Raw genomic sequence first — 57671 nt, forward strand, 5'->3', positions numbered from 1 at the left:
TCATCACCCGACACGTGTGGGAAAAACATAAGGAAAAAGTGCGAGCCCATCGCCTTTCCTCTACGGGAAAATACCTGTACAAAAAACGGAAAGAGACGATCGAGCGAAGCTTTGCAGACGCGAAAGAGCTGCACGGGCTTCGCTACTGCCGGTTGAGGGGAAGGGAAAAGGTCCAAGAGCAAGCGCTGATGACGGCCGCAGCGCAAAACATCAAGAAGATTGCCAACCACCTAACCAAAGCCGGCTAGGTGGTTGGGAGGCCTTTTTGATCCAGGTTTTGATACGTCGATGAGCTGGTTTTGTCCATAAAAAAAAGTGTGGAGAAAGCAGTGAAGGGCTTTCTCCACACTCTGAGGCTTCCCTTCATGGGAAGCCTTTTTTCTATGGAGTTAGTCCTTCCGAAAATAACCCATGACATCGGTGGTTTGTGTGATGTTGACGAAGGCATGGGGGTCCGATTCCCGGATGATCCGCTTGACATTTGTCAGTTCATAGCGGGAAATTACCGTAATCAGCACGTTTCGCCGTTCCGACGTGAAGGCGCCTTCTCCGTCCAACACCGTGATGCCTCGGACCAGATTGGCGAGGAGATTTTTCTTAATCTCGTTCCCCCGTTTGGTGATGATCATCAAGGTGAGCTTGATATGGCGGGTGTGAACGGTGTCCACCAGTTTCCCCGTGACAAAGATGGAGAGCATGGTATACAAGGCAAGCTCCCAGTCGAAGACAAAGCCGGAGATGAAGACGACAATGGCGTTCATGAAAGAGATGAGCAAGCCGAGGGGCATCTCCCGCTTCTGGCTCAACACCATGCTAATCACGTCAAAACCGCCGGTGGAGGCGCCGGATCGGAAGATGAAGCCCATGGCCGCGCCAACAATCACCCCGCCGAAGACGGAGGAGAGGATGGGGTCGTCGGAGATCCCTCTCTCGGGAATCACCTGCATGCTGATGGAGGTGACGGCGACAGAGATAAGAGTGTAAAAGATAAACTGTTTGCCGAGCCGCAGATAGCCCAAGATGATGATGGGGATATTCAACAGTAAGATAAAAGTCCCGGTGTTGAACGGAGTCAGCAACCCCAAAATCATCGCAATCCCGGATACGCCGCCGCTTAAAATTTTCTGAGGGAGCAGGAACATGTTGAACGCAAAGCCGATCAGAAGTGACGATATGATGATGGTTCCCAGATTCATCAGGCGGTAAACCAAGGGGTTCCCCCCCCCTTTTTTCCAAGTATGTTTCTTTCATACTATACCCTGACCTCGCAAATCAAAAAATGTGCCTTATCCCGATGGGGTTTTCCCCTTCGGCGCAATTGTGTTATATGCTACCATCGGGGTGTGAGAACCGCAATCTTTTTTTTAATAACAGACCGGCCAACATACACAAATTTTCCTCACATCCACCTCTCCGGATTTTTCAACATATGATACAATGTTTTCTAGACAGGAGGAGGGTTGAGAGGTGGCTATGAAAAAGGGTATCCGCCCCGAGAAAAACGGGGCTTCCAGGTGGACCCCCGAGCGGAAACGTCGGATCTTGAGGGGTTCTCTTTTCACGCTATTGGTATTTTTTTCTCTATTTATTTTAGGGAGCATGGCTACAGTCGGAGCTACAGCCGGTTATGTGGCATCCTTCCTCAATGAAGAGCCGGTCCGTGCTAAAGATGATCTGAGGGCGAAAATCTCCAGTTGGACACAGACCAGTATGGCCTACTTCCGTGACGATTCTCCGATCGGAAAGCTGAGCTCTGATGCGGACCGTAAAGTGGTGACGATGGATGAAGTGAGTCCCCATTTGATCGACGCTCTGATTTCCACGGAAGACCGACAGTTTTTTACCCACAATGGAATCAACCCCAAGTCGATTATGAGAGCCGGATTCCAGATGGTGACCGGTTCCGAAACGCAAACGGGTGGTAGCACCATCACCCAACAATTGGTGAAAAACCTGTTTCTCGATTATCGACAGCGGAACATCGAACGCAAATCCAAAGAGATTTTTTTGGCAATGCGGATGGAGCGGTTTTTCTCCAAGGAAGAAATCATGAACGCTTATATCAACAGCCTTTACTTCGGCAATAACACCAGCGGCCGCAACATGTTGGGTGTCCAAGCCGCCGCACAGGGGCTGTTTGGTGTGGATGCCAAGGATCTCAACCTACCACAGGCAGCGTACATAGCCGGTATGGTTCAGCGGCCCAATGCCTACAACCCTTTCCGCGGTGACAAATACCTTGAAAATGGGAAAGAGCGGATGAAGGAAGTCCTTGAAAATATGGTGGAGAACAAGAAAATCACCAAAAAGGAGTACAAGAAAGCCGCTTCCTATGATATCAAGGCAGCACTCGATACCTCCGAGGATACATCGATCGCTTATCAAAAATACCCTTACATCACGATGGCGGTGGAGGACGAAGCTGCCAAGGCCCTGTTAAAAGCGGACGGAAAGGATCCACAGGAGTTGAGTGAACAAGGGATCTATCGTGATACCCTGGATAAATATAAACAGAAAGTGTTGACCGGCGGGTATAAAATTACGACCACGCTGGATCCGAAACTGTATCAGGCGATGAATGAAGCGGCCCGCAAGGTAGATTACGGTGATGATCAACTCCAAGTGGGAGCAACGTTGCTCGATGTGAAGAGCGGGGCCACCCTGGCCTTTGTCGGGGGAAGGGATTACAAGAAAAACCAGCATAACCACGCACTCGATGTTCGCCGGCAGCCGGGTTCCACCATCAAACCCTTATTGGATTACGGTCCGGGATTGGACCGGGGGATTATTTCCCCGGATTCGGTCATCATCGACGAACCTCTTCGCGCCCGGGGGACCTCTGGGCACGTGTACCGGAATTACAACGACAAATATGCCGGTGCCATGACCGCGAGGGAAGCGTTGATGACGTCGATGAACATCCCGGCGATCAAGGTGTTGCGCGCCGTCGGCGTACAGACGGGACTCGACTATCTGAGAAAGATGAATTTCCCCATTTCGGAGGGGATGGGAGAGTCGGTCGCCATTGGCGGGTTCACCTACGGATTCAGTGTGCAGCGGATGACGTCGGGCTTCGCTATGCTGGGAAACCAGGGTAAGTTTAACGAGCCGTTTTTAATCAGCAAAATCGAGAATCCTGAGGGGGAAGTGATCTACCAACATAAAGCTGATCCGGTGCAGGTGATGTCTCCCAAAGCCGCCTACTGGACCACAGATATGTTGAAAGATGTGGTTCGCAAAGGAACTGGTGTACGGATCGGCCGTAATTTCTCCGGCTACCATCTGGCGGGAAAAACCGGCACCACCAATGATACGAAGGATGTCTGGTTTATCGGATACACGCCGGAGGTGGCGCTCGGAACCTGGATCGGTTATGACAATCCCCGACAGGTCGGCAACGATCTCCTGGCCAAGCAGGCGTGGATCAACATGTTCCGTGCGGTGAACAACGTCGATCCCAACTTGGTGACCGGTGCCGATTTCCCCAAACAACCGGGGTACGATTTTAAGTGTTTCGAGTGTAAAAAAGAGAAGAAGAAAGAGAAGAAGAAAGAGGAGAAGAAAAAAAAGAAAAAAGAGAATCAAAAGAAGGAGCCCCCCCATCAGCCGCAGCCCAATCCAGGGACTCCGCCCCAGCCTCCCGGCCCACCGGGTGGTGATGAAGGGGGCGTCATCTTTCCTCCTCCCGGACATGGCGGAGGCGGGCCCGGCAACGGACACGAACCCGGTGGAGGTCCCGGACCCGGAAACGGTCCCTGACGGGTAATCTTTCACCCCTGCGTAAAACACGCAGGGTTTTTTCTTGTGGAAAAAGGAATTGTTTCCTTTTTATAGAAAAGGGTTTTATCCTGACTGCGGAGGTTGACGGGATGAAGCGACCGTTATGGGTGATGGCTGTCGGTTGGGCTTGCGGGATCGGGATCGAGGCCGCTTGGAAGTGTTCCTCTCTCCTATGGGCGGTAGGCGGTGTCCTGGTGTTACTGATCGGTGGGGTGATTTACCTGCGCCGTTTGCAGGGGTTGGTGATGACGTTGTTCTGGTCCGCTCTTTTTTTTGGTGCGACTCAGTTCAGTATGGTCGATGAAGGGAATCAAAGTACTCTCCCTTTTTCCTCCACCACGGATTCTTACCAGGCGAGGGTGACTGGAACCGTCGCTTCCACTCCCGTCGTGGATGGAGACCGTGTAAAAATGGAACTTGAAACCCGGGGCATCGATGATGGGCAGGGGTTGCAACGGGTGAAGGAGCGGGTTATGGTTCAACTGCGCCTTGGGTCAGCAGAGGAAAAGCAGGCCGCTTCCACCTTGCGGCGAGGGATAAAACTCCGCCTGCCCATGACCTGGACGCGTCCCGATCCAGCCCGCAACCCCGGCGCTTTTGATTACCGGACTTATCTTCGCCGCCACTTTATTCATTGGACCGGAGAGGGGGACTGGGGGAGGGTAGAGATCCTGTCCCGGGATCCGTCCCTCCTGGGGAAAATCGACGAGGTTCGGCTGTGGTTGGGTAAACGGTTAGATCGGATCTATTCTGGGGAAACGGCTGGGGTGATGAAAGGGATGCTCCTGGGGGAACGGGATGCAGTGCCGGTGGAGGCGGAGAAAAATTTGACAGCCCTAGGATTGATCCACTTGTTGGCCATCTCGGGTCTCCATGTAGGGGTGTTTGTCGGTTGTGTGTACGGAACGGCTACTCTGGCCGGCATCACCCGGGAAAAAGCGGCGATGATGACGATTTTCATCCTTCCCTTTTACGTGTTACTGACCGGTGCGGGGGCTCCGGTGGTGCGGGCAGGTGTGATGGCGGCACTGGGCCTGTTAGCGATCATGCTGGGGAAGTGGAAAGACAGCCTCTCCTTTCTCGGCTTGGCTTGTTTGCTGATGCTGTGGTGGAACCCGTATCAATTGTTGGAAGCGGGTTTTCAACTCTCCTTTGTGATCACGGCGGCGTTATTACTCGCAGTTGGCCCTATCAGCCGGCGTCTCCCTACCCCATGGCTCCGGATCAATCAGCTGCTGGCCGTCACTCTGGTGGCCCAAGTGGCGGCGTTTCCACTATTGATCACCCATTTCAACGAGTTTTCACTCTTGTCCTGGGGGGTCAATTTTCTGGTTGTTCCGTTGGTGACCGGTTTGTTGATCCCCTTGGGAACTTTGTCGTTGGTTTTGGGTTCCTTCCATGAGTGGGCAGGAGCCTTACCGGCAGCACCAGTCACCTGGATCTGGTCCGGGATCCACACGGGTCTGGAACAGGTGGCGCAATGGAACCGTCTCCGTCTTTCTTGGTCTCCGTTGCCAGGATGGTGGTTGGCCGGCTATGGAGTTGCCGCCCTGTATCTCCTCTGGGCTTTTACCGGCGGGGGTCTGCGGCGGGCCCGTCACGGGTGGAAAGCCTCCGCCTGTTGCCTTTTTTTGCTCCTCTTTTCCTTGAAACCGGGGATGTGGAGTGAAGACGCCTTGAGGATTACTTTTCTCGATGTGGGACAAGGGGATGCGGCGGTGATTGAAACTCCGGAGGGACAGGTGATCGTAGTGGACGGGGGTGGTCGTCTCCCGTGGGAAAAAGAGCCTTGGCAACGAAGGAGAGAACCCTACGATGTCGGGGAGCGGGTGTTGGTTCCTTATTTGAAATACCGCGGCATCCGGGAAATCGATTGGATGGTGATGACCCATGGTGACGCGGATCATATTGGCGGGTTGACGGCGGTGGCAGAGCGCTTTCCGGTCAAACGCGTGTTGCGCACCTCGACCCCTGCTAAAGGGCCATTGGAATCGCAATCGTTGAGAAAGATGAAGGAGAAGGGGATTCCTGTGTTCGTGCCAGAGCCGGGGCGCGTTTATCGGTTGGAGGAAGGGGTACAATGGCAGTTTCTTCACCCTTCACATCCTGCTGGCGAGAGCCGATTGGAAGAGAGGAATGACCAGTCCCTCGTTTTTCTGTTGACGGCTTACGGGCGGCGGATTCTGATGACAGGGGATGTGGAGAAAGCGGGGGAAGAGGACATGTTGATGCGCTGGCACCTTCCTCAGGTGGATCTGTTGAAGGTGGCTCATCACGGGAGTCGCACTTCTACTGGCGAAAAGTGGCTGCAGGCGGTGCAACCCCAAGAGGCGGTCATCTCTGTCGGCGGAAACAATCGCTACGGCCACCCTTCCTCTCAAGTGCTGGATCGCTTGAAGGCACAGGGAGCCCGGATTTGGCGGACTGATTTGAACGGCGCCGTCATCGTCAGCATCCGCCCGCAATCCTGGAAGGTGTTTAGCATGTTGGGCACCCCAGCAGAGTGAAAGTGGAAAGGATGCTTTCTGCAGGATAAGGGGTGGGCTGTGGTACAATGACTTTGACGGAAGGCGGCTGACGGAGCTTCACCGAGATGGGACAGCCACGTTTTTGGGGGAGGTTCCGTCTGTTGAGGCAGGAGGGATCGATTTGGCCGACGGGGATAGGATTCGTCTTGCCCGGGAAGGAGACCGGGAGGCACTGGTTCGCCTGTTGCGGGAATTGGAAGGTCCAGTATACCGGACAGCCTTTTATATGCTGGGAAACGAACATGATGCGTTGGATGCCGCTCAAGAGGCACTGCTTAGTATTTACCGGAATCTTCCTGGATACCGATTTGAGGCAAAGGTGGAAACCTGGGCCCAACGGATTGCCGTTCATACCTCCATCGATTTGATGAGAAAACGGAAAAAGACCTTGCCTTTCGATGAGTCTTGGGATTCGGGAGGGATCAGGAGAGGGAGTCCGGTGGAATGGTCCGGGGTCTCCCATGATATTCGGGAAGCGATCCGTCGCCTTCCGGAACTTCAGCGGACGGCGGTGGTTCTTCGTTATCTTCACGATTTTACATACCAGGAGATCGCGGAGACAATGGAGATGCCGCTCAATACGGTGAGGTCGCATCTGTACCGGGGTCGGAAGAAGTTGCGCCTGTGGCTGTCCGACTATCAAAAAGGCGGTGTTTTCCCATGAATTGCGGTGACTGGCAGGAATGGATCCAACGGGATCTGGATGGTGAACTGTCCGATGAGGAAGGGAAAAAGTTGCGATACCATTTATCCCTCTGCCCCGGTTGTGCCGAATTTGCCGCCGACATGCGGTCGCTGAATCGGGAGCTGTCGGCGTTGCCTCCGGTGGAACCGGCTTGCTCACTGACGGACCGGATCCTGCAACAGACCGGGCCTAGGGAGCCCCGCAAACAAACCGCAGGGAAAAAACAGTCATTGTCGGTACGGCAGTGGCGTCGGTTTTGGCCGCTAACAGGAGCAGCGGCTGCCGTCTTGCTAGCAGCTGCCTGGCTCATCTCCAATGAGAGCGGTTTGCCCACCCAAAAGGGAGGAAATTCAGCCCAGACATCCACCACCCTGCACTCTTCAGAATCCTCCACCAAGGGGCAAGCATGGTCACAGGAGGTCCCCTCGCCGGAGGGCCGCTTCATCGCGCAAATTACCCCGGAACGTCGCGTCCTGGTCCGGAATCGGGAAGGAGAGGTACAATACCGGTCTCCGAATTGGGAGGAAGAAAGGCCCATCCGGGTCGAGTGGATGGATGAGGAAACCTTCGTGATTCAATTTGCGGAGGGAGGAAAAGAAAAGATTATCCACTTAGAAGAAACCGACGGAAAGAAATGATGAGGCCCACAACGGGGCTTTTTCGTTAGAAACCTTGCATGACGGAGGCATAAAGATGGAGCGAACACTGCTGCAGGAGATCCGAGCGGGACAGATTGCACCGGTTTATCTGTTTTACGGTACGGAAACTTTTTTGATGGAAGAGGCGCTCAACCACTTGGAAGAACAGGTGCTAACCTCTGCGGAAAATCGGGATTGGAACCACACGGTGCTCGATCTGGAGGAGGTACCGGTGCAGGCTTTGGTTCAAGAAGCGGAGACTCCTTCCTTTTTTGGGGACCGCCGGTTGGTGGTGGGGAAAAATGCCTGGTTTCTCACTGCTGCACGGGGGAGGGAAAAGCAGAAACTGGAACACCGTCCCGAGGAGTTGCTTCAGTACGCAAAACAGCCGCTAGAGAGCAACGTATTGGTCATCATGGTTCCCGCGGAGAAGCTAGATGCTCGGAAAAAAGTGGTCAAGGAACTGAAAAAGCAGGTTCGGGAAGGGGTGTTTCAACCCTTGGATTCCCGGGGGCTTCACCGTTGGGTGGCGGATCGACTGAAGCAAACCGGCGCCGATATCCACCCGGACACCGCAGACATCCTGATCCGACAAGTGGGGGCGGATTTGCGGCTGTTGGACATGGAAGCCCGAAAACTGGCCCTCTATGCCAGTTCATCCGGAACCATTCGCCCGGAGACGGTGACGGAGCTAGTCCCCCGCACCCTGGAACAAGATGTGTTCAAACTGGTGGACCGGGTGGCCCGACGAAAAAACGGGGAGGCGATGGCCGTCTTCCGCGATCTCTTGGAAAACCGGGAAGAACCGATCCGTATCCTGGCACTTCTTATTCGTCAGTTTCGCATTATGCTCCAGGTGAAAGGTTTGGCCGCCAAGGGAATGTCGGAACGGGAGATCGCTTCCCAGCTGAAACTTCATCCTTATCCCGTGAAACTGGCTCTCCAACAGGGAAAAAGCTATCCGGAGAAAAATCTGCGCCGGCTCCTGTACCAGGCGATCGAAACGGATCAGGCGATCAAATCCGGCCGCCTCGAAAAAACATTGGCTGTGGAACGGTTTATCTTGACCGTAGAGTGAAAGAAACCACGGGTGGTTTTCCACATGATTATCCGATTTTTAAATTTATGAACATCAATCGGGTACAACATTTTTCCGCACCATAATCCGATACCCGATTCCAGGGAGAGGGGCATCTCTCTACCCGTCACATTCCAGAAAAAAGCCGCCTCCACCAGAAAGCGGCAGCAGGTCATTTAAGGTGCTGGCTCCGTAATCGTAGATCATATATATAGTAGGCATCGATCCCCTTTGAGCCGTTAGCAGTGATGGTGGACACCGGCGAAGATAAGTGATAGTCCGGGTTTCGTGGGGTGGCACGTTTAATTCAAATAGCTCGCCGTCGTACAGAGCAGCAGAGAATGTGGCGAAGGATTCGTCCAGCCAAGGTTCATCGTATTGATTGTTGCCGATGATGCTATATAACCCCCCCGCCTTTTTCCTGGAAGACATCGGCGTTAGCCCCAGTGTGGGCTGGGCTGAGGCAGGGTCGGGTGCCAACCCGATCAAGAGAGAGTGGTACCGGTTGCAGCCAACAGACGCGGTACGGTTTTGTTCAAATGAAGGAACCTCCTCGAATGGATTTATCTTCCGAAAATTCGACACGAGGAGGTGAAGTTTCTTCTCTTCAAAACTCTGGAGCTTCAAAGGATGGGAACCCTCGGCTAAGCCAACAGGAGATAAGGGTGTCAGTGCGATCAGGGAATCAATCTTTCCGGTTTTCAGACAGACCTTTTCGGACCAACTCCAGCATGGCGCTGGTACGAGTGGCAATCCCTTGATTTTGCTGATACTCTTCGATTTCCTTCAACAATTGAACCGGTACACGCAGGTCGATTCGTTTTGTTTTTACTTTTCCGGACACCGTTCCACGCTCCCTCCGCTTGAATGATACGTGAAATCGACGTACAATGAGTGTAGCAGAACGACAGAAGAGTGACAATTGAAGCTTAAAAAAGCCGATCAATCGATCTCGGAATGGGGGTGCTTAAAACCATGTATACCATTGGGGAGATATTGAGAAACCGGGCGGAATATTCCCCTGACCTGGAGGCCGTGGTCGGCACCGATGCTCGTTATACATATCGGGAATTTAACCAGCGGGTAAATCAAACGGCCCACTTTATGTTGGAATTGGGCATCCGCAAAGGGGACCGGGTGGCGCTGTTGTGCACGACCAATCATCCCTTTGCCATCGTATGGATGGCAGCAGCTAAGGTGGGGGCGATCGCCGTACCGCTCAATTGGCGCCTCAATTCGGAAGAATTGAGAGGGTACATGGAACACAGTTTGCCCCGGATTCTTTTTTTTGAGGACGCGTTTGCTGACGTGGCGGAGGAGATGGAGCCGCTGATTTTTCTGGAGCGGATGGTCCGTGTCGGTGTGGATAACAAGCTCAATCCGGCTTTTGAATCGGCACTCTTGGAGCGTCCGGACCATGAACCGGGATGTGAGGTTCGGCCGGAGGATCCGGTGGTTCTCACTTATACCTCTGGAACCACCGGGCCGCCGAAAGGGGTGGTCACCACCCATCAAAATTTCTTCGCTGCTGGAACGGCCGTCGGCATGTCTGTCGACATTCGAATGCGGGATCGGTATTTAGCCACCATCCCCCTTTTTCATATCGCCGGTCTGGTTGCGATCACCTCCGCGCCTCTGTGGGGATTTACCACGGTGTTTATGCCCAAATTTCATCCGGTCCAGGTTTGGGACCTGGTGGAGCGGGAGCGAATCACCCAAATGATGACGCTGCCCCCGATGCTCAGCTTTATGTTGCCGGAAGTGATGGAAGGGGAATGGGATACCGGTTCCCTCCGGGAAATTTTTTGTACTGGGTCCAATGCGCCGGAAGATTTGGTCAAACAATATATTTCCCTCGGCTTTCCTGTCGTGCTCATTTACGGAGCGAGTGAATGTACTGGGGCAATCACCTTTTGGACACCGGAAATGGGAATGGATACCTGTCGATCAGTGGGAAAAAGCATTGCGGGGGAGATCCGGATTGTCGATGTGGAGACCGGAAAGGAAGTCCCGCGGGGAGAGGTGGGTGAAGTGGTCTGTAAAGGCCCTCACCTGTTTTCGAGATACTGGAAGGATCCCGAGGCGACGTCCAAATTGATGAAAGACGGGTGGTTTCACACGGAGGATGCCGGCCGCTTGGATGAGGATGGATTTCTGTATATCATCGATCGCTCCCCCGATGTGATCCGCACCCGTGACGAAGAGCTGTACCCGTCACAAGTGGAAGCGGTGCTGCTGGAAATGGAGCAGGTGGAAGAAGTGGCAGTGGTCGGCGTCAACGACGGAGCGGGGGAGGCTCCCAGGGCCTACGTGGTTAAAAAGGCGGGATCGGAGCTGACCGAGGATGACGTGCTGCAGTACGCCCGTGGTCGACTAGCGGAGCATAAGCTGAAAGACGTGGTTATGACGAACACCCTTCCTAAAAACAGCCGCGGAATCGTCCTGAAATATTTGTTGCGGGATCAAGCCGATGGCAAGATCCCCCCGGAACGGGTGACTGGCTAAAAAAACGCAGCGGCCGTTAATCGACCGCTGTCGTCTTGATTTGATCCTTCAGTTTTTTGTACTGCATATACATGGCTAATCGCCAGGGGAGGAGCATTCCGAAGGCCAGCACAAAAAAGACGCCCGCTGTCTGTTCCAGGGTGATGAATTGTTCCAAGTATTCGTGAGCCGATATCCGGATGATCAGCAGCGTAAACAAAATCCAAACAAAGGCTTTGGAGCGCTTCAGGTAAACCTGTCCATCGGTCACATAGAAGCGGGAGGTTCGGATCAGGGGGAGAGCAAAGAGGAGAGTCCCGGCGATAAAAGCAACCAGTCCCCAGGTGAAAGGAATGCGGCAGGGAGGATAAACAAACATCAAAAAACCGGTGCTCATGCCGACAGGGGGCATGATGATCTTTTTGGTGTTGGTCGGTTTTCGAGCGGAACGAAGTCGAATGATGATCACCGCACAGGCGATGGTCAACATGCCCGCCGTCAGGATCAAATGAAGGTTCATGTTCATAACTCCTTCGGACAACGATCAGGAAGGTTTTATTTATCTTTTTATTATAACGCTCCCGGACCAAAAGGACATTGCTTTTTATTCAGCCCAAGGATATGATAAGGTATACAACTGGGAAATTCCATATCGATAGGCGATGATGAAGAAGAGTAACGCGAGCGGGTGTCCGTCCAGAGAGCCGGCGGTTGGTGGGAGCCGGTCGGGCCCTCGTGTGAATGGACTTCGGAGCTGCTTTCTTCGACCCGGTCCAACCTGTGGAAGGGGAAAGCCGGCCGGAACCACCGGTCGTTATCCACAGTGAGCGCGCCTTTGTGTAGGCGAAGCCGGGTGGCACCGCGAGAGAATCCTCGTCCCGCTAATAGAGTGGGCGGGTTTTTTTATTTTAGGAGAAGGAGAGGTTTTGGTGATGAAACGCGTTTTTTCCGGAATGCAACCGACGGGAAACCTTCATTTAGGAAATTACATCGGAGCGTTGAAACAGTTTATCCCCTTGCAGGAAGAGGCGGAGTGCTTTTTCTGTATCGTCGATCTTCACGCCTTGACCGTTCCCCGGGATCCGGATGATCTGCGGAAAAGGAGTCTGGAGCTGGCTGGAATCTACCTGGGAGCGGGTCTCGATCCGGACAAGAGCAACCTGTTTATCCAATCCCACAATCCGGATCACTCCGAGGGGGCCTGGTTGCTGCAATGTGTCGCCCGAATGGGAGAACTGGGACGGATGACCCAGTTTAAGGATAAAGGGAAAGGATCGGAAAGCGTCACCGCTGGCCTCTTTACCTATCCGGTGCTGATGGCGACAGATATCCTCCTGTATCAGGCGGACACGGTTCCGGTGGGAGAAGATCAAACACAGCATCTGGAGCTAACCAGGGATCTGGCGGAGCGGTTTAACCGGGAATATGACGAGGTGTTCACCCTGCCCCATGCCCAAGTGACCAAGACCGGTGCCCGGATCATGGGGTTGGACAACCCGGAGAAGAAGATGAGCAAGAGCGCCGACAGCACCTTCAACCAAATCGGGCTGTTGGATGATCCCGACACGGTCGTGAAGAAATTTAAACGGGCGGTTACCGACTCAGAGAATGTGATTGCCTACGATCCGGAAAACAAACCTGGCGTCAGCAACCTGCTCGGGATCTACAGTGAAATGAGCGGGGAGCCGGTTGATTCTCTGGTGGAACAGTATCAGGGTAAAGGGTACGGCCATCTGAAATTGGATACTGCCGAGGCAGTCATCCAAGTGTTGAAGCCGCTGCAGGAGCGCTATCGTGAAGTGATGGACAGCGGCGAGGTGGAGTCGGTGTTGGCCAAGGGGGCCCAGCGAGCGCGGGAAGTGTCAGCTGAGACCCTTAAGAACATGCAGGAGGCGATGGGCTTGGTTCCCCGTCGCTAAAAAAGACAAAATAAAAGCGACCCGCTAAGGGTCGTTTTTTTATGGAAAATAGATTCAACCGTTGAGAGCGTTGTATTTTTGCTCCAGACGGGATTTCTGCCGAGAAGCGGCGTTTTTGTGGATCAGGCCTTTGGTTGCGCCTTTATCCAGTTTCCGCTTCGCTTCCCGCAGCAGCTGACCGGCCTCTTCTTTATTCCCGGCGTCGACGGCGGCGAGAAATTTTTTGATCGAGGTCCGCATGGCGGATTTTTGGGTCATCCGCAGCTCCCGCTTTTTCGTGTTGGTTTTGGTCCGTTTCACCGCGGATTTGATATTGGGCATCTGGTTCACCTCCCATGGGTTTGTCAAGGTCGCCCGTTTTGCGTGCAACACGCTAAATTCTAACACGCAGAAGGGTGAAAAGCAAGAAAGAAGCCGTCTCGAGATCATGTTCGTGCCCCCACTTATTCCGAGCCTACACGAATCTGTTTCTCCAGTGCTAGGTGCTGTAGGGAATAAGGGTTTGCCCTTTTATAGCAGATCCATTCCTCCGCATGCTCTGGTAGAGATGGGGGTAGGTCTTGTGATTCTGGAAATGTTCTTCTTATTAGGAAAGGAAGCAGTTGCTTACTGAAGTCTTCCTCGCATAGGGCTTCTCTCCTTGGATGGGAAGCCCTGACTAGCCATACCATTCTCCCTTTTAGGTCTTTATTGAAAGATTTCTAAAATTTCTTTTTGATGGCTCTATAGATGACAGATGACAGGGAATCAAAAACACACCCTCTGGTAAAAGAGAACCGTCTTTCCAGGGAATAAATCGGTGCCGCATCTGGGGAAAATGATACCAAAACCACAAAAAGGGGTTGGTTCTGGATGGCTTCGGAAGAGCCGCAGGATAACGGACAGAAACTGGATCTGGGACGGTTTGAAGTTCGAACGGACCTGGCGCGGGAAGCCCACGACATGGCCGTTGAACAGCGGAGGGATGGCAGCGCTATTCCCGGCGTTCAGATGGACGAACAAAAGGAGAACGGTATTACCACCAGTTGGATCCGGATTGAGGATCGTCAGGGAGCGGAGGAATTGGGAAAAGAGCCGGGCATCTATCTGACCTTGGAAGTTCCGGATCTTCGCAGCCAAGATTCCCGCCTACAAAAAAGGGTATCCAATCACTTTGCCGATCAATTTCAGCAGTTTCTCGCTGAAGTGGGGATCGGTCTCAATGACAGCGTGCTGATCGTCGGACTCGGCAACCGAAACGTCACCGCCGATGCCCTCGGTCCCTTCGTAGTCAAAGATTTGATGGTGACCCGGCACCTGTTTCAATTGATGCCGGAACAGGTAGAAACAGGATACCGTCCGGTCAGTGCCGTCGCTCCCGGTGTGATGGGATTGACAGGGATGGAAACCAGCGAAATTATTTTCGGGATTGTGGAAAAGACGCAACCTGATGCGGTCATCGCTATCGACGCCTTGGCTTCAAGAGCATTAAACCGTGTGAATACCACGATTCAGGTGGCGGATAACGGGATCAACCCCGGTTCGGGTGTGGGGAACAATCGGAAAGGAATCAACCGGGAAACCCTGGGTATCCCGGTGATCGCCGTCGGGATCCCGACCGTGGTCGATGCCGCTACCATCGCCTATGATACGGTGGACTTCGTTCTTGCCCATCTCAACCGACAGATGACCCAGACCGCTCCCACCAATCCGCTGGACCCCTTGGACCGTGCTAGTGTCAAGGAATTGCGTGCACAAAATGTTTCCCCGGAAGCGAGCGAAAAGTTTCTCGGAATTGTGGGCACCTTGAACTCCCAGGAAAAACGTTCGCTGATCAACGAAGTGTTAAATCCTCTGGGTCAGAATTTGATTGTCACCCCCAAAGAGGTGGACTCCTTCATTGGGGATATGGCCAAAGTGGTGGCTGACGGCTTAAACTGCGCTCTTCACGAGGCGGTCACTCCGGAAAACGTTTCCACCCATTCTAGTTGAATCAGGGGATGGGGGTGCGTGCCATGATCGATGTCTTCCGCTAGGCGAAGGTCTCTCCATGAAAGCCGCTTACGGTGATTCTCCCAACGCGGTTCTACTCTATCTATTTCTCTCATATATTCAGCAGTAGAGAATGAGATAGGGGAGGATCGGGGATGAGGCACCGGTACCAAGGATTTACCACACTCAATATGTCAACGCCCCGCATCAGGAAGTTATTTGTCATCTTGATCCTGGGGACGGCAGTCATCTTTGTATTGACAGGTTTATTTGCCATGATCCAGGCGAAACGGACCGCCCATTCCACAGACTTGGGGAGAGTTACTGCCCATTTTTCCACGGAGACGCTCCTGTATTTGATGGGTGGAGAGATCCCTTATCTGTCCACGATGGAAAAGGCGGCGGAAGCACCGGGCTTTTCCCGATTTTTTTTCGAAATGGCGACCAGCATCGATCCCAAGGATCCACGGACCTTTTTAGGAAGCGAACTGCCGGGCTTTGCCCTGTTTGATACGGAGATTGTAGTGGCCGGGGAAGGGGTGGACTACACCTCCGTTCCAATTGAATCACCGCCGCCCTCCGATCTACAGAAGGAAATCACTGAGGATCGAAAAGAGAAAGAGCAAAAGCGAGAGGAGGAAGAGAAGAAGCAAAAAGAGGAAGAACGGGAGCAAGAAAAAGGATCCGAAGAGAAAAAGCAAGCTTCCAAAACCCCAGATAAAGTGTTTATCTATCACACACACTTTACGGAATCCTTTCTTCCGGAGCTAGAGGCGGACCAACCCAACGGAGCCTATGACCCAAAGGTGAACATCACTCGGGTAGGAAATCGCCTGGGAAAGGACTTGGAGAAACTGGGGATCGGAGCCCAGGTGCACGACGAAGGATATCAAGCGGAATGGAACAAGATGTACCAAGCATCGCGGAAAACCGTGGTGGAAGCGATGAAGAAAAACGACGATCTCCATTATTTCATCGATCTCCATCGGGATTCCCAGCGGCGGGAAAAAACAACCACCGAGATCAACGGCAAAAATTATGCCCGCGTTGCCTTTGTGGTGGGGACGGCCCACCCACACTGGGAGAAAAACGAACAACTGGCCCGCAAGATGCACAAAAAGCTGGATGAATTGTATCCAGGCTTATCCAAAGGCGTCTTCCGAAAGAGCCGGGCCATGGGCAACGGCGAGTACAACCAGTCTCTTTCTCCCAACAGCATGCTGGTGGAGGTAGGCGGAGTGGATAACAGCTTTGAAGAGACCTTCCGGACGACGGAAGCTTTGGCCCGGGCGTTAGCAGAGGTTCATTTCCAGGCTGTGCCGGTGGATAAAAAACAATGAGGGTAAAGGGGTGATGAGGATGCGGTTGATGGTGCAGGTATTGGCGCTCATGATGGTCTTGTTGTTCGGGATTTTTCTCGGAATCGATACAGCAGAACAAAATATGCATCGGATGCAGGGCAGTGCCGGCGCCCCCCGTGCCGTCCACATCACCCCAGATGAGGGGCAGGTGGAGATTTCGGTGTTGGGTCACGTCTACGAAACAGAAAGTCCAGTGGTGGTTGATCGAAAAGAGGACAAAGAGAAAAAAGAGAAACCGAAAACAGAAGAGGAAAAGCCCGCTGCCAACAGCGGCAGCTGGTTGGCCCAGGCTGGTAACCAAACCGGCACCGGAATTAAAGATGCCACCCGTAAAATAATGGATCGTGTGGCCGGATGGATCGCAGAAGCGCTGCAATGAGGAAAGCTCCCCCCTGGAATGGTTTCGGGGGGATTTGTGTTTCATGAGCATTGTTGTCAGACTCTATGGAGGATTCAGCTCTCCCCTTTCGCAGATGTTCCTGCAGGTGGATTCTTTATTCGTTGTCCCGCCCCGTGCAGATTGCTATAATATACAAGATGCAGTTTTTGCGCGTGTTTTTCCGTTCAGGAGGGGAACTACGTTCATGAGTGATTTTTCCAAAGAACAACAGAGGATTCGAAATTTCTCGATCATCGCCCATATTGACCATGGAAAGTCCACCCTAGCCGACCGGATCCTGGAGTATACCGGAGCGCTTTCCGACCGCGAGAGGCAGGATCAGTTTCTGGATACGATGGATCTGGAACGGGAGCGGGGGATCACTATCAAGTTGCAGTCTGTCCGTATCCCGTATCGGGCTAAAGACGGACAGGAGTATATTCTCAACCTGATCGATACACCGGGACACGTGGATTTTACCTATGAGGTGTCCCGCAGCCTGGCTGCCTGTGAAGGGGCCTTATTGATCGTGGACTCCGCCCAAGGAGTGGAGGCCCAAACGATGGCCAACGTTTACCTGGCCTTGGACAACGATCTGGAAATCCTGCCGGTGGTCAACAAGATCGATTTACCTAGCGCCGAGCCGGAGCGGGTGAAGCGGGAGGTGGAGGATCTGATCGGGCTGGATGCTTCCGATGCGGTGTTAGCCTCAGCCAAACAAGGTTTGGGGATCGAAGAGATCCTGGAACAGATTGTGGAAAAGGTGCCGCCGCCGGAGGGAGATCCCGATGCCCGATTGAAGGCCCTTATCTACGATTCCGTTTATGACGCCTACCGCGGGGTGATCACCTACATCCGGGTGGTGGATGGTTCGCTCCGCAAGGGGATGAAGGTGCGCATGATGGCCACAGGCAAGGAGTTTGACGTGTCGGAGGTGGGCGTGTTTACACCGAAGCCGGTTTCCCGGGATCAACTCAACCCCGGGGAAGTCGGATTTATGGTCGCCTCCATCAAAAATGTGAAAGACACCCGGGTGGGGGATACCATCACCGACGCGACCAAACCCGCTCCAGAGCCACTCCCCGGTTACCGGCGGATCAATCCGATGGTTTTTTGCGGCATGTATCCGGTGGATTCCGGGGATTACGAAGATCTCCGGGAGGCCCTGGAAAAGCTGGAACTGAACGACGCCTCCCTGCGATATGAGCCAGAAACCTCCGGCGCGCTGGGTTTCGGTTTCCGCTGTGGCTTCCTGGGACTTCTGCACATGGAGATCATCCAGGAGCGGATCGAGCGGGAATATAACATCCCCTTGATCACTACTGCTCCCAGTGTGGTTTATCGGGTCTACAAGACCGACGAAGAGATGCTGGAGATTGAAAACCCGACCCATATGCCCGCCCAACAGGAGATCGACCATGTGGAAGAGCCCTTCGTCCGGGCGACGATGATGGTTCCCAATGACTTTGTCGGGGCCGTGATGGAGCTGTGTCAGTCGAAACGCGGTGAATATGTGGATATGGAGTACCTGGATGCCAATCGGGTCAACATCATCTATCGGCTGCCTTTGTCGGAAATCGTCTATGACTTTTTCGATCAACTGAAATCAGGGACCAAAGGGTATGCTTCCTTCGATTATGAATTGGATGGGTATCGAACCTCCAACCTGGTCAAGATGGATATCCTACTAAATGGACAGCCCGTCGACGCTCTTTCCTTTATCGTTCACCGGGAAAAAGCGTACTACCGGGGGCGGGCCCTGGTGGAAAAGCTGAAGAAGCTGATTCCACGGCAAATGTTTGAAGTCCCGGTTCAGGCCACGATCGGTAACAAAGTGATTGCTCGGGAGACGATCCGGGCCCAACGGAAAAATGTGTTGGCCAAATGTTACGGCGGCGACATATCCCGCAAACGGAAACTGCTGGAGAAACAGAAAGAAGGGAAGAGGCGGATGAAGTCCGTCGGCAATGTGGAAGTGCCCCAAGAAGCCTTTATGGCCGTGCTTCAGATGGACGATTCCGACTCTAAATCGTAGCCCGAAAACACCGTTCCACCGGGATTATTGTCTAAAAAGGAGGTGTCGTAGTGACTCCGCGCGCGATCTACATTCACATCCCTTTTTGCAGCCACAAGTGCTATTACTGCGACTTTACCGCCTATGTGATAAACGGACAGCCGGTGGATGAGTATTTGGAAGCTCTGGAACGGGAGATGGCCCATACGGTAGCAGAGATTCCTCCCGACCGCATTGAGACGATTTTTATCGGAGGCGGGACTCCCAGCATTCTGTCTCCCGATCAGCTGGAAAGGCTGATGAACGCGATTCAAACCTACTTTCCCCGCCGCGCGTCGAACCAGGAATTTACGGTGGAAGCCAATCCGGGCACGGTGACACCGGAAAAGCTGGCCGTTATGAAGCAAGGGGGAGTGAATCGGCTCAGCTTCGGGGCGCAGACGTTCCGGCGGGACCTGTTGGCTCGAATCGGCCGGGTGCACACCGTCGAGGAAGTGGAACGGAGTGTGGAGGCGGCCCGAGCAGCCGGAATTGACAATCTGTCCCTCGATTTGATGTTCGGGTTGCCGGATCAGACCGTGGAAGATATGGAGGAATCCCTTCAGCGGGGTATTGCGCTTGCCCCCGATCACTTTTCCGTCTACAGCTTAAAGGTGGAAGAGGGGACGCGCTTTCACCACCAGTTGTTGCAAGGAAAACTTCCCCTCCCCTCGGAGGATGATGAGCTAGAGATGTATCAATTGACTCGGAAGCGGATGAAAGAGGCGGGTTACCGACAGTACGAAGTGAGCAATTTTAGCCGTCCCGGTCGGGAAAGCCGCCACAATTCCGTCTACTGGCTAAACCAGCCCTATTACGGCTTGGGAGCTGGAGCCCACGGTTACGCCCGCGGAGTTCGCCACGCCAATGTTCGCGGCGTCCGCGAGTACATCCGCCGAACCCGGGAAGGCCGACCGGTGGCGGAGTCGCATCAGGTTCCAACTCATGAGGAGATGGAAAATCAATTTATCCTGGGGCTTCGGCTGGCTGACGGTGTCAGCAGTTCTTTGTTTAAAAAGCGGTTTGGCAAAGAACCGGAGACGGTGTTCGGTCCCGTATTAGAATCCCTTAAACATCGAGGCTTACTGCAACAAAAGAAAGATGCCTACCACTTGACGGAACAGGGTCTATTATTCGGTAACGAGGTTTTTGCCGCCTTCCTTGGAGAGGCGGTTTAAGGCGTGGCGACGCCGTTGACAACGGAAATTGGGTTTGGTACTTTAAATGAAACAGACTTAGCACTCGTTTTTGTTGAGTGCTAACAAAGGGGGGAGGCAGATGTTGAGCGAACGGCAGGAGAAAATCCTTCGGGCCATTGTGGATGAGTACATTCATCATGCCGAACCGGTAGGCTCTCGCACGGTGTCCAAGCGAAAAGACATTGGATTTAGTGCGGCTACCATTCGGAACGAGATGGCCGATCTTGAGGAAACGGGTTTTCTAGAACAGCCACACACATCTGCCGGCCGCATTCCGAGTCAATTCGGCTATCGCTATTATGTCGATCACCTGATGGTCCCAAGGCATCTCAACCGTTCTGACCTCATGATGATCCGTGAGCTGTTTGCCTCACAGATGAATGAGGTGGAACAGACCATCCAGGAGACGGCATCGATCCTGTCTCGCGTCACCAACTATACTTCAATCATGTTGGGCCCGGAATTATACGATAATAAATTGAAGTACCTGCAGGTGTTCCCCTTAAATGATCATATGGCGGTTGCGATTCTGGTGACCGATACGGGTCATGTGGATCAACGGCGGATCACGGTCCCGGAAGGTGTATCCCTGACCAATATCGAGCAGATGGTCAATCTCCTCAATGCCAAATTGGCCGGTGTTCCCTTGCATCGTCTGAAACAGACGGTGCATAAGGAGCTTTTGGAAGAGTTTAGCCGACATGTGGAGAATTATGAGTATCTGCTGTCGATGATTGACCAGCTTTTGGCTACGGAAGCGGAAGGGCGCATTTTTACCAGCGGGACGACCAACATTTTGAGCCAGCCGGAATTTAAAGATGTGGAGAAAGTGAAAGTCCTGATGGAACTCCTGGAGGAAAGCGATACGGTGGCCCGCCTCTTCTCCAACCAGGAGACCGGTGTCCAGGTTCGCATCGGTCATGAAAATGAGCTGGAGGCGGTCAATAACTGCAGCATCGTTTCCGCTTCCTTCGTCGTCGACGGACGTTCCCTCGGGACGATTGGTCTGCTCGGACCGACGCGGATGGACTACCAAAAGGTGGTCACCCTTCTCGACGTTTTAAGCCGGAACTTGTCCCGGCATTTCCAGCGGATATACGGCTGAACCGACGTTTCGCTGGTTTGAACGGGTGGCTATTTTCCGCGTTGTCTATCCTAAGGAAAGGTGAGACTGGATTCCATGGAGTTTCAGGAAGAAAAGATCGCTTCGCGACGGGACTCACTCCCGTATCCGGAAGCCCTTTCCGCCAACGCGGATGCCATTCGCGAGTTGGCTGAGGCGGTTCAGGGCACCCTCGGTCCCAAGGGACTGGATACCATGTTGGTGGATGAGCGAGGCGGAGTGGTTGTCACCAATGACGGAGTAACCATTTTAAAACGGATGGAGATCCAGCATCCGGCGGCCCGTATGGTTGCCGGGATTGCCCGGGCACAGCAGGAGGAAGTGGGGGATGGTACCACCACCGCCACCCTGCTCGCCGCGGCCCTGGTGGATGAAGGGCTGAAACAAGTGAACCGTGGCGTGCCCGCTGCGAAAGTGATCGCAGGGATTCGCCGCGGTATCCGTTATGCCTTGGAACAGATGCAGGATATGGCTCAGCCGATCTGGGATCTGGAAGATGAGTGGCTGCAGCGAATCGCATTTACAGCGAGTCGGGAACAGGAAGATATCACCGAATTAGTGATTGAAGCGGCGATGTTGGTGGGACGGAAAAAACTCCTGGACAAAGACTTCCGCCTCTCCGATGCAGTTGTTGCTCATCCCCGTGCGGAAAGCGAAGTGTTTGCTGGATTATTCATTCCTCGCAGGGAAATGAACCTGAAGTCACCTGAACCCGCCCCGGAGATCCGGGTGTTGCCGGTGGCGGGGGATCTTCGGCCAGAACGGGTGGATGAAGGATCTCTGTCCACGGACGCCGGGTTTGCCAAGCAGGAAAAGCTGAAAGAGGAATTTGAGCAGTTGATCGTGAAACTGATCGATTTGGATGTTGGGCTGATAGCCGTGGAAGGGGAGGTTGATCCCCAAGCGGATGAACGGTTGACAGAGGCTGGTATCCGCGTCGCCCATCAGGTGAATCGGCAGGACTTGGACCGTCTTGCTGAGTACACTGGAGCCCGGCTGCTGAGGCCGACCAGCTTCAATCGGTCCCGTGAGGAGTTGGCTTCTTTAACCGGCCGGTGTGAACAGGTGGAAGACAGCGGTCGGCTGGGCTGGTTCCGGGTTACCGGGGGACATGGGAAACCCTTTGCCACGATCTTAGTGAGCGCGGCTACTGAAGAAGTGGTCGAGGAGCGGGAACGGATTGCCAAGGATGCGGCTGCTGCGGTACAGGCAGCTGTCCGCGGAGGTTTTCTGCCCGGCGGTGGCGCAGTGGAACTGGCTTTAGCTAGGGGAGTGGAAGCTTTCGGCGATACGGTCCAAGGCATGGAAGTGTACGGTGTATCCGCCGTTGCTGCCGCCTTGCACCGTCCGATGGCTCAGATGGTTTCCAACGCTGGCTTCAACCCCCTCGAAAAAGTGGAAGAGGTGAAGGCGCTGCAATGGAGGCAATCCTCTTCTTCACTGGGGCTCGACTGTGATCGAGGCGTGGTCTCTGACATGGTGGATATGGGGGTGGTCGATCCCCTCCCGGTAAAATACCATGCCTTGCAAGCTGCGGGAGAAGTCAGCACAGCCATCCTGCGGATTCACACGGTGGTAAAGATGAGACGCGCGGAAGCGGAAAGGTTGAGGTGAGACCATGACGTCCAAGGAAATGAATCACGATCAGGAACCGCGCCGTCCCGTGACGGCGCGGGAATTGAGAAAAGCCAAAGAAGCCCGGAAGAAGTTGAAGCAGGAACACCAGGAGAAACAAGGCGGGGTGGATGAGGAGGAAGTGGCTCAAGGGCAGGAGGAGCCTGTACATACCCCTGAAACCTCGTCGAATTCGACGGAGGAACAGGAACCGGCTGAGGAGCAAGGGGCCGGCGAAGGAGAACAGGTGTTGCCGGAAAACCCGGAACTGGTCTTTCAACTGCTGGAGGAGCAGCTGGAAAAGGCCAAGGAAGAGGCAGCCAAGTGGAAGCGGGAATCCGAAGAAAACGAAGAACGTGTCCATCGCGTGACGGCTGAACTGGAAAACTTTCGGAGACGGGCTAAAAAAGACCGGGAAGAGTCCGTCCGATATGCCGCTGTCCCCTTGGTGGAGTCGCTGTTGCCCGCATTGGATAACCTGGAACGGGCGCTGGAGGCCGGTGCTGACAGCGAAGATGCCAAGTCGCTTCATCAGGGAGTGGAAATGGTGTATCGTCAACTGCTGCAATCCCTTGAAACCCATGGGCTGTCGCAGATTGAGGCGAAGGGCCAACCTTTTAATCCCCACGAGCACGATGCGGTAATGGAAGTGGAAGTCGATGGGGTGGATTCGGGGATGGTGGTGGAGGAGCTTCAAAAAGGATATCGGTATAAAGACCGGGTGATCCGTCCTTCTATGGTAAAAGTCAGCTCATGAACGATGTCACCACCATAATTTGAAGTGCTATTTGAAAATGCAGGAGTCTAATAAGGAGGTACTACATCGATGGGAAAAGTGATCGGAATCGACCTTGGAACGACAAACTCGTGTGTTGCATTTATGGAGGGGAGTGAACCCACGGTCATCCCCAACGCCGAAGGGGGACGCACCACGCCGTCCGTCGTCGGTTTCTCCAAATCCGGTGAGCGGTTGGTAGGCGACGCTGCCAAACGGCAAGCGATCACCAACCCGGATAACACAGTAAGCTCCGTCAAGCGGTATATGGGAACCGACCATAAAGAGAAGATCGGGGAAAAAGAATATACGCCCCAGGAAATTTCCGCGATGACATTGCAAAAACTGAAAACGGACGCTGAGGCCTATTTAGGTGAGGAAGTAGATCAAGCGGTGATTACCGTACCCGCTTACTTCAACGACAGCCAACGCCAGGCGACCAAAGACGCCGGCAAGATCGCCGGCCTGGAAGTGCTCCGGATCATCAACGAGCCGACCGCAGCAGCCCTGGCTTACGGAATTGACAAAAAGGATGAAGATCAGACCATCCTGGTTTTCGACTTGGGAGGCGGCACCTTCGACGTATCGATCCTGGAGATCGGCGACGGCTTGTTTGAAGTGAAGGCCACCAGCGGCGACAACAAGCTTGGCGGGGACGATTTCGACCAAGTGATCATCGATCATCTGGTGCAGGAATTTAAAAAAGAACACGGAATCGATCTTTCCAACGACCGGATGGCTATGCAGCGCCTCAAAGATGCTGCGGAAAAAGCGAAGAAAGACTTGTCTGGTGTGCTGACCACCACCATTTCCCTGCCCTTCCTGACAGCGGATGCTTCCGGTCCAAAACACTTGGAATTGACCTTGACCCGGGCCAAGTTTGAAGAGCTCGCCTCTGATCTGGTGGAACGGACCATGCGCCCCACCCGACAGGCACTGAAGGATGCCGAATTAGAGCCCAACCAGATCGATAGGGTCATCCTGGTGGGCGGATCGACGCGGATTCCGGCGGTTCAGGAAGCGATCCAGAAGTTGACCGGCAAAGAGCCGAGCAAAGGCGTCAACCCTGACGAAGTGGTGGCTATGGGGGCAGCCATCCAGGGCGGTGTGCTCTCCGATGATGTGAAAGACGTGGTCCTGGTTGATGTCACTCCGCTTTCCCTCGGGATTGAAACCTTGGGCGGTGTCTTTACCAAACTGATCGAGCGGAACTCCGCCATACCCACGGAGAAATCGCAGATTTTCTCCACCGCCGCCGATAATCAGACCGCCGTGGACATCCACGTGCTGCAAGGGGAACGGGAAATGGCCGCCGACAACAAAACCCTGGGCCGTTTTCAACTGACCGACATCCCCCCGGCTCCCCGCGGTGTGCCTCAGATCGAGGTAACCTTCAAAATCGACCGCAACGGGATTGTCAACGTTTCGGCCAAAGACAAAGCAACCGGCAAGAGCCAGGATATCACCATCAAGTCCTCCAGTGGTCTGTCCGATGAAGAGATCGAGCGGATGGTGAATGAGGCGGAGCAATATGCGGAAGAGGATAAGAAGCGGAAAGAACAGGTGGAAATCCGCAACAACGCCGATCAGCTAATTTTCACCACGGAAAAAACCCTAAAAGATCTAGGGGACAAAGTGGACGCCGCCGAGCTGGAAAAAGCCAACGAGGCGAAAGACAAACTGAAGAAGACACTGGAAGGGGACGACTCCGAAGCGATCAAACAGGCTTCCGAAGAGCTGGAAAAAGTGGTCCAGGAGCTCTCTGTCAAGCTTTACCAACAGGCGCAGCAAGCGCAGCAAGATCAGCAAGAAGCGGATGGAAGCAAGGAGAGCGACGATGTCGTCGATGCGGATTATGAAGTGGTCGACGATGAGGACCGGAAAGGAGAGAAATAAGGACACTCTCCGATGGGAAGTCAAAGTCGGGGCATGGCCCCGGCTTTGGTTTTTCCCCTCCCCCTCCCCCTTCTCCTGTTTTCCGGTATAACCGCGGGAATCCAGGGCTCATACCCTATATTGAAAAGGAGGTGGTCCGGTGAGCGATAAAGATTACTACAAGATTCTCGGAGTCGACCGGGATGCGTCGAGCGAAGAGATCCGGAAAGCCTACCGGAAATTGGCCCGGAAATATCATCCCGACGTAAACAAATCACCGGATGCGGAACAGAAATTTAAAGAGGTGAACCAAGCCTACGAGGTGCTTCGGGACCCTCAGAAAAAAGCGAATTACGACCGTTTCGGAACGGCCGATCCCGGCGCAGCCGGTCAAGGGACCGGCGGCTTCGGCGGTTTTGGCGACGCAGGTGCCGGAGATTTTGGTTTCGGGGATATTTTCGACATGTTTTTCGGAGGCGGCGGCCGGCGGAATCCCAACGCTCCTCGGCAGGGCGCCGATCTGGAATACCGGTTGACGGTGGATTTTAAGGATGCCGTCTTCGGTCGGGAGATGGATATCTCCATTCCGCGTACGGAAACCTGTGATCACTGTCACGGCAGCGGGGCCAAACCCGGTACCCAGCCGGAAACTTGCAGCACCTGTCGTGGCACGGGTCAGGCGGAAACGGTTCAGAACACGCCTTTCGGCCGTATCGTCAACAAGCGGGTTTGTCAGGACTGCGGTGGTCGCGGCAAGATCATCAAGGATAAGTGTTCTCAGTGTAATGGGACCGGCCGGGAGAAAAAACGGAGAAAGATCCACATCAATATCCCTCCCGGAATCGATGAAGGGAAACAGCTTCGCATATCCGGAGAAGGGGAGCCGGGGATCAACGGCGGACCACCCGGGGACCTTTACATTACCATTAAAATTAAGCCCCACGAGTTCTTCAAACGGGAAGGGGACGATATCACCTGTGAACTTCCAATCACCTTTGTCCAGGCGGCCCTCGGCGATGAAGTGGTCGTGCCCACTCTTCAAGGTCGGGCCAAAGTGAAAATTCCTGCCGGTACCCAGACCGGCTCGGAATTTCGGCTTCGTGGAAAAGGGGTGCCTCGGTTATACGGACGGGGTGAGGGGGATCAGCGAATTCGTATCAAGGTGGTCACCCCGACCCGGTTGACGGAAGATCAGAAGAAAGCCCTGCGCGAGTTTGGCCGGTTGAGCGGAGATTACATCTCTGAGCAGAGCAGCAATTTTTTTGATAAAATGAAACGGGCGTTCAGCGGGGATTGATGAGAGGAATATCCTCACGGGAATCCCTGTAACAGATTTTGACGGGCCAGTGTGCCCGTTCTTTTTTAGGTGAAAGGTGGGTGTTTTTCCCATGGATTGGGTGGAGATGCGGGTACAGACTGCGCCGGAATCGGAAGAGGCGGTGTTCAACCTCTTATTGGAACTGGGTGCTCAGGGAACGGCCACAGTGGGCTCCTCGCTTCTGAAAAATCGGGAATCCCAGTACGGGGAATGGTTTGATGAAGCCGAAGAGAGTGAGACAGGTGAGGAGAAGCTATGGATCGCCGGTTATATCAAAGCGGAGGATTTCCAACCCTCCCTGGTGGAAAAGCTGAAGAAGCGGGTGGAAAACCTAACCGTCTACGGGTTAAACCCCGGTCCGGCTGAGGTGGAGGCCCGGCGGGTCTCGGAGGAGTTCTGGGAGAAGGCATGGAAGGAGTACTATCATCCCACCCGGATCACTGATCGGTTGACGGTCAAACCCTTGTGGGAATCCTACCGACCGGAACCGGGGGAAACGGTGATTGAACTGGACCCTGGAATGGCCTTTGGAACGGGAACCCATCCTACGACAGTGCTCAGTATGAAGCTGTTAGAGGAAACCCTTCAACCCGGACAGAGGGTGATCGATGTCGGTTGCGGAAGCGGCATTCTCAGCATCGCCTCGGCGCGGTTGGGAGCGGAAACCGTGTTGGCTGTGGATCTGGATCCCCGGGCGGTGGAAAATGCTGAGAGAAACGTGCGTCTCAACGACTTGCAACACCGGATCCGCGTCCGGGAGGGAGACCTGCTCCAGGATGTGGATCAGACAGCAGACCTAGTGGTTTCCAATATTTTGGCGGAGATCATCCTACAATTTACCGCCGACCTTCCCCGGGTGCTCCGCCGCGGAGGCGTCTTCATCGCCTCCGGCATTATCGCGGAAAAAGAGAAGGAAGTGGTCCGAGCGGTGCACGATGCGGGTCTCACTGTGATGAAAAGTCTCCGTGAAGGGGATTGGGTGGCGCTGGCTGCCAGATCGTGATACGATAGTAGGAGTGAACAATGCAAAGATATTTTGTTGATCCCAATGCGATTGTTGCGGACCGGATCACTATCCGCGGCGACGATGTTCATCATATCAAAAATGTGATGCGGATGACCGCAGGCGATCCCTTGGTCTGTTGTGACGGTCAAGGGACCGACTATGTGGCTGAAGTGGTATCAGTGGCAGAGGGAGAGGTTTTGTGCCAAATTAAGGAGGAGACGCCTTCCCGGGGGGAACCCGATGTCTGCGTCACCATCGCCTTCTCCCTGCCCAAAGGGGATAAGCCGGAATGGGTGCTCCAAAAAGGGACGGAACTGGGCGCCCATTCCTTTCTGCCGTTTACTTCGGTTCGGACTGTGGTTAAGCTGAACCAGAAAAAGGCAGTGAAGAAACAGGCCCGCTGGCAGCGGATTACGAAGGAAGCTGCCGAACAGTCCCAGCGGGGGATGATCCCTCAGGTGGAGCTCCCGCTGACGTGGAAGGAACTGTTGGCCCGTTTTTCCTCCTATGACAAGGTGTTGTTCGCCTATGAAAAGGGAGGCCGGCCGCTAGGGCAGGTGCTGGAGGATGAGGATCGCCAACGCCTGTTGGTGGTGACTGGACCGGAGGGAGGCTTTTCGGAAAAAGAAGCCGAGGACGCGGTTGCCTCTGGTGCGGTACCGACCCATTTGGGACCGAGAATCCTGCGGGCGGAGACGGCGCCCTTGGCCATCTTGGCAAGCATTTTATATTCTAGCGGAGAGTTAGGGGGTGAGCCACTGTGAGCACGGTGGCATTCCACACATTGGGATGTAAAGTGAACGCTTATGAAACCGAGGCCATCTGGCAGCTGTTTCAGCGTGAAGGATATGAAAAAGTCGATTTTGATAAGAAGGCGGATGTCTATGTGATCAATACCTGTACGGTGACCAATACAGGGGATCGTAAAAGCCGTCAAATGATCCGCCGGGCCGTTCGCAAAAACCCGGAAGCAGTTGTGGCGGTAACCGGTTGTTACGCTCAGACCTCTCCCGGAGAGATCCTGGAGATCCCCGGAGTCGATGTGGTCGTTGGTACTCAGGGTCGCGACAAGCTGCCCGAGTATATTGAACAACATTTGCGCAGCCGACAGCCGGTAAACGCTGTCAACAATATCATGAAGACCCGGGAGTTTGAGGAACTGGACGTTCCCACCTTCTCCGAACGGACGCGAGCTTCGTTAAAGATCCAGGAAGGCTGCAACAACTTTTGTACCTTCTGCATCATTCCCTGGGCGCGGGGACTTCTTCGCAGCCGTAAACCGGAAAGCGTGATGCAGCAGGCCAGGCAGCTGGTGGATGCCGGATACAAGGAGATTGTGTTAACCGGTATCCATACCGGGGGATACGGGGAGGACTTCGAGAATTATAAACTAGCCGACCTGTTGTGGGATCTGGACGGGATCGAAGGGCTGAAGCGGATCCGCATCAGTTCCATCGAAGCGAGCCAGATCGATGAGCGGGTGATCGAAGTGCTCAACCGTTCCGACAAGATGTGCCGCCATTTGCACATTCCGCTCCAGGCGGGGGACGACTCGGTATTGAAGCGGATGCGCCGCAAATATACGGTAGATGAATACCGCCGTAAGATTGAGCACATCCATCAGGCCATGCCTGGTGTCGCTATCACCACGGACGTGATTGTCGGTTTCCCAGGAGAGACCGATGAGCAATTCGAAAACGGCTACCGCCTGATCGAGGAACTGGGCTTTTCCAAGATCCATGTATTCCCGTACTCCACTCGCACGGGTACCCCTGCAGCCCGGATGAAGGATCAGGTGCCGGCGGAAGTGAAGCAGGAGCGGGTAAACCGTTTGATCGAGCTGTCCGACCGTCTGTCCCATGCCTATGCTTCCCGTTATGTCGGCGAGGTGTTGGAAGTGATCCCGGAACACCTCGATAAAGAGGACCCGGAAAGCGGGCTTTATGTGGGACATGCGGACAACTATCTTCAGATTGCCTTCCCCGGCAATCCGGACCTGGTGGGACAGGTGTGCCGCGTTCGCCTGGATGAAGCCAGTTCCCAGGTTTGCAAAGGAACCTTCGTCCGGACCATGGATGAAGTTCCCCGTCCGTACAAGGCGGGTTGACCAAACGGAAGGGATCGGATACGCCGCCCGAGCGGGCGGCTTTTTCTTTTAAAAAAGCTGTATGATCGAAAAATTTCCTCTATACTTGGAAATAACCTTATTAGCTTCGAAGATTCGCCTCATCAGGCGGAACACATCACAGTAAAGGAGGAGAATGATGGCAAATTTCAGGGATTGGGAAGAGGCATTGGATGAGATCGATTGGAAGGATGTATTGGAGGAGGTTGACGACGAGCTCTTGGAAAATCTGGCTGGCGAACTTCACTTTCGAACCTTTGAAGCATTGAAAGATTCATCCACTCCCTTAGGGGATGGATATCACATGACGCATCTGTCCGACGGCCAGTGGGCCTTTTGGAGCGAGAAAAATTATGTGCAGGAAGATGTCCGTTTCTTTGAAAACGAGCAGCTGTTTCTCCATTTTGCCGTGGAGCACTTCTCCCTGGGAGAACAAGAGATTCAGGAATTGGTCCGGTTGCTGGAAGAAACACCTCGGCTTAAAAGCTGCGCCGTCTGCGGCCACCATTTTAATCCGCAAGACTCTGCACGGCAGGAGTTGGGGATTGAGGGAATCTATCTAGATGAAGAAAACAAAGAAGGGGAATGTTGTTCCCCCCAATGCGCCGTGGAAGCGGTGCTGGTGGATATGAAAGAGCTGTGAGAGGGGGAGTCTCATGACCGAAGAGGACGTGATCCAACGTACATACCGTCCCTATACGAGAGAGCAGTTGGCAGAAGAGCTTTCCAACCTGGGAATCCGTGTCGGCGATACCATCATGGTACATACCTCCCTTTCTTCCCTAGGTTATGTGGTGGGAGGGGCGAACACGGTGGTGGAAGCGTTGATGGAGGCTCTTACTCCGGAAGGGACGCTGGTGATGCCGACCCAGTCCCCGTACTGGTCGGATCCTGTCCATTGGGATCATCCACCGGTGCCGACCACCTGGTGGTCTCTCCTTCGGGAGGGGATGCCCGCTTATGATACCCGCACCACGCCCACAGCCGGTATGGGGCAGGTGCCGGAGCGGTTTCGCACCTATCCCGGGGTCATCCGGAGCGATCATCCGAAAAACTCTTTTGCGGCCTGGGGAAAGGAAGCGAAACCGATCATCCAAGATCATCCCCTTTGCAACAGTTTGGGAGAAGAGTCCCCTCTGGCCAGGCTGTACGACAAGGATGCACAGGTGCTGTTCATCGGCACCGGTTACGCGACCAACACCTGTTTTCATCTGGCCGAATACCGTGTTCCAGGTGGGGTTGAGATTGAGGAAGGGGCTGCGGTGAACGAGGCGGGCAAGCGAGTCTGGAAAACCTACCGGGATATCGATCACGAAACCGAGTGGTTTGAAGCGATCGGGATCGCCTTTGAACAGCAGCAGAACGTGCGAATGGGCCGGGTCGGTCAAGCGGAGTGCCGGCTGTTTTCGCTCCGGGAGGCGGTCGATTTTGCAACGGAATGGTTGACACAAAAAAGGAGCTGAGGCCGCCGAGAGATGGATTATAGGTAACACTTCCTCGATGCCTCGCTTTTTGCAACTTTTTTGTCACGATTTGAAACAAGGATCTAGGGAAAAATATCCGGAAAGAGAATCGGGGTGCCGGATCGGACAGGGTATGCTACAATCTGTTCGCACGGTTTGTCACAAGTGGTGCCACAGCATAAAAAAGGGGTGAACACCGGCGTGAAAGAGGTATCCGCAGGAGGCGTGGTATATAAGTGGGTAAACGATACCTGCTCTATTCTTTTGATTGAAGACCGCTATTCCCGCTGGACCTTGCCCAAAGGAAAACAAGAGTCCGGTGAAACCTTTGAACAGACGGCTCTACGCGAGATCGAGGAGGAGACCGGGATCCGGGGGACCATCGAACAACCCTTGGAGGTGATCACTTATCACTACTTTCATCCCGATCACGGCGATGTGGAGAAGCAGGTTCATTATTATCTGGTAAGTGCAAAAAACAATCAAGCGACTCCGCAGCTGTCTGAAATCGCGTCGGTGGCGTGGTTGTCACCGGAGGAGGCTTGGAACCGGCAACAGCGCGAGGGTTACGACAACAACCACCAAGTCTTGTTGAAAGCTTTTCAACGTCTGGGGCTCCGGACAAAGGCGAAGGAGGGAAATGAGACGTGAATGGAAACAAATTGGCGGCTATGATCGACCACACTCTGTTGAAACCGGAAGCGACCTTGGATCAGATTGATCGGCTGTGTAAAGAGGCGAAGGAATATGGATTTGCTTCCGCCTGTATCAATCCTTTCTGGGTGGCCCGGGCGGCTGAACAGCTGGAAGGGACGGGTGTCAAGGTATGTACGGTCATCGGTTTTCCCCTGGGTGCCACCACCAGCGACACAAAAGCTCATGAAACAAAGGAAGCGATCAAAAACGGAGCTGGAGAAATCGATATGGTGATGAATATCGGAGCGCTAAAATCAGGGGACATCGATCAGGTGAGAAACGATATCGCTGCTGTTGTGGAAGCGGCGGAGGGTGTTCCGGTTAAAGTGATTTTGGAAACCGGTCTCTTAAACGAGGATGAAATCCGGATCGCCTGTAACAAAGCGAAGGCGGCAGGAGCGAGCTGGGTGAAAACCTCCACCGGGTTCGGTCCCGGGGGGGCGACGGTGGAAGCGGTCCGGCTGATGGCGGATACGGTCGGTCCCGAGCTGGGGGTCAAGGCTTCAGGAGGGATTCGCGACCGGAGAACAGCGGAACAGATGATAGAGGCAGGTGCCACCCGGTTGGGGGCCAGTTCCAGTGTGGCGATCGTTACCGGAACAGAGGGCACCAGCTCCTATTGATGCCATCGCAAAAGCGGATGGGTTTGCCGGCCCCCGGACCATGAGGGGGAGCCCTCGGGTAGCAGGCGGGAGACAGCCTGGGCAAAGTTTCGGGCAAAAGGCAACACAAACAGCGAACAGATCACGTTGTACAAGGTCTGAATATGGGCGATCTGGGCCGCTGGATGAGGTGACAGCCAGGGGGCGATGGCGGCAATGGATCCCACCCAGGGGACAAACAGGATCAATCCTCCCAGGTTGAGCAGCAAGTGGGCCAACGCCACCTGTTTGGCGGTCCGTCCGGCCCCGATGGAAGCGAGGAAGCCGGTGATGCAGGTTCCCACGTTGCTGCCTAAAACGACAGCGATGGAAAACTGGAGAGGGATCATGCCGGTGGCGAAAAAACCCATGGTGATGGCTATGGCAGCGCTGCTGCTCTGAATGAGTGCCGTCAACAGGATCCCGGAAAGGATCCCCGACCAGAGAGGGTTGTACCCGCTGTCCAACAAGGCGGCGATCCAGCCCCGATCCTTCAGCGGTTCAGCGATCCACTGCATCGCATCCATGCCGATGAAGATACAGCCGAAACCTCCGATGACCAGTCCCAGCGCAGCTCCCTTCTTCTTGGGAATCGTATAGAGGAGACCGCCGGCCAACAGCATCGGCACCGCAAAGTCTTCCACTTTGAGTGCTAAAATCTCCGTGGTCAATGTCGTACCGATGTTGGTACCTAGAATGACGCCGACGGTCTGAGTGAAAGGGATCAGTCCCGCATGGACAAACCCGATGGTGAGAACCGTGACTGCACTGCTGCTCTGTAAGAAAAAAGTAGCCACCATGCCCGTCCAAAAGCCTCGCCACGGGGTTTTGGTAAAACGCAACAAAAAGATTCGCATTCGATGAGCCGCTATTTCTTCCAGACCGATCCGTATCAGCTGCATCCCGAATAAAAAGATGGCCAAACCGGTGGAAAAAGGGATGACGATCTCTTTCATCGCACTGCCTCCTCGCCTGTTTCCATGTATATGGAGAGGAAGGGACAGGCATGACAAACCGGGATGGAAAAGCATTGTGAAAAGCCTCCTCCATCAAAGGGAGGCTTTTCATGTGCTCAGTAACAATCATGGCCAGGAAAGTAGGGAGGCGGGTCCACAAGGAGGTCTGGGATGAGAGGGGTGTTTTTCTCCGTGGGCTTTCGACGATTTCGTCCTTTCTTTTTGGGGGCTGGTTGGGGCGAACCAAAAACGGCCCGGTGCGGCGGTGCGGCCCGTCCTGATTCGGCAACGGGATGGATGTGATTTCCCTCCCGTCTGATCCGTTCCCATTCTTCCCGCACCATTTGCCGTATCAACTGACGGAGCGGCTCCTTCTCTATGTTCAAGGTATGCTCCTCCTTTTCGGCACTCCGAGATGTCTGTACCCCATTATATGTTCCCTTTTTCGGGGCGGTGATCCAGCCGCCGATTCTTCGAGACCTTTCGCTCCTGTCGTTATTTTTTGATATAATACGATCAACCGAAGGGAGGGTAATGGATCGCGATGGCAGATTGCATTTTTTGCAAGATTGTGGAAGGCAGTATGCCTTCGGAGAAGGTGTATGAAGATGATGCCGTGTTAGCCTTCAAGGATATTCACGCACAAGCTCCTGTGCATCTTTTGGTGATTCCGAAGCGGCACATCCCGTCCGTGCGGGAGATCGGCGAAGAAGAGGGTGCGCTCATGGGCCGAATTTTCGCTGTGATCAACCAATTGGCCAAGGAGCACGGCCTCGCCGACCGAGGGTTTCGCATCGTGAACAACTGTGGCGAAGAAGGTGGGCAGACCGTCCACCACATTCATTTCCACCTGCTCGGGGGGCGTGCATTAACCTGGCCTCCAGGTTGAAAACTCTGTTCTTTGACACATATTTCAGGCGTATAGTATAATAGACGTGTTTTAAATCCCGACGCATCGGGTATGAATATTTCCTTGGTGCCGCAAGGACGTTTCAGGTGCAGGGTACGCGTTGTTCCTCTCTCGGGAACCGTTCTGCATCGGTCTTTTCAGGGATCTCTATCATCCCGGCGGTTCAACCCGGGCTTAAGCCCGCGGAGGGAGGGATAACCATGGCGGAAGTTCACGTTCGTAAAAACGAAACGCTGGATAAGGCGCTGCGCCGCTTCAAGAAGTCCATCGCCAAAGACGGGACGATGCGTGAAGTGAAGAAGCGCAAGTATTACGAGAAACCCAGCGTTAAGCGTAAAAGGAAATCCGACGCAGCTCGGAAACGGAGATAATCGTGTGAGGTGGAGGTCCAAGTGACCCTGATCGAGCGGTTGAATCAAGATATGAAAACCGCAATGAAAACCAAGGATAAAACGGCCCTTTCCGTGATCCGGATGGTCCGTTCCACTCTGAAAAACCAGGAGATCGACCAGAAGCGCCCTCTCAGTGAGGAGGAAGCGCTCCATTTGATTTCCAAAGAGCGGAAGAAGCTGAAGGATTCCCTTCAAGAATTTGAACAGGCGGGAAGAGAGGACCTCGCCGAGAAGGTAAGGGAAGAGATCGCCATCTTGGAAAAGTACCTGCCGGAACAGCTCTCCGATGGGGAGTTGAAGGAGATGGTGCGGGAGACAGTGCAGGAAACCGGCGCTTCTTCCAAAGCGGATATCGGTAAGGTAATGAAGGCGATCATGCCGAAGGTGAAGGGACGAGCCGACGGCAAACGGGTCAACCGGATGGTTCAGGAAGAGCTCTCATAAACACAGCGTCATGCACGCTGTGTTTTTTTAAAGAGTTTGTTTCAAAATAAAGGTTGTCATCAACGTCATTAAACCATATATTGGTGAGGAGGTCGGATTTTGTCACCAGATGGACCGGCCATCGACGGGACAGGGGGAGGTGACTGATGCAGCGACTCGGGTTCGCAGGATGGTTACTTTGGATCGGGTTGATGAGCTTCGCTTTGTTGACGCCTACACCTGCAGCCGAAGCGGACTCCGGCGGGAAGGCGGTATACTGGGTTCCGGTGAAACAGGAAGTAGAACGGGGGTTGTTCCGTTTTCTGGAACGGTCTTTCGAGGAGGCGGAACAGGCGGGAGCCAAAGCGATCGTGTTGGAAATGGATACCCTAGGCGGTGATGTGGGTGCCGCCTTGGATATCGGAAAGCTGATTCGCAGTTCCGATATTCCGGTGACGGTTTATATCAAAGGGGAGGCGATATCGGCAGGTTCCTATATTGCACTCAATGCCGATCGCATCTTGCTAACCCCTGGGAGTGCGATGGGGGCGGCGGAGCCGCGAACTCTCGACGGAAAAACAGCAGATCCGAAAACCGTTGCCTTCTGGGCTTCCAACATGCGCGCAGCGGCGGAAGCCACTGACCGTGATCCCGATATTGCCGCCGGCATGGTCGACCGGGAGCTGGTGATCGAGGGCGTAAAAGAGAAGGGCGAACTGATCAGTCTGTCTGCGAAAGAGGCCGTCAAACAGAAGATGGCAGAACAGATCGTGACCAATGATGGTGAGGTTTTAAAAACCCTTCATGCCTCGGTTTCTGATCGGGTGACGGTCGAAATGACCCCCAGTGAAAAGTTGGCCCGGTTTGTCACCAGCCCCTATGTGATCCCGATTCTGTTTATGATCGGGTTGGCCGGTCTTGTGATCGAGGTGTTTACTCCCGGTTTCGGGATTCCCGGTGCGATTGGGCTGGGGGCTTTTGGACTCTATTTTTTCGGTCATTATTTGGCCGGTTTTGCCGGCACAGAAAGTTTGGTTCTGTTTGCTGTCGGTCTCATTCTGATGTTGATTGAATTGTTCGTCTCCGGTTTCGGCATTTTCGGTGTACTCGGCCTTATTTCCCTGGCTTCATCGGTAGTGATTGCCGCCCAGGACAAGGTGTTCAGCCTGACGGCGCTGGTAATCGCGCTGTTGGTGACGGGGGTTGGGTTGGCCGTCGCCATCCGAACCTTCGGAGCCCGGGGAGTGTGGAAGAGGTTTGTGCTAAAAGATGTACAGACCAACCAGAACGGGTACATCCCGCGGAGAGAGCGCCGGGATCTGGTGGGACAGCGGGGAAAAACCTTGACACCTCTTCGTCCCTCCGGTTCGGCGCTGATCGACGGCCGTCGACAGGATGTGGTAAGTGAAGGCGGATTCATCCCTGCCGGAACAGCGGTGGAGGTGGTGGGTGTCCACGGTATCCGTGTCGTGGTGCGCCCTCTGAAAGAGGGAGAATGATTACATAATATCAAGGAGGAATTAGATGCTATCGCTGTTGTTTATCGCAGTTGTTGCGATTGTGGCTCTGTCTATCCTGTTTACGTTTGTTCCGATTATGCTATGGATTTCCGCGATGGCTTCCGGTGTTTATGTCGGGTTGTCCACACTGATCGGTATGCGCCTGCGGCGGATTGTTCCCGCTCGCATCATCAACCCTTTGATCAAAGCGCGGAAAGCGGGTCTTCAGGTGAGTATTGAACAGTTGGAGACCCACTACCTGGCTGGTGGAAACGTGGATCGGGTGGTCGACGCCCTGATCGCTGCGCAACGGGCGGATATCGACCTGCTGTTTGAACGGGCAGCCGCCATCGACTTGGCCGGGCGGGATGTGTTGGAAGCTGTGCAGATGAGCGTCAATCCCAAGGTGATTGAGACCCCGGTAGTTTCCGCTGTGGCGAAAGACGGGATCGAAGTGAAAGTGCGAGCCCGGGTCACCGTTCGGGCCAATATTGATCGGTTGGTGGGCGGAGCCGGAGAGGAGACGATTATCGCCCGCGTCGGTGAAGGGATCGTCACCACCAACGGTTCCGCGGAAAGCCACAAAGAGGTGCTGGAAAATCCGGATCTGATTTCCAATACCGTGCTGGAGAAAGGGTTGGATTCCGGGACAGCCTTTGAGATCCTCTCCATCGACATCGCTGATGTGGATGTGGGTAAAAACATCGGAGCCGAATTGCAGACCGACCAGGCGGAGGCCGACAAAAATATCGCTCAGGCCACGGCGGAGGAACGGCGTGCCATGGCTGTGGCCAAAGAGCAGGAAATGAGCGCCCGCGTTGAGGAGATGCGCGCCAAGGTGGTGGAATCCGAAGCCATGGTTCCCCAGGCGATGGCCGAAGCGCTGCGCAGTGGAAAATTGGGTGTGATGGATTACTACAATATGCAAAATGTGATGGCCGATACAGATATGAGAAAATCCATTTCCAAAACGGATGAAGAGGATCAGTAAGGACAGGGCTTAAGGGAGCGTGTATGAATGGATTGGCTGTTCCAACTGTTAGAAAGTGCCGGTGTACTGATCATTCCGATCCTGTATGTGCTGATCGCCGGATGGATGCGTCGCATGCGGGAAGGAGCCCAGGAGGTGTCCGCTGATGGTGGGGACTCTCCCCGAACGCCCTATGAACACCAGAACATAGAAGTTGATTCCCGATCGATGACGGGAGATGGTGATGGTGAGGAGAAACGGCCGCCGCAGCCGCTCTCCCAGCCCGCTCCCTCCACCGCTGCGGTTTCTGCCGAAGCGACGGAGATGGAACCGATACGATCCCCTTCCCAACCGCGGAAGGAGAATGCCTCCGGTTCGCTCCTCTCGTTGGCGGAGATGAATAAAGATGAATGGCGACGTGCCTTGATTCTTAAGGAGATCTTGGATGAGCCGGTTTCTCGCCGCTCCCGTCGCCGTTCCTGGAGCAAAGGGTATAGGTAAACGATCAAGAACCGATCCCCTAGGATCGGTTCTTTTACATTTAGGTCTTAAAATTACTGGAAGGGCCTCCATTTGGTTAACCAAGGGAAGCGCTTTTCCATCGATTGATAACTTTTGCGAACCCTCCGGTTTTTGGGAAAAAAGAAAAGGGCGCTCATAATGAGAAAGGGAATCCCGGGAAGGATGGGGAGGAGAATCCCTAAGATGCCGATGATCAAAAGAAAAATACCGCTCAAGATCCGTTTCAAACCCGTCCCTCCCCGCGCAGTCGGTTCAAGTAGTATCTTATGTCGGTCGCTAGGGGAGGATACGGCACTTCACCCGGTACACTAGCTATTTCCATGGAAAGATGTATTTCGCATGGATCACAACCTGTCACCCAGACTAAGATACAGGAGGTGAAGAAGATGCCCCGTAGTCGAAATCGCAACCGGCTGTTAGTGCCGGGTGCCCGTACAGCGATTCAGCAATATAAAGAAGAGATCGCCTCGGAATTTGGTGTTCAGTTGGGCGAATCGAGCACTTCCCGCGCCAATGGCTCGGTGGGAGGAGAGATCACCAAACGGCTGGTGCGGCAAGCACAACAACAACAATCCGGTGAATGAGCAATCGAATCGAGGTGCGGTTCCAAAGCCAAGGGCCGCACCTTTTTTTCGTGGGGTTTTTTGCACATGGTGACTATTCGCGATTCATAAAATTCCTTGACCCCTTTCTTCGTTCCTTGTCCTCATATTTAACAGGGCTTGGGCATAAACGTTATTAAGAAGATGGAGGGCTGTTCCATGGGGAAATTGGGCAGCAAATTGAAAAAAGTCGCTTCCGACTGGCTGGATATTCCACAGGATGTCTCCGCCAACCTACCCCGCGTTCTGATGATCGGCCCCTATCGGGTGCATGTGGAAAATCATCAGGGAGTGGCATCCTTCAGCGAGGGGGAATTACAGCTGAAGACCGAAGGCGGGCGGCTTTCCGTCACCGGAAAAAAATTGACCATTCATGCTATTTATCCCGATGAAGTGTGGGTGGAGGGGGAGATCTCAGAGGTGAAGTTCCTGAGTTAAGGGGAGAGGTCGGGTGCTACAAAAAAACAGGTGGCCACAAAATGTAAAAGGGACACTGCAAATGGAGCTGACGGGACCGGAATTAGCCCGTTTTATCAACGAAGCGGTGCGGGAGCAGCTGGAGATCAGCCAGATCACTTGGATCTCTGAAGAAAAAATTCGATTGTCGATCCCCGTTCCCGATTACTTTCGCATAAAACCCGTGTTGAAACGAACTGGGACCAAGGGGCGAATCCTCAGCAAAAAGGGTCTTCCCTTTTGGTTGATGCGCCTTCGCAAACGTCAGTTCTTTCTCTGGGGACTCCTGCTCTTTTTTGTCTTGCTCTATCTGTTGACGTCGGTACTCTGGTCGGTGGAAGTGGAGGGAAACGAAACGGTTCCCACCAAAGAGATCGTTCGCTTGCTTAAAAAAGAGGGGGTCTTCGTCGGGCAGCTAAAGCATCGCATCCCGGATAACGAAGAGATTCAGTACCGGTTACAAGCCCAGCTGCCCCAGGTTTCCTGGGTGGGTTTCCGTGTAGAAGGAACGCGGGCAACGGTAACTGTGGTGGAGAAAAAAAGAGTGGATGAACGGGAACAAGGGGAAAAGGATGGGCCCGTCAACCTGGTAGCCAAACGGGCGGCAATGATTTACGATATGAACGTGGTACGGGGACGACCGGTGGTCGAGGTGAATGATTCCGTTAAAAAAGGCCAATTGTTGGTCTCTGGAAGATACGGCAACCCGGATGATCCGGACAGTGGGAAGCTGGCAGGGGCGAAGGGAAAAGTGTTCGGGGAGGTCTGGTATGAATCCAAGGTGACGGTTCCTTTGCAGCAAAAACGGAAAGTATATACGGGACGCCGGGAAACGGCCCGGTTTCCATTTTTAGCTTCCCGGGTGGTCCGCCTCCCCTTTTTGTTTCCTGAGACCTTCTCCCGTTATGAAACGATCCAACAGGTGCAAACCCTCCGGTTTCGGGATTGGGAGCTGCCCTTTGGATGGGTGGAGGAGGAACGTCTGGAAATGGAGTGGGTCTCTTATAAACTGACCGCAAAAGAAGCGATCCAACTGGGGAAAGAGCGCGCTCGGGAGGATCTGTTGCTGAAGTTGGGCAAGGACGGCCGCATCCTGGGGGAAAAAGTTTTGCACCCTCACGTTGAGCGTGGTAAAGTTGTTATGAAGATCCATTTCGATGTAGTGGAAAATATTGCTGTTCAACAACCGATTTTGCAAGGAGAATGAGCCATTTGCAAGAACAGGATAAAATGATCAAAATTCGTTTGCGCGATGCCAATGAGGCTCTCAGCCTGTTTGGACCCCAGGATGGGTTTTTGCGAATGATTCAGGATCATACCCCCGCCAAAATCGTGTCCCGCGGTGAAGAGGTGGCCATTTTCGGCTCCCCTGATGAGCTGGAAGTGCTTGGCCACCTGTTTCGTGTGTTGCTCTCGTTGATACGCAAGGGCGTGAAGTTGACCGAACGGGATATCGTCTATGCGGAGCGGTTAGCCCGGCAAGGTTTGGCCGACGAATTGCTGGAGCTGTACGATGAAGAGATCGGCAGCACCCATAAGGGAAAACCGGTCCGGGTGAAAACCTTGGGCCAGCGTCACTATGTATCCGCTATCCAGAAGTCCGATATTGTCTTCGGGATCGGTCCAGCCGGAACGGGTAAAACCTTTTTAGCCGTGGCACTGGCCGTTACCGCGTTGAAAAACAACCGCGTGAAGCGCATCGTGTTAACTCGTCCCGCAGTGGAAGCCGGTGAAAATCTCGGTTTTCTTCCGGGGGACCTGCAGGAGAAAGTGGATCCTTATCTTCGGCCACTTTACGACAGCCTTTATACCATGTTGGGCGTGGAGCAGGTAAACAAACTGATGGAGCGGGGCATGATCGAAGTGGCCCCCCTCGCCTATATGCGTGGCCGCACCCTGGAAGATTCTTTTGTGATTCTGGATGAAGCGCAGAACACCACCAACGAACAGATGAAGATGTTTTTGACCCGACTGGGATTTGGATCCAAGATGGTCGTCACCGGAGATGTGACCCAAGTGGATCTGCCAAAAGGCAAAAAGCCTGGCTTGAAAGAGGCGGAGCGGATTCTCGGTTCCGTCGAGGAAATTCAGTTTGTCTACCTGACCCAGGCCGATGTGGTTCGCCATACGCTGGTGCAAAAGGTGATCGACGCTTATGCGGAAGCGGAAGAGTGACCCGTTAAGGAGTCGGTTGATATGAAGGCAGGGACACAACCTCCCCCACGCCCCTCTCATCATCGGTTTCGATTGCCGGATCGCTGGAAAAACAGTCGGCGAGTCCGGCTTTTGCTGTACGTGGGGTTGGGGATTTTTTGTTATCTTTTGTTATTGGAACAAGTATTTCCCCAGCAGATCTCCGATCTGTCACCGGGGAAAGTGGCCAGTGAGACGATCGTCTCACCGGTGACGAAGGTAGACCAGGTCGCCACGGATCAGGCCCGGGAACAAGCGGCCCAATCCGTCGGCAAACAGTACCGGATCGATGAACAGTTGACGGAACGGCAAGTCACCCGACTGGATACGTTGTTTGATCGGATCCGCAAAACATTGTCCGACTCCTCTCTCAACGATGAAGAGAAAAAGAAGCAGCTGAAGGAAATTCTTCCCCATAACTTGTCGGATTCCTTCTACGAAAGCGTGGTGGGTGTCGGCAAGGGAGAATGGACAGAGATGCGTATCTTGAGCCGTGAGGCTTTGCAACAGATTCTGCTGGAAGGGGTTCGTAAGGAAGAGCTGGAGAAGATGCGGGGGCGGGTGGATCAAGCTTTGGTCACCTCTTCCCTCGGCAGCCAGGCCCGGTTGGTGGTACGGGAACTGACCCGCCACATGATCGTTCCCAATGAATTTTATGATAAAGAACGGACGGAAAAATTAAAGGAAGCAGCTCGGGAGAGCGTCGATCCGGTTCCGATCAAAAAAGGGGAAGCGATTGTTAATGCCGGTGAAATCGTCACGAAGGAACAGTACCGCAACTTGAAGAACCTCGGATTTTTGCGGGAAAATGTGACACTTGCCCCGTATATTGGGATGGCCTGTCTGATCGCCTTGTTTTTGTGTCTGTTGGCGGTCTTTGTCCGCCAGTTTCGGCCGGATGTATACAGGAACAATATCAAGACGACGATGCTTTTGTCCGTCTTTCTGTTGACTCTGTTGGGCATGAAGGTGGTCAGCCTGGGGCAGAATCTGGAATATAGCACGGTGGGGTACTTGGCGCCGGCGGCCTTGGGGACGATGCTGATCGCGCTGCTCCTCGATCTATCCCTCGCGCTGTGGAGCAGTGTGTTGTTTGGCATCTTTGCAGCGATGTTTTTTAATGGCGATAATCAGGTTTTGTTTGATTTCCGCTACGGACTGGTAGCTCTGGTCAGTGGGACGGCGGCGGCTTTATCCCTCGCCGGCGTTCGCAACCGATTATCGATTTTCCGCGCGGGACTGATATCCTCTGCGGCCAGCGTGATCACCATCGTCGCCTTGTATGTCTTGGTGCCTGTGGATGGAAATTGGACGGTTCTGCTCCAATCCATCGGCTTCGGAGCCGCTAGCGGCATCTTTTCCGCTGTTTTAACGATTGGCTTTTTGCAACACTTTGAGACGTTGTTTGATATGTTGTCACCGCTTCGTCTCTTGGAACTGTCCAATCCCAATCATCCCTTGCTGCGCAAATTGCTGATCGAAACACCGGGCACCTACCACCATTCTGTCATTGTCGGCAATTTGGCGGAAGCGGCAGCTGAAGCGATCGGCGCCGATGGACTTTTGTGTCGGGTGGGGGCTTATTATCACGATTTGGGGAAGACAAAACGGCCCCAGTTTTTCATCGAAAATCAGCTCCATACGGATAATCCTCATGACAAGCTGTCGCCCAATTTGAGCAAGAGCATCATTATTTCCCATGCCCGGGACGGCTACGAAATCCTACGGAAACATAATATCCCCACCCCGATCTGCGATATTGCCGCTCAACACCACGGGACCACTTTGCTCAAATATTTTTATCACAAAGCTCGTGAGCAATGCGACGGGACGGAGGTACTGGAGGCCGATTACCGCTATCCCGGCCCCAAAGCCCAGTTTAAAGAGGCGGCGATTGTAGGGATTGCCGACAGCGTGGAAGCTGCAGTCCGCTCTTTGGCTCGTCCCACTCCGGAACGGGTGGAAAACATGGTGCGAAAAATTATCCGGGATCGGTTGGAAGATGGTCAGTTTAACGAGTGTGACCTGACTTTGAAGGAATTGGACTTGATTGCCCGATCCATATGTGAAACGCTGCAGGGAATCTTTCATTCCCGTATCAAATATCCCGATGAAAAGCAGGGGAAAGGGGTGAATTCTGTGTGAATCTGAACGTCGAACTGGAAGTTCGTTCCCATCTGGAACAGCTGCCATCCGCGCTTCTCACATTGATGGAACAATGCCTTGCCGAAGCAGCGGAAATGGAGGAACTGCCTGATTCAGAGGTGTCGGTCACCATCGTGGACGATGGGGAAATCCACCGCTTAAATAAGGAATATCGCCAGGTGGACCGTCCGACGGATGTGTTATCCTTCCCACAGTGGGATCCGGAGGAAGAGTGGAATCTGGATGCAGCCGTTCCCATTCCCTTAGGAGATATCGTCATCTCTTTTCCCCGGGCCCAGGAACAGGCGCAGGCCTACAACCATTCCTTGGAACGGGAGCTGGGTTTTTTAGCGGTTCACGGCTTTCTGCATTTGCTCGGTTATGACCACGGGAATAAACAGGCGGAACGGGAAATGTTTTCCCGTCAGGAAGAAATCCTCTCCCGTGCCGGCCTGAAGAGATAGAGGTGAAGGGCATGTGGTTTTCCAAGGTGTTGGCCAGTTTTCGCTACGCCCTGGAAGGTCTGAAAGTTACCCTGGTCACCCAACGAAACATGCGGATCCACTTTTTGGCCGCGTTGGGTGTGTTGTTGCTCAGTCTCTATCTACCCCTGAGCAAATTGGAAGTGTTGCTACTGTTTGTCTGTATTTTGCTGGTTTTGGTAGCGGAGTTGTTTAATACGGCGGTGGAAGCGGTGATTGATATGATTACCGACGAGTTCCATCCCCTGGCCAAAGTGGCCAAGGATGTGGCTGCCGGCGCTGTGATGCTTAGTGCCGGGATGGCGGTGGTGGTGGGGGTTAGCATTTTTTATCCCTACTTGGATATTTTGTCCCTTCAGGTGTTTGAGCAAGCTCCCCATCCGCCCAATGTAGGATTGGCTGCATTGATCGCCTTCCACTTCTTTTTAACCCTGTCGCTTAAGGGGTTGGTCAATCGACTGGGACGACCGGATTGGGAGCCCAGTATGACGACGTCCCTGGCCAGTTTGATCGCCGCCTCGCTGTTGATCATGACCGCCAATCTGTTGATCGCGATACTGGTGCTTTTGCTGACGGGGTTGCTAGTTGGGACACGACTGCGGATCAAGACAAGAAAACGGCCCGTTATTTTGGGGACCATTTTAGGGATTGTCGTAGCCGTGGCAGGCTTTTGGTTCATATAGAACTTGCGTTCCGCTATCCAATTGAAGACGAGGGAAAACGACTTTGTGCCGCACCACAGGGTGAATCAGATATTGATGGGGGGAGTTGAAAGATGAACAAGGAGCAATTGATCGAACAGGCCAAAAAGGGGAGAGAGCGGGCCTACGTCCCCTATTCCACGTTTCCGGTGGGGGCGGCCGCCCTCGCTCAGGACGGCAGGGTTTTTACCGGTTGCAATGTTGAGAACGCCTCCTATGGTTTAAGCAACTGTGCGGAGCGGACGGCTTTGTTTAAGGGGATCTCGGAAGGGGTGGACCGCTTTTCCGCCATCGCGGTGGTGGCGAACACCGAGAGGCCGGTCTCCCCCTGCGGCGCCTGTCGCCAGGTGATGGCGGAGCTGTGTACACCGGCAACCCCTGTCTATCTGGCCAACCTGAAGGGGGCGGTCCAAGAGACGACGGTGGGGGAGCTGTTACCCGGTGCCTTTGACAAGGAGGATCTCAATGAAGGAGCCAGTGTTTAAATCCGGATTTGTCGCTTTGATCGGTCGGCCCAACGTGGGCAAGTCCACCCTGTTGAATCATGTGTTGGGACGAAAAGTGGCGATTATGTCCGACAAACCTCAAACCACGCGGAACCAGATCCGGGGAGTTTACACCACAGATACGGAGCAGGTGGTTTTTCTCGACACCCCGGGCATTCACAAGCCCAAGTCCCGTCTCGGTGACTGGATGGTAAAGTCCGCCCGGGATACCTTCGCGGAAGTGGATGTGATCCTTTTTCTCGTTGACGCCAAAGAAGGGATGGGGGGAGGCGACCGCTATATCATGGAGCAGCTGGAGGGGATCCGGACACCGGTGTTCCTGGTTGTGAACAAGATCGATCAGGTTCACCCCGACCAACTGCTTCCCTTGATCGACAGTTACAGGAAGCAGTTCCAGTTTCAGGAGGTGGTTCCTATCTCCGCTCTGCAGGGAAATAACACTTCCACCTTGCTGAAACTGATAGTGAAGGAGCTGCCCGAGGGTCCGGCTTATTATCCTAGTGAACATGTAACCGACCATCCGGAACAGTTTGTGATTGGGGAACTGATCCGGGAGAAGGTGCTTCATCTCACCCGGGAAGAGGTGCCCCATTCCGTGGCGGTGGTAGTGGAAGAGATGGAACAGGAAGAAGAGAATCAGATCTATGTGCGGGCGACGATCTACACCGAACGCCCCTCGCAGAAGGGGATTTTGATCGGCAAGCAGGGGGGGATGTTGAAAGAGGTGGGACGCCGCGCCCGGGAAGAGATTCAAGGGCTGTTGGGAAGCCGAGTCTATCTGGATCTGTGGGTTAAAGTGAAGCGGGATTGGCGTAACGAGGCCTTGATGCTGAAGGAATTCGGCTATCGCGATGATGATTGAGCAGTGGAAAGTTTTTTCTTTGCCGAGAAGGTTATACTCCGGTGCTGGTAGGTCATCCTAACCGTTAGATAGACACCATTCGCCTGGCGGAAAGGATGAGTTGGTTGCGCGACTTTTCCTGGAACTGTTTTGCAGTGACCGGCAGTATTGACGCGTACCTGTTGTACACCGATATGAAGACGAAGACGCTTGCCGAATGGAAAGATCAGAGACAGCCACAGAAGCAAAAAGAGGAGACGAAGGTTTAAGGGGAATCGCCGATGTTGGAAAAGGTGGAAGGGATTGTTCTCCGGACCCGGGATTACGGAGAGAGCAACAAAGTGGTCATCCTGTTTACCCGGGAACAAGGAAAGCTAGCCGCCATGGCCCGAGGAGCAAAAAAACCGAAAAGCCGATTAGGCGGGGCGACCCAGCCCTTTACCATGGGACAGTATCTCTGCTTCATCGGTTCGGGCATGGCCACGGTTTCCCAAGCTGATATTCTGGAGTCCCACCATCCGCTTCGTTTCGATCTGATTCTCGCCTCTTACGCATCCTATCTTACGGAATTTCTGGACAGAATGACAGTAGAAAAAGAGCCGGCACCGGCGCTGTACGAGTTACTCCTCTCCACCTTCGAGATGATGGAAGATGGCGTAGACCCAGATATCCTCGCCCGCATCTTTGAACTGAAGGTGCTGGAGACGGCGGGATATCGGCCGGTGTTGGACGGGTGCATGGTATGTGGGGCCACGGACCGTCCTGTCAAGTTCAGCGTTCGGCAGGGCGGATTCCTTTGCCTCCATTGTGCGGACCGGGATCCCCGGGCCCTTTCTCTTTCGCCTGCTGCTGCCCGAATTATCAAAACCTTGCAGCGGGTCACCCCAGATCGTCTGGGTAACGTACAGGTGAAAGAGGAGACCAAACAGCAGCTGGAGCGGGCGCTCCGCTCCTTTGTCGATGAATATGTGGATGTGCGGCTAAAGTCCAGGGATTTTCTCGATCGGGTTCGACGAGACTGGTCAGAGGAGAGCTAAAGGTGTTGTGAAAAGCGCGAGCGGCAGCATTTATCCGAAGCCGCTCCGACTGCTGTCTTACAAAGGTGTGGGAACTGCCTGCCCATTATCCTGCTTCGGGCAGGGGCAAAGCCGGGATGGCTGTGGATTCGAAGATGTGAGTTTGTATGCTGATTTTCCGCTAGGGAGAACAGCATCCTTTTCTTCGGGCGTCAGCCCATCGGTCCGTGAGTGCAAAGTCGCTCTTTCGGGTTAACGCTTCCTCTCGTATCGGACCTGCCATGAATCACAACGTTTCTAAAGCCCGTTAATTGAAGTGTGTGCCTGTTAATTACGGTCCGTAAAATTGACAAAGGAATTTCGCTTTGGTATAACTACTCTAGTTAATCATATCGTTTGCGCGATGAGGGAAAGGAGTAGCCGATCCATTTGTGTCAGCGAGCCGGGGATGGTGAGAGCCCGGTCACAAATCCGGCGAAGGGCGTTCCGTAGCGCATGGGTTCAAGCAAGGGGGCTCGCCGATTGGATGCCGGCGGGCCAAGTAGGGTGGAACCGCGGGAAACCTCCCGTCCCTATGGAGAGGCCCTCCATTGGGGTGGAAGGTTTTTTATATTGCAGAGAATTTGAGGTGGGAACCGTGAATATCCAGGACATCATCCTGAAATTGCAGACGTACTGGAGTGCCCAGGGTTGTGTGCTGGCTCAGCCTTATGATGTGGAAAAAGGGGCGGGAACGATGAATCCCATGACCTTTCTCCGCTGTCTTGGCCCGGAGCCCTGGAACGTGGCCTATGTGGAACCTTCTCGGCGGCCGTCGGATGGCCGTTACGGAGAAAACCCCAACCGGGTTTATCAGCATCACCAGTTTCAGGTGATTATGAAGCCCTCTCCGGACAACATCCAGGATCTGTACTTGGACAGTTTGAAGGAACTGGGCATCAACCCCTTGGAACATGATATCCGGTTTGTGGAGGACAACTGGGAGAACCCGGCGATGGGCGCGGCCGGTCTCGGATGGGAAGTCTGGCTGGATGGTATGGAAGTGACCCAGTTTACCTATTTCCAACAAATCGGAGGACAGGATGCGGATCCGGTTTCCGTGGAATTAACCTACGGTCTGGAACGATTGGCTTCCTATATCCAGGATAAAGAAAATATCTACGATCTGACCTGGGTAGACGGGGTTAGTTACGGAGACATCTTTAAACAGCCGGAGTACGAGCATTCCAAATACTCCTTTGAAGTATCGGAGACAGAAAAGCTGTTCCGCTGGTTTGACGATTATGAACAGGAAGCGATGCGGGCCCTGGAAGAAAATCTGGTTTTCGCCGCTTACGATTATGTACTGAAGTGCTCCCACACTTTTAACCTACTCGATGCCCGGGGGGCGATCAGCGTGTCGGAACGGACAGGCTATCTGGCTCGTGTCCGCAAACTGGCCCGCCGCTCGGCGCAAAAATATGTAGAGGAAAGGGAGCGGCTCGGTTTCCCGATGCTGAAAGAGGGAGGGGTCCAACATGGCTGAACGGGATCTGTTGGTGGAGATTGGCCTGGAAGAGATGCCCGCCCGGTTTATTGAAGGCGGGATGAAGCAGTTGGAAGATAAGTTGACGGCTTGGTTGGATGAGAAACGGATCGGCCACGGTCTGGCCCGTACATATGCGACTCCTCGCCGCCTGGCTGTGGTCGTGGAGGCTGTAGCCGATCGGCAAACTGATGTGGAAGAAGAGGTGCGGGGTCCGGCGGAACGAATTGCCGTTGCAGAGGATGGCAGCTGGACCAAAGCCGCGCAAGGTTTTGCCCGTAAGCAGGGAATCTCTGTCGATCAGCTACAGTTGCAGGAGCATAAAGGGGAGAACTATGTCTTCGCCAAAAAGCATGAGAAGGGGCAAGAGACGTCCACCTTGTTGTACGAAGGGCTTGCGGAGGTTTTGGGCAGCATCCATTTTCCCAAATCGATGCGGTGGGGGAGCCGTCGAACCCGCTTTATCCGCCCGATCCGCTGGCTCGTCTGCCTGTATGGGGAAGACTCGGTTCCGGTAGAATGGGCGGGTGTGACAGCGGACAACCGCACTTGGGGACATCGCTTTCTCGGTGGAGAAACGCAACTGACGGCCCCCTCCGATTATGTGGGGGCTCTTCGCGAACAATCGGTTTGGGTCGATGTGGAAGAACGGCGGGAGGAAATCCGGAAGCAATTGCGACAGTTGGAGCAGCAACATGGATGGAACATCCCGGTGGATGAAAAGCTGTTGGATGAAGTGACCCACTTAGTGGAGATCCCCACTGCTTTTTACGGCACCTTTCACGAGAGCTTTCTGGAATTGCCGGCTGCGGTGTTGATCACCTCCATGCGGGAACACCAACGCTATTTCCCTGTGGAAAGCCGCGACGGTCAGCTGCTTCCCTATTTTGTCTCCGTGCGAAATGGAGACGACCGGTCGCTGGATAAGGTGGCTCAAGGGAACGAGAAAGTATTGAGCGCCCGTCTGGCCGACGCCCGATTCTTCTATGAAGAGGACCGAAAGCTTCCCATCGAAGAGGCCGTCCGGAAGTTGGACGATGTGGTCTACTTTGAGAATTTAGGTACCGTCGGGGATCAGGTGGAACGGATCCGGTATCTGGTCGCAGAATGGGCCCGGCGTCTGTCTCTAGATGAAGCGACCCGCGCGATCCTCTCCCGTGCAGCGGAAATCAGCAAGTTTGACCTGTCGACATTGATGGTGGACGAGTTCCCCGAACTGAGTGGGGTGATGGGAGCGGAATACGCGGCTAAAGCCGGCGAGCAAACGGAGGTGGCCCGGGCGGTTCTAGAACACCACTATCCCCGTTTCGCTGGTGATCGCTTACCGGAGGGAATCGTCGGCACATTGATCAGCCTGGCGGATAAGATGGACGCTGTGGTCTCCGCCTTTGCTGTTGGCATCCAGCCGACCGGCTCACAGGATCCCTATGGTTTACGCCGGCGCGCTTCCGGGGTAGTCCACATCCTGGCCGGCCGGGATCTGGGGAACTTGAGTCTGGATCGATTGCTGGATGACTGCCTCCAGCGTCTGGAGACAGACGACTGGTTGCAACGGGAGCAGCAGCAAGTAAAAGAGGAGCTGCTCCACTTCTTCCGTCTCCGGTTGAAAACCCTGTTGCAGGAGAAAGGAATCCGGTATGACGTAATCGATGCCGTCCTGGCGTCAGATATCGCCTATCCACAGTTGGTGCTGGAACGGGCGCAAGTGTTGACCGAGAATGTGGCGAAGGAGGAATTCAAATCCGTCGTGGAAGCCTTCAGCCGGGTGGCTAACTTGTCGGCCAAAGGGGATCCCGAGGCGAAAGTAAACGGAGACCTGTTGGATCTGTGGGCGGAACGGGAGCTCTACGCCGCGATCACCTCCGCTGCTCGCTCCTTCGCTTCGGCCGAGGAACAGCAGGATGCCCAGGGGATGTTTGAGGCGATCGCCCAATTGGCGCCAGTGATTCATCGCTTCTTCGACGATGTGTTGGTGATGGCAGAAGATAAAGCCACCCGCAATAATCGGTTATCCCTGTTGCGGGATATCGATCGGTTGACGCACCGCTTCGCCGACTTCAACAAAATTGTCTTTGCCTCGTAAGATAAAGGGCGGGTTTTAAACCCGTCCTTTCTTTTTTATGCCAGAGGGAAAATGGTTGCACAAACCGATGTCTCGATATAGTATATACTATATCAGGATTATTCGTTTTAAGTATGACATAATAATCGGGCTCGCCAATGCCAGGGGGGTGTAAACCAATCGAGCTGTCAGAACGCCAGGAGACCATCTTACGCATCGTAAAAGATGAAGGGCCGATTACCGGGGAGCATATCGCGGAAAAATTAAACTTAACCCGGGCGACGCTGCGTCCCGACCTGGCCATTCTCACCATGTCCGGTTTTCTGGAAGCCCGGCCGCGGGTGGGTTACTTTTATTCCGGAAAAACGGGAAATCAGCTGTTGGGGGAACACATTCGGAAGCTGACGGTCAAGGATCGCAAGTCCGTCCCCGTCGTCTGTCAGGAAGAGACGTCGGTCTATGATGCGATCTGCACCATGTTCCTGGAGGATGTGGGAACCCTGTTTGTAGTAAAAGAGGGAGGGGTCCTGGTCGGGGTGGTATCGCGAAAGGATCTTTTAAAAAGCTCCATGGGCAATCAGGATTTGCAGTCGATCCCGGTCGGCATTGTGATGAGCCGTATGCCCAATATTATTACCTGCAGTCCGGATGATACGTTGCTGAGCGCAGCGTCGAAGCTGATTTCCAGTCAAGTGGACGCGTTGCCTGTAGTCAAAGAGCGGGAAGGCGGTGACGACGGTCCGGAAGTGATCGGCCGAATCACCAAAACGACGGTAACCAAAGCATTTGTGGAACTGGGAGAAGGAGCAACTGTTTAAGTCAGGGAGGGAAGTATTATTTCCAGTGCAACGAACCGACCCGTCATCTTTCTTCTTTCCGATTCAGTAGGGGAGACCGCCGAGTTTGTGGTTCGTGCTGCTGCAAGCCAATTTAATGGCGGTGATGCAGTCATTCGGCGCATCCCCTATGTAGATGACAAAAAAACGATTCGGGAAACCGTGGAATCCGCCGCAGAGGAGGGGGGCGTGATCGCCTTCACGATGGTGGTGAGCAATCTGCAGGAATACCTGTTTGATGTGGCGGCAGAACACGATGTCCCCGTTGTCGATATCATGGGCCCGATGTTAAATACCCTGGCCACCCTTTATGAGCGGGAACCTAAGCGGGAACCGGGGTTGGTCCGCAAATTGGATGATGATTATTTCCGGAAGGTGGAGGCTATCGAATTTGCCGTCAAGTATGATGACGGAAAAGATCCTCGGGGGATTTTGCGGGCCGATGTGGTGCTGATCGGGGTCTCCCGGACCTCCAAGACCCCGCTGTCTATGTATTTGGCTCATAAGCGTTTGAAGGTGGCCAATGTTCCCCTGGTACCGGAGGTGGAGCCGCCAGATGAGCTGTTTCAGGTGGCACCGGAGCGTTGCATCGGCCTCAGCATCGACCCGGATCAACTCAACGGTATTCGGCGGGAACGCCTGAAATCACTGGGTCTGACCGCCCAGGCCAACTATGCCAATATGGAGCGCATCCTACAAGAGTTAGAGTATGCGGAACAGGTGATGCGACGGGTTGGTTGCCCGGTTTTGGATGTGTCCAACAAAGCAGTGGAGGAGACGGCCAACATGGTTCTCGACATGTTGCGCAAAGGAGGCGATTCCACATGAGTCAGCCCTTTATCATTCCTTTTACTGAAGGGAGTATGGAACAGAAGCACCTGATGGGAGGGAAGGGGGCCAACCTGGGAGAGATGACCCAAGCGGGCCTTCCCGTTCCGCCGGGGTTCACCCTGACCACAGCCGCTTGTTTGGAGTACTACGAAAACGGACGAACGTTGAAGTCCGCCAGAAAAGACGAGATTCGGAAAGCCCTCGATGCCCTGGAGGAGAAGTCGGGGAAAAAGCTGGGGGACCCGGCAAACCCTCTGTTGGTCTCTGTCCGGTCCGGGGCAGTGATCTCCATGCCGGGGATGATGGACACCGTCCTCAACCTCGGATTAAACGATGAGACGGTACAAGGGTTGGAAGGATTGACGGAAAGCCCCCGTTTTGCTTACGACTGCTATCGTCGTTTTATCCAGATGTACGGGGACGTCGTCCTAGGCATTCCCCACTACCGGTTTGAACGCGTGATTGAAGAGATGAAAGAGGAACGGTCGGCCTCCTCCGATACGGAGCTTACCGCCGCCGATTGGCAAGTGGTGATCGAACGGTTTAAGGACATGGTGAAAGAGGAGACGGGGCAACCCTTCCCTCAGGACCCGACGGAACAGCTGGAACGAGCGATCATCGCGGTCTTCGACTCCTGGAATAATCAGCGCGCCCGCATTTACAGAAAAATTCATAAGATCAGCGACGATTTGGGAACCGCGGTCAACGTACAGATGATGGTGTTTGGCAATATGGGCGACGACTCGGGTACCGGCGTCGCCTTCACCCGAAATCCGTCTACCGGTGAAAAGGTTCTTTATGGAGAATTCCTTATCAACGCCCAGGGGGAGGATGTGGTGGCCGGTATTCGGACCCCGGAGCCGATTGCCGCCTTGTCCAACCGGATGCCGGCGATTTACGATGCCTTCCGCGATATCAGCCGCCGGCTGGAAGCTCATTACCGGGATATGCAGGATATTGAATTTACCGTGGAACGGGGGAACCTCTACATTCTCCAGACTCGAAACGGCAAACGGACTGCTCACGCAGCGGTAAAGATCGCTGCCGATCTGGTGGAAGAAGGGGTGATCGACCGGCGTACCGCTTTAGAACGGGTGGATCCGGAACATCTGGATCAGATTCTGCACCGGCGAGTGGACCCAGATGCCCGGCTGAATGTGTTGACAAAGGGCTTGCCTGCTTCTCCCGGCGCCGCTGCGGGTAAACTGGTGTTTGATGCGGACACCGCAGAACGGAAATCCCAGGAAGGGGAAAAAGTGATCCTGGCCCGTCCTGAAACCACACCGGACGATATCCACGGAATCGTCGCCTCCCAAGGCGTGCTGACCAGTCGAGGCGGGATGACCAGTCATGCAGCTGTGGTTGCCCGGGGCATGGGGAAACCCTGTATCTGCGGTTGTGAGGAAGCCCGTATCGATCTGAAGGCGGGGGAGCTAACCATCGGTGAGACCACTCTTCGAGAAGGGGATCAACTCTCCATCGACGGTGGGACCGGCCATGTGATCCAGGGCGAGGTGCCCTTGATCGATCCGGAACTATCCGTTGAATTTCAGCGGTTGCTGGAGTGGGCCGATGAGTTCCGCCGGTTAAAGGTGAGGGCCAATGCCGACAACTCGGAGGATTCGCAAACGGCACGTCAGTTTGGCGCCGAAGGAGTAGGCCTTTGTCGAACGGAACATATGTTTATGGAAGCGGATCGGATCCCCTTGGTACGGGACATGATCCTCGCTGAAACGGCGGACGAGCGTCGGGCAGCACTGGATCAACTGCTTCCTCTGCAACAGGGGGATTTCAAAGGCATTTTCCAAGCAATGGACGGGCTGCCGGTGACGATTCGCCTGTTGGATCCGCCGTTGCATGAATTTCTGCCCAATCTGGAGGAGCTGTTGACAGAGCTGGTTCAGTTGCGGATGAACCCGGATGCGGACCGCCGAGAAATAGGCGAAAAAGAGGAGCTCCTCCGAAAAGTGCGGGCTCTTCACGAATTGAATCCCATGTTGGGCCACCGGGGGTGCCGCCTCGGTATGATTCACCCGGAAATTTACGCTATGCAGGTGAAAGCGATTTTTCAGGCAGCGGCGGAAGTGATCCGGGAAGGGGCTTCGGTCGAACCTGAGATCATGATCCCTCTCGTCGGCCACGTCAATGAACTGAAAGAGATGCGCAAGTTAGTGGAGGAAGTAGCGGAGCAAGTGGAGAGCCGGACAGGGCAATCGATCCCCTTCAGTGTGGGGACGATGATCGAAGTGCCCCGGGCCGCCTTGACTGCTGCGGAAATCGCCGAAGAGGCCGACTTTTTCTCCTTTGGGACCAATGACCTGACACAGACCACCTTTGGGTACAGCCGAGATGACGCGGAAGGAAAATTTCTCCATCATTATATTGACCACAAGGTGCTGCCGGAGAATCCCTTTGTCACCCTTGATACCGATGGAGTGGGACGCTTAGTCTCTCTGGGGGTAAGGGAAGGACGACGGATCAAAGCGGACTTGAAGACGGGGATATGCGGCGAACACGGAGGCGAAAAGCGGTCTATTCAATTCTGCCATCAGGCAGGGTTGGATTATGTGAGCTGCTCTCCCTTCCGGGTTCCCCTGGCCCGGCTGGCGGCCGCTCAGGCTGCTATTCTCCATTCTTCCGAACCAGACACAGACAGCTCTGCTAAAATCGGATAATGCGATCTTAAAGAACCTTGGAAATTCCAGGGTTCTCTATTTTTTGAAGAAATGAGATCAACTTTTTTGATAATGTCAAGGGATGGAAGGATTTTTTTTATGTTTCGGCGTATAATACTGAGGAGAACAATACCTAGGAAACAATTTTCGACAAATGTTCAAAAGTTGGAAACCCGTCAGGAGGTGGAAGGAATCAAGTACATGATGTAGAATTGAAAGATATGCAGCCGGTTTCCGCTCCGTTCCTCATACATATTTGCCTGATTTTCCCTCTCTATAAAGGGGAGGATTTTGACGAATGTTGGCGAATAGGTACGTGTTGAGCGGTAGACCGATATCAGCACGACGGGAGGCGGTGATTTCATGGGGGGACGGATCCCTGAAGAAGTCATCGACCGGGTCCGGGAACATTTTGATATCGTCGATGTGGTGGGTCAAACGGTTCAACTGAAAAAAAGTGGACGAAACTTTTTCGGCTTGTGCCCGTTTCATTCTGAGAGGACCCCATCTTTTTCTGTTTCTCCGGAGAAACAGATTTACTACTGCTTCGGGTGCGGAGCTGGTGGAGATGTATTGAAGTTCATCATGGAGTCGGAACAGCTCACCTTTGTGGAAGCGGTTCGCCATCTGGCAGAGCTTGCGGGTATCGAGATTCCTCAAGGGGATGGAAAAGATGCCTACGATCCGGAAGAAGCCCGGCGCGAGGAGCTTCGCAAGGTGACGGAGCTGACGGCCCGGTTGTACCATTATCTGTTAATGGAAACGGATCACGGTAAAGAAGCCCGGAGGTATTTGGAAGAGCGGGGGATCACCCGGGAAACGATCAAGGAGTTTCAACTGGGTTACGCCCCGGATTCCTTTCATTTTCTCCGCTCTTTTCTGAGACGGCGCAACATTGACGAAGAGCTGGGGGAGGAGGCGGGACTTTTAGCCCGTCGGAATTCGTCCCGGGGAAGGGCTTCATGCTTCGACCGGTTTCGGGACCGGGTGATGTTTCCGATCCATGATACCCAGGGCCGGGTGATCGGGTTTGGCGGAAGGGTGCTGGGGGATGGCCAGCCCAAATACTTGAACAGCCCGGAAACGCCGCTCTTCCACAAGGGGAAGTTTCTGTTTAATCTGCACCGCGCTAGAAAGGCGGTTCGAAAAGAGGGGACAGCGATCCTGTTTGAGGGTTACATGGATGTCATCTCCGCTTGGCAAGCAGGTGTTCGAACCGGTCTCGCCAACTTGGGGACGTCCCTGACAGAGTCTCAAGCTCGGGTGATCCGTCGGAACGCCGAGACGACCATCCTCTGTTATGACTCCGACCAAGCGGGCCAACATGCAGCAGAGCGGGCGGCGGGTTTGATCCGAGAACAGGGCGGGGTTGTCAAAGTGGCTCGGATGCCCCAGGGAATGGACCCGGACGATTATATTCGCAGACGGGGTGCGGAGGCCTTCAATGCGGATGTGATTGCCCAGGCCGACCCTTATATGTCCTTTAAACTGGAAGCCCTCAAAGAAAGTTTTGATCTCAAGGACGAGGAGGGGAGGATGCGATATCTGACCCGGGCTATCGAGATGATCACCGAGCTTCCCCGGGCGATCGAACGGGACCATTATCTGCGGCGGCTGGCAGAGGAATTCCAGCTGTCACTGGATGCCCTCAAACAGGAACAACGGCGGATCGCCGTGAAAAAGAAGAAAGAGGGTTACGGGGATAAAGGGTCCGGGAAGTGGAATAATGGATATCACGGTGGCAAACACATGGTCGGTCAGCATCGCCGCACCTTGGCGTATGAAGAGGCGGAAAAGCGCCTCTTAACCGCGATGATGCACGACAGAAACGTTGCCGAACGGGTGAGGGAAACGGTAGGTGCCGATTTTAACAGTGAAGTGTACGGTGCCTTGGCCGCTTATCTGTATGCCTACTATGCCGAGGGACATCCGGCTGATCCGGGGCGCTTTATCCGTTATCTTAAAGACGAGCGGCTGTTGGAAGTGGCCAGCGGTTTGGCGTTCCTCGATACGCCTCCGGAAGTGGCGGAAGAAGCGATCGCCGATTATATCCGACATATCCGCAATCATCCTATTCATAAAGAAATTGAACAGAAGAAAGAGCAAGTCAAAGAGGCTGAGCGTGCTGGTGACATTGCTAAGGCTACCCGTTTGGGGATTGAACTGATGCGTCTGAGGGAAAGGGTTCAAAAAGAGGCCTGATGCAATGGACTCAGGGAAGGAGGGAATCGCAAAATTGGCAAATGAGCAGAATGTTGACATGGAGCAAGAGCTCACCCTTGAGCAAGTGAAAGAGCAATTGACCGACCTCGGAAAGAAACGCGGGGTCCTAACATATAAAGAAATTACGGAAAAGATGGCCGCCTTTGACCAAGATCCACAACAAGTGGATGAGTTTTTCGAGACCCTGAATGAAC

57 protein-coding genes and 1 other annotated feature (1 of these 58 running past the window's edge) are annotated in these 57671 nt (G+C 54.0%); of the genes, 49 read left to right on the forward strand and 8 right to left on the reverse strand.

Annotated elements, in window-relative coordinates:
- A partial coding sequence (locus BLP91_RS11460; protein WP_143003539.1) for a transposase occupies positions 1-248 on the forward strand: 248 nt, incomplete at its 5' end.
- A 141-nt stretch (positions 249-389) separates the two neighbouring features.
- On the opposite strand, the gene BLP91_RS11465 is transcribed toward BLP91_RS11460, so the two are convergent.
- Positions 390-1196 (reverse strand): YitT family protein, encoded by an 807-nt coding sequence (locus tag BLP91_RS11465; RefSeq protein ID WP_091571302.1) that lies wholly within the window; start codon positions 1194-1196, stop codon positions 390-392.
- 277 nt (positions 1197-1473) lie between these two features.
- On the opposite strand from BLP91_RS11465, the gene BLP91_RS11470 reads away from it, so the two are divergent.
- The 5 genes from BLP91_RS11470 to holA all read left to right on the forward strand — a co-directional run bounded on the left by BLP91_RS11470 (position 1474) and on the right by holA (position 8709).
- The gene (locus tag BLP91_RS11470; RefSeq protein WP_245662253.1) at positions 1474-3759 is read left to right on the forward strand and encodes a transglycosylase domain-containing protein; all 2286 of its coding nucleotides are present in this window, start codon (positions 1474-1476) and stop codon (positions 3757-3759) included.
- A 110-nt stretch (positions 3760-3869) separates the two neighbouring features.
- Complete coding sequence (locus BLP91_RS11475; protein ID WP_091571118.1) at positions 3870-6287, forward strand: DNA internalization-related competence protein ComEC/Rec2; 2418 nt, start codon at positions 3870-3872, stop codon at positions 6285-6287.
- Between the two features lie 142 nt (positions 6288-6429).
- Positions 6430-6972 (forward strand): RNA polymerase sigma factor, encoded by a 543-nt coding sequence (locus tag BLP91_RS11480; protein WP_091571120.1) that lies wholly within the window; start codon positions 6430-6432, stop codon positions 6970-6972.
- Positions 6969-7631 (forward strand): anti-sigma factor family protein, encoded by a 663-nt coding sequence (locus BLP91_RS11485; RefSeq protein ID WP_091571123.1) that lies wholly within the window; start codon positions 6969-6971, stop codon positions 7629-7631. The genes BLP91_RS11480 and BLP91_RS11485 overlap by 4 nt, the downstream gene beginning before the upstream one ends.
- A gap of 55 nt (positions 7632-7686) precedes the next feature.
- On the forward strand, positions 7687-8709 hold the full coding sequence (gene holA / locus BLP91_RS11490; protein WP_091571125.1) for a DNA polymerase III subunit delta: 1023 nt from the start codon (positions 7687-7689) through the stop codon (positions 8707-8709).
- 120 nt (positions 8710-8829) lie between these two features.
- Here holA and BLP91_RS16425 read toward each other — a convergent pair whose 3' ends face one another.
- Positions 8830-9141, reverse strand: coding sequence for a M1 family metallopeptidase (locus BLP91_RS16425; RefSeq protein WP_143003540.1), 312 nt, complete (start codon positions 9139-9141; stop codon positions 8830-8832).
- A gap of 253 nt (positions 9142-9394) precedes the next feature.
- Positions 9395-9553 carry a ribbon-helix-helix domain-containing protein gene (locus tag BLP91_RS16780; RefSeq protein WP_176757950.1) on the reverse strand — a complete coding sequence of 53 codons (159 nt, stop codon included), beginning with the start codon at positions 9551-9553 and terminating at the stop codon, positions 9395-9397.
- 131 nt (positions 9554-9684) lie between these two features.
- Between BLP91_RS16780 and BLP91_RS11500 the strand changes: the two genes are divergently transcribed.
- Positions 9685-11214, forward strand: a complete 1530-nt coding sequence (locus BLP91_RS11500) for a class I adenylate-forming enzyme family protein (RefSeq protein WP_176757951.1) — start codon at positions 9685-9687, stop codon at positions 11212-11214.
- 16 nt (positions 11215-11230) lie between these two features.
- On the opposite strand, the gene BLP91_RS11505 is transcribed toward BLP91_RS11500, so the two are convergent.
- Complete coding sequence (locus BLP91_RS11505; protein WP_245662248.1) at positions 11231-11713, reverse strand: CcdC family protein; 483 nt, start codon at positions 11711-11713, stop codon at positions 11231-11233.
- Between the two features lie 133 nt (positions 11714-11846).
- Positions 11847-12077, forward strand: a binding site (T-box leader).
- 48 nt (positions 12078-12125) lie between these two features.
- Between BLP91_RS11505 and trpS the strand changes: the two genes are divergently transcribed.
- Complete coding sequence (gene trpS, locus BLP91_RS11510) at positions 12126-13112, forward strand: tryptophan--tRNA ligase (RefSeq protein WP_091571305.1); 987 nt, start codon at positions 12126-12128, stop codon at positions 13110-13112.
- 54 nt (positions 13113-13166) lie between these two features.
- Here the strand turns inward: trpS and rpsT are convergent, their stop codons facing one another.
- Positions 13167-13433, reverse strand: a complete 267-nt coding sequence (gene rpsT, locus BLP91_RS11515) for a 30S ribosomal protein S20 (protein WP_091571136.1) — start codon at positions 13431-13433, stop codon at positions 13167-13169.
- Between the two features lie 531 nt (positions 13434-13964).
- Here rpsT and gpr point away from each other — a divergent pair.
- The 17 genes from gpr (at position 13965) to deoC (ending at position 32693) form a co-directional block, all read left to right on the forward strand.
- Complete coding sequence (gpr, locus tag BLP91_RS11520; protein ID WP_091571138.1) at positions 13965-15083, forward strand: GPR endopeptidase; 1119 nt, start codon at positions 13965-13967, stop codon at positions 15081-15083.
- A 155-nt stretch (positions 15084-15238) separates the two neighbouring features.
- Entirely contained in the window at positions 15239-16423 is a 1185-nt protein-coding gene (gene spoIIP / locus BLP91_RS11525; protein WP_091571141.1) for a stage II sporulation protein P, read from the forward strand.
- Between the two features lie 19 nt (positions 16424-16442).
- On the forward strand, positions 16443-16823 hold the full coding sequence (locus BLP91_RS11530) for a DUF3679 domain-containing protein (RefSeq protein ID WP_176757952.1): 381 nt from the start codon (positions 16443-16445) through the stop codon (positions 16821-16823).
- A gap of 205 nt (positions 16824-17028) precedes the next feature.
- Positions 17029-18858 (forward strand): translation elongation factor 4, encoded by a 1830-nt coding sequence (lepA, locus tag BLP91_RS11535; RefSeq protein ID WP_091571148.1) that lies wholly within the window; start codon positions 17029-17031, stop codon positions 18856-18858.
- Between the two features lie 50 nt (positions 18859-18908).
- Complete coding sequence (gene hemW, locus BLP91_RS11540) at positions 18909-20054, forward strand: radical SAM family heme chaperone HemW (RefSeq protein ID WP_091571151.1); 1146 nt, start codon at positions 18909-18911, stop codon at positions 20052-20054.
- 100 nt (positions 20055-20154) lie between these two features.
- Positions 20155-21180, forward strand: coding sequence for a heat-inducible transcriptional repressor HrcA (gene hrcA, locus BLP91_RS11545; protein WP_091571153.1), 1026 nt, complete (start codon positions 20155-20157; stop codon positions 21178-21180).
- Between the two features lie 75 nt (positions 21181-21255).
- Entirely contained in the window at positions 21256-22812 is a 1557-nt protein-coding gene (locus tag BLP91_RS11550) for a TCP-1/cpn60 chaperonin family protein (RefSeq protein WP_091571155.1), read from the forward strand.
- A 4-nt stretch (positions 22813-22816) separates the two neighbouring features.
- Complete coding sequence (gene grpE / locus BLP91_RS11555; protein ID WP_091571158.1) at positions 22817-23569, forward strand: nucleotide exchange factor GrpE; 753 nt, start codon at positions 22817-22819, stop codon at positions 23567-23569.
- Positions 23570-23638: 69 nt separating this feature from the next.
- Positions 23639-25483, forward strand: a complete 1845-nt coding sequence (gene dnaK, locus BLP91_RS11560; RefSeq protein WP_091571161.1) for a molecular chaperone DnaK — start codon at positions 23639-23641, stop codon at positions 25481-25483.
- A 139-nt stretch (positions 25484-25622) separates the two neighbouring features.
- Positions 25623-26759: a molecular chaperone DnaJ gene (gene dnaJ / locus BLP91_RS11565; RefSeq protein ID WP_091571164.1), complete on the forward strand. Its 1137-nt coding sequence runs from the start codon at positions 25623-25625 to the stop codon at positions 26757-26759.
- A 91-nt stretch (positions 26760-26850) separates the two neighbouring features.
- Positions 26851-27783: a 50S ribosomal protein L11 methyltransferase gene (gene prmA / locus BLP91_RS11570; protein WP_091571167.1), complete on the forward strand. Its 933-nt coding sequence runs from the start codon at positions 26851-26853 to the stop codon at positions 27781-27783.
- A 20-nt stretch (positions 27784-27803) separates the two neighbouring features.
- Positions 27804-28550, forward strand: a complete 747-nt coding sequence (locus tag BLP91_RS11575) for a 16S rRNA (uracil(1498)-N(3))-methyltransferase (RefSeq protein ID WP_091571169.1) — start codon at positions 27804-27806, stop codon at positions 28548-28550.
- The gene (mtaB, locus tag BLP91_RS11580; RefSeq protein ID WP_091571172.1) at positions 28547-29893 is read left to right on the forward strand and encodes a tRNA (N(6)-L-threonylcarbamoyladenosine(37)-C(2))-methylthiotransferase MtaB; all 1347 of its coding nucleotides are present in this window, start codon (positions 28547-28549) and stop codon (positions 29891-29893) included. The genes BLP91_RS11575 and mtaB overlap by 4 nt, the downstream gene beginning before the upstream one ends.
- A 157-nt stretch (positions 29894-30050) precedes the next feature.
- Positions 30051-30554 (forward strand): hypothetical protein, encoded by a 504-nt coding sequence (locus BLP91_RS11585; protein ID WP_091571174.1) that lies wholly within the window; start codon positions 30051-30053, stop codon positions 30552-30554.
- A gap of 13 nt (positions 30555-30567) precedes the next feature.
- Entirely contained in the window at positions 30568-31374 is an 807-nt protein-coding gene (locus tag BLP91_RS11590) for an AAC(3) family N-acetyltransferase (protein ID WP_091571177.1), read from the forward strand.
- A gap of 201 nt (positions 31375-31575) precedes the next feature.
- Complete coding sequence (locus BLP91_RS11595) at positions 31576-32025, forward strand: NUDIX hydrolase (RefSeq protein WP_091571310.1); 450 nt, start codon at positions 31576-31578, stop codon at positions 32023-32025.
- A gap of 20 nt (positions 32026-32045) precedes the next feature.
- The gene (deoC, locus tag BLP91_RS11600; RefSeq protein WP_091571308.1) at positions 32046-32693 is read left to right on the forward strand and encodes a deoxyribose-phosphate aldolase; all 648 of its coding nucleotides are present in this window, start codon (positions 32046-32048) and stop codon (positions 32691-32693) included.
- Here the strand turns inward: deoC and BLP91_RS11605 are convergent.
- Together BLP91_RS11605 and BLP91_RS11610 are read right to left on the reverse strand one after the other, a co-directional pair.
- Complete coding sequence (locus tag BLP91_RS11605; protein WP_091571180.1) at positions 32687-33667, reverse strand: Na/Pi symporter; 981 nt, start codon at positions 33665-33667, stop codon at positions 32687-32689. The genes deoC and BLP91_RS11605 overlap by 7 nt on opposite strands.
- Before the next feature lie 116 nt (positions 33668-33783).
- Entirely contained in the window at positions 33784-34053 is a 270-nt protein-coding gene (locus BLP91_RS11610) for a hypothetical protein (RefSeq protein WP_091571182.1), read from the reverse strand.
- Positions 34054-34211: 158 nt separating this feature from the next.
- On the opposite strand from BLP91_RS11610, the gene BLP91_RS11615 reads away from it, so the two are divergent.
- From BLP91_RS11615 to BLP91_RS11640, 6 genes are all read left to right on the forward strand, one after another.
- Positions 34212-34556, forward strand: a complete 345-nt coding sequence (locus BLP91_RS11615; RefSeq protein ID WP_091571185.1) for a histidine triad nucleotide-binding protein — start codon at positions 34212-34214, stop codon at positions 34554-34556.
- 221 nt (positions 34557-34777) lie between these two features.
- Positions 34778-34948, forward strand: a complete 171-nt coding sequence (gene rpsU, locus BLP91_RS11620) for a 30S ribosomal protein S21 (RefSeq protein ID WP_091571189.1) — start codon at positions 34778-34780, stop codon at positions 34946-34948.
- A 21-nt stretch (positions 34949-34969) separates the two neighbouring features.
- Entirely contained in the window at positions 34970-35413 is a 444-nt protein-coding gene (locus BLP91_RS11625; protein ID WP_091571192.1) for a GatB/YqeY domain-containing protein, read from the forward strand.
- Between the two features lie 146 nt (positions 35414-35559).
- A complete protein-coding gene (locus BLP91_RS11630; protein WP_091571195.1) occupies positions 35560-36891 on the forward strand; it encodes an NfeD family protein in 1332 nt (443 codons plus the stop codon).
- 25 nt (positions 36892-36916) lie between these two features.
- On the forward strand, positions 36917-37882 hold the full coding sequence (floA, locus tag BLP91_RS11635; RefSeq protein ID WP_091571197.1) for a flotillin-like protein FloA: 966 nt from the start codon (positions 36917-36919) through the stop codon (positions 37880-37882).
- 27 nt (positions 37883-37909) lie between these two features.
- Complete coding sequence (locus tag BLP91_RS11640; RefSeq protein WP_091571200.1) at positions 37910-38362, forward strand: hypothetical protein; 453 nt, start codon at positions 37910-37912, stop codon at positions 38360-38362.
- A gap of 53 nt (positions 38363-38415) precedes the next feature.
- Here BLP91_RS11640 and BLP91_RS11645 read toward each other — a convergent pair whose 3' ends face one another.
- Positions 38416-38610 (reverse strand): DUF454 family protein, encoded by a 195-nt coding sequence (locus BLP91_RS11645; protein WP_091571202.1) that lies wholly within the window; start codon positions 38608-38610, stop codon positions 38416-38418.
- A 159-nt stretch (positions 38611-38769) separates the two neighbouring features.
- Here BLP91_RS11645 and BLP91_RS11650 point away from each other — a divergent pair, with 159 nt between their 5' ends.
- The 18 genes from BLP91_RS11650 to rpoD all read left to right on the forward strand — a co-directional run.
- On the forward strand, positions 38770-38967 hold the full coding sequence (locus tag BLP91_RS11650) for an alpha/beta-type small acid-soluble spore protein (protein ID WP_091571204.1): 198 nt from the start codon (positions 38770-38772) through the stop codon (positions 38965-38967).
- A 177-nt stretch (positions 38968-39144) separates the two neighbouring features.
- On the forward strand, positions 39145-39423 hold the full coding sequence (yqfC, locus tag BLP91_RS11655; RefSeq protein WP_091571207.1) for a sporulation protein YqfC: 279 nt from the start codon (positions 39145-39147) through the stop codon (positions 39421-39423).
- Positions 39424-39436: 13 nt separating this feature from the next.
- The gene (gene yqfD / locus BLP91_RS11660) at positions 39437-40648 is read left to right on the forward strand and encodes a sporulation protein YqfD (RefSeq protein WP_143003543.1); all 1212 of its coding nucleotides are present in this window, start codon (positions 39437-39439) and stop codon (positions 40646-40648) included.
- 5 nt (positions 40649-40653) lie between these two features.
- Positions 40654-41616 (forward strand): PhoH family protein, encoded by a 963-nt coding sequence (locus tag BLP91_RS11665; protein ID WP_425412217.1) that lies wholly within the window; start codon positions 40654-40656, stop codon positions 41614-41616.
- Positions 41617-41637: 21 nt separating this feature from the next.
- Positions 41638-43779, forward strand: a complete 2142-nt coding sequence (locus BLP91_RS11670; RefSeq protein ID WP_091571213.1) for an HD family phosphohydrolase — start codon at positions 41638-41640, stop codon at positions 43777-43779.
- Complete coding sequence (gene ybeY, locus BLP91_RS11675; protein ID WP_091571216.1) at positions 43776-44243, forward strand: rRNA maturation RNase YbeY; 468 nt, start codon at positions 43776-43778, stop codon at positions 44241-44243. The genes BLP91_RS11670 and ybeY overlap by 4 nt, the downstream gene beginning before the upstream one ends.
- Positions 44244-44254: 11 nt before the next feature.
- Entirely contained in the window at positions 44255-44944 is a 690-nt protein-coding gene (locus BLP91_RS11680) for a diacylglycerol kinase (protein WP_091571219.1), read from the forward strand.
- A gap of 92 nt (positions 44945-45036) precedes the next feature.
- A complete protein-coding gene (locus tag BLP91_RS11685) occupies positions 45037-45447 on the forward strand; it encodes a cytidine deaminase (protein WP_091571222.1) in 411 nt (136 codons plus the stop codon).
- Positions 45428-46330, forward strand: coding sequence for a GTPase Era (era, locus tag BLP91_RS11690; protein ID WP_091571224.1), 903 nt, complete (start codon positions 45428-45430; stop codon positions 46328-46330). The genes BLP91_RS11685 and era overlap by 20 nt, the downstream gene beginning before the upstream one ends.
- Before the next feature lie 104 nt (positions 46331-46434).
- Entirely contained in the window at positions 46435-46578 is a 144-nt protein-coding gene (locus BLP91_RS11695) for a YqzL family protein (protein WP_091571227.1), read from the forward strand.
- Positions 46579-46590: 12 nt separating this feature from the next.
- The gene (gene recO, locus BLP91_RS11700; protein ID WP_091571230.1) at positions 46591-47346 is read left to right on the forward strand and encodes a DNA repair protein RecO; all 756 of its coding nucleotides are present in this window, start codon (positions 46591-46593) and stop codon (positions 47344-47346) included.
- Positions 47347-47962: 616 nt separating this feature from the next.
- Positions 47963-48850, forward strand: coding sequence for a glycine--tRNA ligase subunit alpha (gene glyQ / locus BLP91_RS11705; RefSeq protein WP_091571313.1), 888 nt, complete (start codon positions 47963-47965; stop codon positions 48848-48850).
- Positions 48843-50933, forward strand: coding sequence for a glycine--tRNA ligase subunit beta (gene glyS, locus BLP91_RS11710; protein WP_091571233.1), 2091 nt, complete (start codon positions 48843-48845; stop codon positions 50931-50933). The genes glyQ and glyS overlap by 8 nt, the downstream gene beginning before the upstream one ends.
- A 137-nt stretch (positions 50934-51070) precedes the next feature.
- Entirely contained in the window at positions 51071-51730 is a 660-nt protein-coding gene (gene ccpN / locus BLP91_RS11715) for a transcriptional regulator CcpN (protein WP_091571236.1), read from the forward strand.
- Between the two features lie 18 nt (positions 51731-51748).
- On the forward strand, positions 51749-52576 hold the full coding sequence (locus BLP91_RS11720) for a pyruvate, water dikinase regulatory protein (RefSeq protein WP_091571238.1): 828 nt from the start codon (positions 51749-51751) through the stop codon (positions 52574-52576).
- The gene (gene ppdK, locus BLP91_RS11725; RefSeq protein ID WP_091571241.1) at positions 52573-55254 is read left to right on the forward strand and encodes a pyruvate, phosphate dikinase; all 2682 of its coding nucleotides are present in this window, start codon (positions 52573-52575) and stop codon (positions 55252-55254) included. The genes BLP91_RS11720 and ppdK overlap by 4 nt, the downstream gene beginning before the upstream one ends.
- A 363-nt stretch (positions 55255-55617) precedes the next feature.
- Positions 55618-57456: a DNA primase gene (gene dnaG, locus BLP91_RS11730; RefSeq protein ID WP_091571245.1), complete on the forward strand. Its 1839-nt coding sequence runs from the start codon at positions 55618-55620 to the stop codon at positions 57454-57456.
- 58 nt (positions 57457-57514) lie between these two features.
- On the forward strand, positions 57515-57671 hold the beginning of the coding sequence (rpoD, locus tag BLP91_RS11735) for an RNA polymerase sigma factor RpoD (RefSeq protein WP_218119249.1). Its footprint extends 935 nt past the window's final position; only the first 157 of its 1092 coding nucleotides appear in the window; its start codon is at positions 57515-57517; its stop codon lies beyond the right edge, outside the window.

The sequence above is a fragment of the Melghirimyces thermohalophilus genome, from assembly GCF_900102685.1.
Classification (GTDB): Bacteria; Bacillota; Bacilli; order Thermoactinomycetales; family DSM-45169; genus Melghirimyces; species Melghirimyces thermohalophilus.

What these genes read in the sequence shown, in the direction of transcription:
- BLP91_RS11465 (WP_091571302.1), bottom strand. Translation starts at nt 1,196, where the DNA reads ATGAATCTGGGAACCATCATCATATCGTCACTTCTGATCGGCTTTGCG.
- BLP91_RS11470 (WP_245662253.1), top strand. Translation starts at nt 1,474, where the DNA reads ATGAAAAAGGGTATCCGCCCCGAGAAAAACGGGGCTTCCAGGTGGACC.
- BLP91_RS11475 (WP_091571118.1), top strand. Translation starts at nt 3,870, where the DNA reads ATGAAGCGACCGTTATGGGTGATGGCTGTCGGTTGGGCTTGCGGGATC.
- BLP91_RS11485 (WP_091571123.1), top strand. Translation starts at nt 6,969, where the DNA reads ATGAATTGCGGTGACTGGCAGGAATGGATCCAACGGGATCTGGATGGT.
- holA (WP_091571125.1), top strand. Translation starts at nt 7,687, where the DNA reads ATGGAGCGAACACTGCTGCAGGAGATCCGAGCGGGACAGATTGCACCG.
- BLP91_RS16425 (WP_143003540.1), bottom strand. Translation starts at nt 9,141, where the DNA reads ATGTCTTCCAGGAAAAAGGCGGGGGGGTTATATAGCATCATCGGCAAC.
- BLP91_RS11500 (WP_176757951.1), top strand. Translation starts at nt 9,685, where the DNA reads ATGTATACCATTGGGGAGATATTGAGAAACCGGGCGGAATATTCCCCT.
- BLP91_RS11505 (WP_245662248.1), bottom strand. Translation starts at nt 11,713, where the DNA reads ATGAACCTTCATTTGATCCTGACGGCGGGCATGTTGACCATCGCCTGT.
- trpS (WP_091571305.1), top strand. Translation starts at nt 12,126, where the DNA reads ATGAAACGCGTTTTTTCCGGAATGCAACCGACGGGAAACCTTCATTTA.
- rpsT (WP_091571136.1), bottom strand. Translation starts at nt 13,433, where the DNA reads ATGCCCAATATCAAATCCGCGGTGAAACGGACCAAAACCAACACGAAA.
- gpr (WP_091571138.1), top strand. Translation starts at nt 13,965, where the DNA reads ATGGCTTCGGAAGAGCCGCAGGATAACGGACAGAAACTGGATCTGGGA.
- spoIIP (WP_091571141.1), top strand. Translation starts at nt 15,239, where the DNA reads ATGAGGCACCGGTACCAAGGATTTACCACACTCAATATGTCAACGCCC.
- BLP91_RS11530 (WP_176757952.1), top strand. Translation starts at nt 16,443, where the DNA reads ATGCGGTTGATGGTGCAGGTATTGGCGCTCATGATGGTCTTGTTGTTC.
- lepA (WP_091571148.1), top strand. Translation starts at nt 17,029, where the DNA reads ATGAGTGATTTTTCCAAAGAACAACAGAGGATTCGAAATTTCTCGATC.
- hrcA (WP_091571153.1), top strand. Translation starts at nt 20,155, where the DNA reads ATGTTGAGCGAACGGCAGGAGAAAATCCTTCGGGCCATTGTGGATGAG.
- BLP91_RS11550 (WP_091571155.1), top strand. Translation starts at nt 21,256, where the DNA reads ATGGAGTTTCAGGAAGAAAAGATCGCTTCGCGACGGGACTCACTCCCG.
- grpE (WP_091571158.1), top strand. Translation starts at nt 22,817, where the DNA reads ATGACGTCCAAGGAAATGAATCACGATCAGGAACCGCGCCGTCCCGTG.
- dnaK (WP_091571161.1), top strand. Translation starts at nt 23,639, where the DNA reads ATGGGAAAAGTGATCGGAATCGACCTTGGAACGACAAACTCGTGTGTT.
- prmA (WP_091571167.1), top strand. Translation starts at nt 26,851, where the DNA reads ATGGATTGGGTGGAGATGCGGGTACAGACTGCGCCGGAATCGGAAGAG.
- BLP91_RS11575 (WP_091571169.1), top strand. Translation starts at nt 27,804, where the DNA reads ATGCAAAGATATTTTGTTGATCCCAATGCGATTGTTGCGGACCGGATC.
- BLP91_RS11585 (WP_091571174.1), top strand. Translation starts at nt 30,051, where the DNA reads ATGGCAAATTTCAGGGATTGGGAAGAGGCATTGGATGAGATCGATTGG.
- BLP91_RS11590 (WP_091571177.1), top strand. Translation starts at nt 30,568, where the DNA reads ATGACCGAAGAGGACGTGATCCAACGTACATACCGTCCCTATACGAGA.
- deoC (WP_091571308.1), top strand. Translation starts at nt 32,046, where the DNA reads ATGATCGACCACACTCTGTTGAAACCGGAAGCGACCTTGGATCAGATT.
- BLP91_RS11605 (WP_091571180.1), bottom strand. Translation starts at nt 33,667, where the DNA reads ATGAAAGAGATCGTCATCCCTTTTTCCACCGGTTTGGCCATCTTTTTA.
- BLP91_RS11615 (WP_091571185.1), top strand. Translation starts at nt 34,212, where the DNA reads ATGGCAGATTGCATTTTTTGCAAGATTGTGGAAGGCAGTATGCCTTCG.
- rpsU (WP_091571189.1), top strand. Translation starts at nt 34,778, where the DNA reads ATGGCGGAAGTTCACGTTCGTAAAAACGAAACGCTGGATAAGGCGCTG.
- BLP91_RS11630 (WP_091571195.1), top strand. Translation starts at nt 35,560, where the DNA reads ATGCAGCGACTCGGGTTCGCAGGATGGTTACTTTGGATCGGGTTGATG.
- floA (WP_091571197.1), top strand. Translation starts at nt 36,917, where the DNA reads ATGCTATCGCTGTTGTTTATCGCAGTTGTTGCGATTGTGGCTCTGTCT.
- BLP91_RS11640 (WP_091571200.1), top strand. Translation starts at nt 37,910, where the DNA reads ATGGATTGGCTGTTCCAACTGTTAGAAAGTGCCGGTGTACTGATCATT.
- BLP91_RS11650 (WP_091571204.1), top strand. Translation starts at nt 38,770, where the DNA reads ATGCCCCGTAGTCGAAATCGCAACCGGCTGTTAGTGCCGGGTGCCCGT.
- yqfC (WP_091571207.1), top strand. Translation starts at nt 39,145, where the DNA reads ATGGGGAAATTGGGCAGCAAATTGAAAAAAGTCGCTTCCGACTGGCTG.
- BLP91_RS11670 (WP_091571213.1), top strand. Translation starts at nt 41,638, where the DNA reads ATGAAGGCAGGGACACAACCTCCCCCACGCCCCTCTCATCATCGGTTT.
- BLP91_RS11680 (WP_091571219.1), top strand. Translation starts at nt 44,255, where the DNA reads ATGTGGTTTTCCAAGGTGTTGGCCAGTTTTCGCTACGCCCTGGAAGGT.
- BLP91_RS11685 (WP_091571222.1), top strand. Translation starts at nt 45,037, where the DNA reads ATGAACAAGGAGCAATTGATCGAACAGGCCAAAAAGGGGAGAGAGCGG.
- era (WP_091571224.1), top strand. Translation starts at nt 45,428, where the DNA reads ATGAAGGAGCCAGTGTTTAAATCCGGATTTGTCGCTTTGATCGGTCGG.
- recO (WP_091571230.1), top strand. Translation starts at nt 46,591, where the DNA reads ATGTTGGAAAAGGTGGAAGGGATTGTTCTCCGGACCCGGGATTACGGA.
- glyS (WP_091571233.1), top strand. Translation starts at nt 48,843, where the DNA reads ATGGCTGAACGGGATCTGTTGGTGGAGATTGGCCTGGAAGAGATGCCC.
- ccpN (WP_091571236.1), top strand. Translation starts at nt 51,071, where the DNA reads ATGCCAGGGGGGTGTAAACCAATCGAGCTGTCAGAACGCCAGGAGACC.
- ppdK (WP_091571241.1), top strand. Translation starts at nt 52,573, where the DNA reads ATGAGTCAGCCCTTTATCATTCCTTTTACTGAAGGGAGTATGGAACAG.
- dnaG (WP_091571245.1), top strand. Translation starts at nt 55,618, where the DNA reads ATGGGGGGACGGATCCCTGAAGAAGTCATCGACCGGGTCCGGGAACAT.